The sequence below is a fragment of the Mesorhizobium sp. P2_C7 genome (assembly GCF_056404515.1).
Genome location: NZ_JBFUDW010000007.1, coordinates 1 through 57,671 on the forward strand (window position 1 = coordinate 1; position 57,671 = coordinate 57,671).

The 57,671-nt window shown below is 60.0% G+C and carries 45 protein-coding genes and 2 pseudogenes (1 of these 47 running past the window's edge); 27 read left to right on the forward strand and 20 right to left on the reverse strand.

Annotated features, from left to right (window positions below; translation table 11 throughout):
- Positions 1-17: 17 nt before the first annotated feature.
- Entirely contained in the window at positions 18-1,061 is a 1,044-nt protein-coding gene (locus AC1D2G_RS15805; protein WP_436260294.1) for a zinc-dependent alcohol dehydrogenase family protein, read from the reverse strand.
- Positions 1,062-1,559: 498 nt separating this feature from the next.
- Between AC1D2G_RS15805 and AC1D2G_RS15810 the strand changes: the two genes are divergently transcribed.
- From AC1D2G_RS15810 to AC1D2G_RS15870, 13 genes are all read left to right on the forward strand, one after another.
- On the forward strand, positions 1,560-2,651 hold the full coding sequence (locus AC1D2G_RS15810; protein ID WP_436260284.1) for an ABC transporter ATP-binding protein: 1,092 nt from the start codon (positions 1,560-1,562) through the stop codon (positions 2,649-2,651).
- A gap of 51 nt (positions 2,652-2,702) precedes the next feature.
- Positions 2,703-3,830 carry an ABC transporter substrate-binding protein gene (locus AC1D2G_RS15815; RefSeq protein WP_436260283.1) on the forward strand — a complete coding sequence of 376 codons (1,128 nt, stop codon included), beginning with the start codon at positions 2,703-2,705 and terminating at the stop codon, positions 3,828-3,830.
- A 58-nt stretch (positions 3,831-3,888) separates the two neighbouring features.
- Positions 3,889-4,722, forward strand: coding sequence for an ABC transporter permease (locus AC1D2G_RS15820; protein ID WP_477415164.1), 834 nt, complete (start codon positions 3,889-3,891; stop codon positions 4,720-4,722).
- On the forward strand, positions 4,719-5,495 hold the full coding sequence (locus AC1D2G_RS15825; RefSeq protein WP_436260281.1) for an ABC transporter permease: 777 nt from the start codon (positions 4,719-4,721) through the stop codon (positions 5,493-5,495). Before AC1D2G_RS15820 ends, AC1D2G_RS15825 begins: the two co-directional genes overlap by 4 nt.
- Positions 5,496-6,025: 530 nt before the next feature.
- Positions 6,026-6,991: a substrate-binding periplasmic protein gene (locus tag AC1D2G_RS15830; protein WP_436260279.1), complete on the forward strand. Its 966-nt coding sequence runs from the start codon at positions 6,026-6,028 to the stop codon at positions 6,989-6,991.
- A 56-nt stretch (positions 6,992-7,047) separates the two neighbouring features.
- Positions 7,048-7,851: an amino acid ABC transporter ATP-binding protein gene (locus tag AC1D2G_RS15835; RefSeq protein ID WP_477415588.1), complete on the forward strand. Its 804-nt coding sequence runs from the start codon at positions 7,048-7,050 to the stop codon at positions 7,849-7,851.
- Entirely contained in the window at positions 7,848-8,519 is a 672-nt protein-coding gene (locus AC1D2G_RS15840) for an amino acid ABC transporter permease (protein WP_436260278.1), read from the forward strand. The genes AC1D2G_RS15835 and AC1D2G_RS15840 overlap by 4 nt, the downstream gene beginning before the upstream one ends.
- Positions 8,519-9,205, forward strand: a complete 687-nt coding sequence (locus tag AC1D2G_RS15845) for an amino acid ABC transporter permease (protein ID WP_477415166.1) — start codon at positions 8,519-8,521, stop codon at positions 9,203-9,205. The genes AC1D2G_RS15840 and AC1D2G_RS15845 overlap by 1 nt, the downstream gene beginning before the upstream one ends.
- Positions 9,192-10,433 carry an NAD(P)/FAD-dependent oxidoreductase gene (locus AC1D2G_RS15850; protein ID WP_477415168.1) on the forward strand — a complete coding sequence of 414 codons (1,242 nt, stop codon included), beginning with the start codon at positions 9,192-9,194 and terminating at the stop codon, positions 10,431-10,433. Before AC1D2G_RS15845 ends, AC1D2G_RS15850 begins: the two co-directional genes overlap by 14 nt.
- A gap of 68 nt (positions 10,434-10,501) precedes the next feature.
- Positions 10,502-11,170 (forward strand): bifunctional 4-hydroxy-2-oxoglutarate aldolase/2-dehydro-3-deoxy-phosphogluconate aldolase, encoded by a 669-nt coding sequence (gene eda, locus AC1D2G_RS15855; RefSeq protein WP_436260275.1) that lies wholly within the window; start codon positions 10,502-10,504, stop codon positions 11,168-11,170.
- A 565-nt stretch (positions 11,171-11,735) separates the two neighbouring features.
- A complete protein-coding gene (locus AC1D2G_RS15860; RefSeq protein ID WP_436260274.1) occupies positions 11,736-12,497 on the forward strand; it encodes an ATP-binding cassette domain-containing protein in 762 nt (253 codons plus the stop codon).
- Positions 12,498-12,521: 24 nt separating this feature from the next.
- A complete protein-coding gene (locus tag AC1D2G_RS15865) occupies positions 12,522-13,562 on the forward strand; it encodes a sugar ABC transporter substrate-binding protein (protein WP_436260273.1) in 1,041 nt (346 codons plus the stop codon).
- Positions 13,563-13,629: 67 nt separating this feature from the next.
- On the forward strand, positions 13,630-14,652 hold the full coding sequence (locus AC1D2G_RS15870) for an ABC transporter permease (RefSeq protein WP_477237720.1): 1,023 nt from the start codon (positions 13,630-13,632) through the stop codon (positions 14,650-14,652).
- A 193-nt stretch (positions 14,653-14,845) separates the two neighbouring features.
- Here AC1D2G_RS15870 and AC1D2G_RS15875 read toward each other — a convergent pair whose 3' ends face one another.
- The 5 genes and pseudogenes from AC1D2G_RS15875 to AC1D2G_RS15895 form a co-directional block, all read right to left on the reverse strand.
- The gene (locus tag AC1D2G_RS15875; RefSeq protein ID WP_477415170.1) at positions 14,846-15,283 is read right to left on the reverse strand and encodes a hypothetical protein; all 438 of its coding nucleotides are present in this window, start codon (positions 15,281-15,283) and stop codon (positions 14,846-14,848) included.
- A 70-nt stretch (positions 15,284-15,353) separates the two neighbouring features.
- Entirely contained in the window at positions 15,354-16,922 is a 1,569-nt protein-coding gene (locus AC1D2G_RS15880) for an acetolactate synthase large subunit (RefSeq protein WP_477415172.1), read from the reverse strand.
- A gap of 148 nt (positions 16,923-17,070) precedes the next feature.
- Positions 17,071-18,507, reverse strand: coding sequence for an NAD-dependent succinate-semialdehyde dehydrogenase (locus AC1D2G_RS15885; RefSeq protein WP_436260269.1), 1,437 nt, complete (start codon positions 18,505-18,507; stop codon positions 17,071-17,073).
- A 77-nt stretch (positions 18,508-18,584) separates the two neighbouring features.
- Positions 18,585-18,886: pseudogene (locus tag AC1D2G_RS15890) on the reverse strand (3-oxoadipyl-CoA thiolase); the annotation flags it as partial.
- Entirely contained in the window at positions 18,808-20,064 is a 1,257-nt protein-coding gene (locus AC1D2G_RS15895) for a CaiB/BaiF CoA transferase family protein (RefSeq protein ID WP_477415174.1), read from the reverse strand. The pseudogene AC1D2G_RS15890 and the gene AC1D2G_RS15895, both read right to left, overlap by 79 nt.
- 312 nt (positions 20,065-20,376) lie before the next feature.
- On the opposite strand from AC1D2G_RS15895, the gene AC1D2G_RS15900 reads away from it, so the two are divergent.
- A complete protein-coding gene (locus tag AC1D2G_RS15900; protein WP_436260267.1) occupies positions 20,377-21,180 on the forward strand; it encodes an IclR family transcriptional regulator in 804 nt (267 codons plus the stop codon).
- Positions 21,181-21,272: 92 nt separating this feature from the next.
- Here AC1D2G_RS15900 and AC1D2G_RS15905 read toward each other — a convergent pair.
- Positions 21,273-21,509, reverse strand: a pseudogene (locus AC1D2G_RS15905) (alanine racemase C-terminal domain-containing protein); the annotation flags it as partial.
- Positions 21,510-22,021: 512 nt separating this feature from the next.
- On the opposite strand from AC1D2G_RS15905, the gene AC1D2G_RS15910 reads away from it, so the two are divergent.
- From AC1D2G_RS15910 to AC1D2G_RS15930, 5 genes are all read left to right on the forward strand, one after another.
- Entirely contained in the window at positions 22,022-24,109 is a 2,088-nt protein-coding gene (locus tag AC1D2G_RS15910) for a 3-hydroxyacyl-CoA dehydrogenase NAD-binding domain-containing protein (protein WP_477415176.1), read from the forward strand.
- 5 nt (positions 24,110-24,114) lie between these two features.
- The gene (locus AC1D2G_RS15915) at positions 24,115-25,311 is read left to right on the forward strand and encodes an acyl-CoA dehydrogenase family protein (protein WP_477415178.1); all 1,197 of its coding nucleotides are present in this window, start codon (positions 24,115-24,117) and stop codon (positions 25,309-25,311) included.
- Position 25,312: 1 nt separating this feature from the next.
- A complete protein-coding gene (locus AC1D2G_RS15920) occupies positions 25,313-26,446 on the forward strand; it encodes an acyl-CoA dehydrogenase family protein (protein ID WP_477415180.1) in 1,134 nt (377 codons plus the stop codon).
- Between the two features lie 578 nt (positions 26,447-27,024).
- A complete protein-coding gene (locus tag AC1D2G_RS15925; protein WP_477415182.1) occupies positions 27,025-28,257 on the forward strand; it encodes an aminotransferase class III-fold pyridoxal phosphate-dependent enzyme in 1,233 nt (410 codons plus the stop codon).
- A gap of 568 nt (positions 28,258-28,825) precedes the next feature.
- A complete protein-coding gene (locus tag AC1D2G_RS15930) occupies positions 28,826-29,788 on the forward strand; it encodes a cyclase family protein (RefSeq protein WP_477415184.1) in 963 nt (320 codons plus the stop codon).
- A gap of 183 nt (positions 29,789-29,971) precedes the next feature.
- Here the strand turns inward: AC1D2G_RS15930 and AC1D2G_RS15935 are convergent, their stop codons facing one another.
- From AC1D2G_RS15935 to AC1D2G_RS15995, 13 genes are all read right to left on the reverse strand, one after another.
- On the reverse strand, positions 29,972-30,709 hold the full coding sequence (locus AC1D2G_RS15935) for a GntR family transcriptional regulator (RefSeq protein WP_477415186.1): 738 nt from the start codon (positions 30,707-30,709) through the stop codon (positions 29,972-29,974).
- A 281-nt stretch (positions 30,710-30,990) separates the two neighbouring features.
- Positions 30,991-32,118 carry a mandelate racemase/muconate lactonizing enzyme family protein gene (locus tag AC1D2G_RS15940; RefSeq protein ID WP_436260260.1) on the reverse strand — a complete coding sequence of 376 codons (1,128 nt, stop codon included), beginning with the start codon at positions 32,116-32,118 and terminating at the stop codon, positions 30,991-30,993.
- Positions 32,119-32,219: 101 nt separating this feature from the next.
- Complete coding sequence (locus AC1D2G_RS15945; RefSeq protein ID WP_477415188.1) at positions 32,220-33,134, reverse strand: SMP-30/gluconolactonase/LRE family protein; 915 nt, start codon at positions 33,132-33,134, stop codon at positions 32,220-32,222.
- Positions 33,135-33,149: 15 nt separating this feature from the next.
- The gene (locus tag AC1D2G_RS15950) at positions 33,150-33,608 is read right to left on the reverse strand and encodes a RidA family protein (protein ID WP_477237742.1); all 459 of its coding nucleotides are present in this window, start codon (positions 33,606-33,608) and stop codon (positions 33,150-33,152) included.
- Positions 33,609-33,735: 127 nt separating this feature from the next.
- The gene (locus tag AC1D2G_RS15955; RefSeq protein ID WP_477237744.1) at positions 33,736-34,428 is read right to left on the reverse strand and encodes a GntR family transcriptional regulator; all 693 of its coding nucleotides are present in this window, start codon (positions 34,426-34,428) and stop codon (positions 33,736-33,738) included.
- Between the two features lie 89 nt (positions 34,429-34,517).
- A complete protein-coding gene (locus AC1D2G_RS15960; RefSeq protein ID WP_477237746.1) occupies positions 34,518-35,330 on the reverse strand; it encodes an SDR family NAD(P)-dependent oxidoreductase in 813 nt (270 codons plus the stop codon).
- A gap of 445 nt (positions 35,331-35,775) precedes the next feature.
- A complete protein-coding gene (gene otnK, locus AC1D2G_RS15965) occupies positions 35,776-37,101 on the reverse strand; it encodes a 3-oxo-tetronate kinase (protein ID WP_477415190.1) in 1,326 nt (441 codons plus the stop codon).
- 44 nt (positions 37,102-37,145) lie between these two features.
- Positions 37,146-38,153, reverse strand: a complete 1,008-nt coding sequence (locus AC1D2G_RS15970) for an ABC transporter ATP-binding protein (RefSeq protein ID WP_477415192.1) — start codon at positions 38,151-38,153, stop codon at positions 37,146-37,148.
- Complete coding sequence (locus tag AC1D2G_RS15975; RefSeq protein WP_477237752.1) at positions 38,150-39,160, reverse strand: ABC transporter ATP-binding protein; 1,011 nt, start codon at positions 39,158-39,160, stop codon at positions 38,150-38,152. The genes AC1D2G_RS15970 and AC1D2G_RS15975 overlap by 4 nt, the downstream gene beginning before the upstream one ends.
- A gap of 2 nt (positions 39,161-39,162) precedes the next feature.
- On the reverse strand, positions 39,163-40,005 hold the full coding sequence (locus tag AC1D2G_RS15980; protein ID WP_477237754.1) for an ABC transporter permease: 843 nt from the start codon (positions 40,003-40,005) through the stop codon (positions 39,163-39,165).
- 5 nt (positions 40,006-40,010) lie between these two features.
- Positions 40,011-41,024, reverse strand: coding sequence for an ABC transporter permease (locus AC1D2G_RS15985; protein WP_477237756.1), 1,014 nt, complete (start codon positions 41,022-41,024; stop codon positions 40,011-40,013).
- Between the two features lie 68 nt (positions 41,025-41,092).
- Positions 41,093-42,499: a flavin monoamine oxidase family protein gene (locus tag AC1D2G_RS15990; protein WP_436260250.1), complete on the reverse strand. Its 1,407-nt coding sequence runs from the start codon at positions 42,497-42,499 to the stop codon at positions 41,093-41,095.
- 39 nt (positions 42,500-42,538) lie between these two features.
- Complete coding sequence (locus AC1D2G_RS15995) at positions 42,539-44,164, reverse strand: ABC transporter substrate-binding protein (RefSeq protein WP_477415590.1); 1,626 nt, start codon at positions 44,162-44,164, stop codon at positions 42,539-42,541.
- A gap of 884 nt (positions 44,165-45,048) precedes the next feature.
- Between AC1D2G_RS15995 and AC1D2G_RS16000 the strand changes: the two genes are divergently transcribed.
- The 8 genes from AC1D2G_RS16000 to AC1D2G_RS16035 all read left to right on the forward strand — a co-directional run.
- Positions 45,049-46,062: a GlxA family transcriptional regulator gene (locus AC1D2G_RS16000; protein WP_477415194.1), complete on the forward strand. Its 1,014-nt coding sequence runs from the start codon at positions 45,049-45,051 to the stop codon at positions 46,060-46,062.
- A gap of 428 nt (positions 46,063-46,490) precedes the next feature.
- On the forward strand, positions 46,491-48,434 hold the full coding sequence (gene ligD, locus AC1D2G_RS16005) for a DNA ligase D (RefSeq protein ID WP_477415592.1): 1,944 nt from the start codon (positions 46,491-46,493) through the stop codon (positions 48,432-48,434).
- A 162-nt stretch (positions 48,435-48,596) separates the two neighbouring features.
- Positions 48,597-49,568, forward strand: a complete 972-nt coding sequence (locus tag AC1D2G_RS16010; protein ID WP_477415196.1) for an ArdC family protein — start codon at positions 48,597-48,599, stop codon at positions 49,566-49,568.
- On the forward strand, positions 49,565-49,936 hold the full coding sequence (locus tag AC1D2G_RS16015; protein ID WP_477415198.1) for a DUF2958 domain-containing protein: 372 nt from the start codon (positions 49,565-49,567) through the stop codon (positions 49,934-49,936). The genes AC1D2G_RS16010 and AC1D2G_RS16015 overlap by 4 nt, the downstream gene beginning before the upstream one ends.
- A gap of 170 nt (positions 49,937-50,106) precedes the next feature.
- Positions 50,107-54,873 carry a strawberry notch-like NTP hydrolase domain-containing protein gene (locus AC1D2G_RS16020; protein WP_477415200.1) on the forward strand — a complete coding sequence of 1,589 codons (4,767 nt, stop codon included), beginning with the start codon at positions 50,107-50,109 and terminating at the stop codon, positions 54,871-54,873.
- Complete coding sequence (locus tag AC1D2G_RS16025; protein ID WP_477415202.1) at positions 54,870-55,910, forward strand: DUF7146 domain-containing protein; 1,041 nt, start codon at positions 54,870-54,872, stop codon at positions 55,908-55,910. The genes AC1D2G_RS16020 and AC1D2G_RS16025 overlap by 4 nt, the downstream gene beginning before the upstream one ends.
- A 340-nt stretch (positions 55,911-56,250) precedes the next feature.
- Positions 56,251-57,177, forward strand: coding sequence for a DUF2493 domain-containing protein (locus tag AC1D2G_RS16030; RefSeq protein WP_477415204.1), 927 nt, complete (start codon positions 56,251-56,253; stop codon positions 57,175-57,177).
- Between the two features lie 59 nt (positions 57,178-57,236).
- Positions 57,237-57,671, forward strand: the 5' portion of a protein-coding gene (locus AC1D2G_RS16035) for a hypothetical protein (protein WP_477415206.1). Its footprint extends 15 nt past the window's final position; 435 of the gene's 450 nt are visible here — the first part of the coding sequence; its start codon is at positions 57,237-57,239; the stop codon falls past the right edge of the window.

Below are 57,671 nucleotides of genomic sequence, written 5' to 3' on the forward strand. Positions count from 1 at the left end.
GGGGGGCTTGAGGGCGGCTACTGGAACGTGGTCACCACGCCGATGCCGATGCCTTCGAAGCCGCCCATGGCCATCAGGGCGGCCGGAGCCTCTTCGAGGCTGAGCCTCTTGCTGACCAGAAGTTCGGGCTTCAGCTTGCCGCTGCCAATCATCGCCATGATCGCCGGATAGCGGTAGGCCTGCATGCCCAGGCTGCCGAGGATTTCGAGCTCGAAGGCGATCACCTGATCCATCGGCACCTGTGCCCTGGCATGCTCGCCCAGCATCAGCCCGACCTGCACGTGGCGGCCGCGCCGGCGCAGATTGGCGATCGAGTTGAACGAGGTCGTCGAGTGGCCGAGCGCATCCATCGACATATGCGCGCCGCCCTTGGTGATCTCCCGGACCGCCTCGACCACATCGGGCGTCGTCGAGGCGTTGACCGTCGCCACCGCGCCGATCTTCTTGGCAAACTCCAGCTTTGCATCCGTCAGGTCGATAGCAATGACATTGGCGCCCATGGCGCTGGCGATCATGATCGCCGACAGGCCGACGCCGCCACAGCCATGCACCGCCACCCATTCGCCGGGCCTCACCCGGCCCTGGTCGACGATGGCGCGAAACGAGGTGATGAAGCGGCAGCCGAGGCTGGCTGCGGTGGCGAACTCCATCTCCTCGGGCAGGCGCACAAGATTGGTGTCGGCATGCTCGATGGCAACATATTCAGCGTACGAGCCCCAGGCACTGAAGCCTGGCGTCTTCGGGTGTTCGCAAATCTCGTGATGGCCCGAAGTGCATTCGAAGCAGCGCCCGCAGCCGACGGCGAACGGCACGGTGACGCGCTCGCCGGCCTTCCACCGTGTGACCTGGTTGCCGGCGGCGACGACGATGCCGGCCAGTTCATGGCCCGGCACATGCGGCAGTGTGATGCCCTCATCATGGCCCATCCAGCCATGCCAGTCGCTGCGGCAAAGGCCCGTCGCCTCGACCTTGATGACGACCCCTTCGGGCGTCGGCTTCGGATCGGCGACGGTCTGGATCGTCGGCGCCTGGCCGAACTGTTCGAAGACGACAGCTTTCATATCAAGGTCCTTCTGAGGGCTTCCGGGAGCGCGGGGCGGGCAGGGGCCTGGTCCGGCGATAGTTAATTCGTTTCCGGTCCTCGGGCGTTTCGTGGTGCCGGACACTCGACCTTCCGGCACCGCGCTCGGCGCTGGATGATATATCGTGTGTTGCATGAGGCAAAATTGGTGTCAATCAGCCACATGCCGAGTCCCATCCTGATTTTTACGACCCGAGGTTGCTCAATCTGGCCACGGCTCAAACACGGAGTTCATAACGAATTTGCGCCAAAGGAGGGGCAGACGAACGTTTTTCTGTTGCAACAAAATTGAATGTGAGGAAAGATATACGATCTTCCAGATGCACATAATGAGACAACATGGCTCCGGATTTGTTGCGTCTTAAAGAAGGGACTTGGGCGCTGTGACCGCCATCGAGAACGTCGATTTTTCCATCCGTTTCCTGGCGTCGAGATCGCGCAAGCGGCTCGCCTCCGCAACTGGAGGGCGAAAGACGAAATGATGCTCCGGGTCCAAACAGAACCCCCGTCCTCGCCGGCAGCCGGATCGCCTGCGCTTCTCAGGCTGCGCGGCATCTCGAAAAACTACGGCGCGGTCGCTGCCGTCGAGCCGCTCGATCTGGATATATACCCGCGCGATTTCGTCGCCATCCTCGGGCCGTCGGGATGCGGCAAGACGACCTTGCTGCGTATTATTGGCGGTTTCGTCTCGCCGACGACCGGCACTGTCGAGATCGACGGCCGCGACGTGACCCGTATCGGCCCGGAGCAGCGGCCGACCAACACCGTCTTCCAAGGTTATGGGCTGTTTCCGCACATGACCGTGCGCCAGAATGTCGGCTATGGTCTGCGCCTGCAAAAAAAGCCGAAAGGCGAGATTGACGACCGTGTCTCGGAAGCGCTGCGTCATTCCAGGCTTACCGATTTCGCCGACCGTTCCGTGACGGCCCTGTCTGGCGGGCAGCAGCAGCGCGTGGCGTTGGCGCGTGCGCTGATCCTTCGGCCGAAGGTGCTGCTCCTCGACGAACCGCTCGCTGCGCTCGACCTCAAACTGCGTCACGCTATGCAGGACGAGCTGCGTCGCCTGCACCAGGAGTTCGGCGGCACTTTCGTCTTCGTCACACATGATCAGGGCGAGGCACTGTCGCTCGCCAACCGCATTGCCGTGATGAATGCCGGCCGCATCGATCAGGAAGGCAACGCCGAAAGCATCTATGCCGCTCCGGCGACCCGTTTTGTCGCGACGTTCATCGGCGAGGCGAATCTGCTCCCCGGCGAACGCAAGAGTGGGGTGGTAACGCTCGCGGCCGGACCGACCTTCGCCGATGCCGGGCCGGATGGGTCCGTTACCGTCGTGGTACGGCCAAAAGCAGTGAGGCTGCTCGGGCCTGACGAAACACTGGAGGTCGAGATCACAGGTACCGTCAGCGACGTGCTCTATCTCGGCGACCATATCAAATGCTCGGTCGGGATGCCCGACGGGCAGAACGTGATCGTTCACCTCGACGCGGCGGTCATGCCGCGGCCGGCAGCGGGTGAACGTGTGAGGCTCGGCTGGCCGCTGCAGCAGCAACGCGTCGTCAGAGCCTAGGCCGAGCCGGGACGAGGGAAGACCACACAACAACAAGGCAGGATAAGCAAAATGGGAAGCGATAATTCAAATCTGTCGGCCTCCAGGCTGACGCGACGCGACTTCAACCGTGTCCTCGCCGCGACCGCGGCGGCGGGTGCAATCGGACTGCCGGCCACGCGCGCTCGCGCCGAATCGACCGTCACCTTCCTCGGTTGGCAGGGATACGACGACCCGCTGGCCTTTGACGACTTTCTCAAATCGAAGGGCATCACGCTCAACACGACCTATATCGGAAACAATGACGAGATCGTCGCCAAGCTCAAGGGCGGCGGCATTGGCCAGATCGACATCGTCACGCCCTACATGGGCTACATTCCGCTTTTGGCGAAGCTCGACCTTATCCAGGAGATTGACGTCTCGCGCTTACCGAACCTCGAAAAGGTGATGCCGATCTTTCTTAAGGATCCCAACCTCAACGTGAACGGCAGGCTTTATGGCGTGCCGTTCACCTGGGGCGGCGCTCCGATGGTCTATGACCCGGCGGCCATCCCGACGCCACCGGCCTCGTGGAAGGATCTGCTGAAACCGGAGTTCACCGGTAAGGTCGGCATGTTGGACGACCCGCTCGGCAATATGATGATCGGCTCCCTTGTCACGACCGGCTCCCAGACGCCGGCCAAGATCAACGCGGCGCAACTCGAGCGCTCCATCGACTTTCTGATCGAGGTGAAGAAGCAGTCGCGCGTCGTCGCGGCGAGCTATGGCGACCTGTCCGACGCAATCGCACGCGGCGACGTCACCATTACATTTAATGGTTGGGAGACGATGGTGAAGTTCTGCGGCGACAAGGGCAAGGTGGTGAAATACAATTATCCGGTCGAGCGCACCAACGCCTGGCTCGACAATTACTGCATCGCCAAGGACGCGCCTAACCTCGACGCCGCCTATGAGCTGTGCAATCGGGCCATCAGCGTTGAGGGCCAAACGCGCCTCGCCAACGTCGCTTTCCAGGCGATCGTCAACGTCGATGCCGCCGCGGCGCTGCCGGCGAACATCCGCTCTCTGTACCCATATGACGACGTAGCCAACTACGGCAAGAAGGCGGGCTTCTTCGGCATGCCGCCGCTCGAGCGGGAAGGCGATTTCGCTACCTTCAGCGAGTGGATGAAGGCCTACGAGCGCTTCAAGACCGCGTAACGTTTCCGGGGAGTCCCGGCCTTGGCCAGGGCTCCCATACCTCTTGATATGCGGGCAGATGAAAAACATATCCACTTATTGGCTGATCGCGCCCTCGGCGCTGGTGTTCTGCGTGCTGTTTATCGCGCCGATGGCGTACTTCGTCAGTCTCAGCTTCTGGCAGGTTGAATATTTCGCGCTGAGCGCCAAGCCAACGATTGCGAACTACCGCGATGTCTTCGCCAATTACTGGGATGTGATGACATTCACTGTCGTGATCGCCATGGCAACGGCGCTGCTCACCACAATACTGGCTTTCGCCTTCTCCTTCCTCGCCCGCTTCCGCGCCGGCGAATGGGCGCAGGCACTGCTCTTCATAGTGTTGATCACGTTGTTCGGCGGCTATCTGATGAAGATCTATGCCTGGAAGACGATCCTCGGCAACGAGGGCGTGCTCAACAGCGCGCTGATGGCGATGGGGGTCATCTCCTCGCCGATAACCTCGCTGCTCTACAGTTCGCAGGCCGTGGTCCTCGCGCTGATGCATTTCACCTTGCCCTTCGCGGTCCTGCCCATCTACGCGTCGATGCGCGGCATTTCCGACAGCGAGGTGGAGGCTGCGCGTGACCTCGGCGCCGGCCGCTGGCCGATCCTCTCGACGGTCATCGTGCCGCGCTGCCAGAGCGGCATCGTCGCGGGCTTCAGCTTCGTCTTCCTGATGGTCGCCGGTGACTATGTCACGCCGCTTCTGGTCGGCGGCAAACTGACGATGATCGGCAATCTGATCGTGCCGCAGTTCGGCGCTCAGTTCAACTGGCCGCTGGGCGCGGCAATGTCGATCGTGATGCTGCTTGCGGCTGTAGTGGTGGTCTACCTCTTCCGCCTGCTCATCGCGCTGTGGAGCCGCCAATGAACGTGCGTTCGAACATCGTGTGGGGCATTGTGGCGGTCGCGTTCATCGTCTACCTGCTTTCGCCGATCGTGCTCCTCGTCTTCTTCTCCTTCACGTCGCGCTCGCTGACCAACTTCCCGATCGAGAAGCTTTCGGTCCACTGGTGGCAGGAGATGGTGGTGACCCGGCAGTTCTGGCCGTCCTTCGCCAACAGCCTGATCGTCGGCTCCTGCGTCGCGGTCGTCTCGGCGATCGTCGGCACGCTGGCGGCCATGGGGCTGGCGGCGATGCCCGCCCGCCGTGCCTCGATCATTATGGCCCTGCTGACGCTGCCCGTCATGCTGCCGCCACTGGTGCTCGGCGTCGCATTGTTGTCCTTCTATGTCAGCATCGACCTTAAGCTCGGCCTGCCGACCGTCATCTTGAGCCACGTGCTCTTCGCGCAGCCTTTCGTCACCCTGATCGTGCATGCGCGCCTGGTCAATTTCGACCCACGCGTGGTGGAAAGCGCGCGCGACCTCGGCGCCAGCCCGCTGCGGGCCTTCTTCACGGTGACGCTGCCGATCATCCGTCCGGTGGTGATCGGTGCCGCGCTCATCGCCATGGCGCTGTCGATCGACGATTTCATCATCACCTTCTTCACCATCGGTACCGGCAACACTCTGCCGACCTTGGTGTGGGGTATGGTTCGCACGGGCCTGACACCAACGGTCAACGCCATAGGCACGCTGATCCTCTTGCTCACCATCGGCTCGACGGTGATAGCGCTGCAGCTGACGCGCTATCGCGGTTGAGGAGCGTGGACCGGTTGAAGGGAGGACGCACGCGACGCCTTCCATGACGAACAGCGCCGGTAGTAGGGGCCCGGCGACGCACGCGCTGATTTTCGAACAACCTCGGTTCTCAGCCTGAAACGGCAATCGGGGCTTCTCGGCCAACAAGGAGCTGGATATATCATATGGTAAAGTACGCGAAATCGGTGTCTGCTATGCCGATTCATTGTCAGGCCATCTGAATTCCTGAAGCCGGCCAGGGCGCGTGCGCGTCGGCAGTTTTTTATTAGCCGGTCGCAAAAAATGCCGCTGGCGGGCATTTTTCTCTTGCAAACTCCGAATCTTGCGGCAGATATACATCTGTCAGGTCTTCGACCGGTGCCGTCCAACCTCCGCCTAAGAGCTGGATATATCATACTTGAGGAGCGTTCGCCGCCGCGGGAATAGCGGAGTGATCTTTTGAACCCGGCCCTTGAGCTGAGGGCCGAGCTTCGTGCGAGGGCGCCGGGCCTCGCCTCTCAGGATTGCACCGGCTTGAAGGGGAAACAGCGATGACATCAAAAATGCCAGAACACGCCTGTCTTCATCATCACCTCACCCGCCGATCCATTTTAGTTGGCGCTGCGGCGACCGCCGTCACCGCCGCGACCAATTTGCTGCCCGCAGCGTTCGCGGCGACTGCAGAGGTAAAAACGGTGGTCCCAGGCGCGTTGACCATCGCGATGAACGGCGACATGCCAATGACCAGCGTCAAAGATGGCAAGATAATTGGGACCGATGGCGAAATGATTTCAAAGATCGCCGAGAAACTCGGCCTAACGCCACAGCCCGCTTTGATGGATTGGTCGGCCACGATTGAATCTGTCCGCGGTGGCCGAGCTGACGTTATGTTGGGAAATATGGGTTGGACGCAGAAGCGCGCGGAAGTAATGCTTCTTACCGATCCGATCTACTACACGCCGAAGTTCACGCTCATGCGCAAGGACATGCCCGTTGGCGACCGGCTCACACTTGAGGACATGAAGGATCGAACCCTTGGGACTGTGCAAGGATTCACGATCGTTCCGGAATTGAAGCAGGTGCCGGGCGCCGCGGAAGTGAGGCTCTACGACACCACCGACGCGTGCGTGCGCGACATTCGCGCCGGCCGCTTGGACTTCGGGTTCCTTGATACTCCGACAATCAGCTACATGATTCAGCAAAACCCCGATTGGGATCTGAAGGTAATTCCAACTACCTCCTACCCACAGTTCAAGATTCTTGGCGTTAAGCAATTGACCTTGATGGGAATGAACCCAGAGAATACCGACCTGTTCGACGCGCTTAATGCCGGTATCGCCTGGCTGTGGAAGACCGGCGGGAACAAGGAGTTTCTGGCGAAGTACGGACTGAACAACCCTGACTTTCTGGTCCCGCCCGAACGCAACCCACGCATCGGCATCGATCGCGACGAAAAGGGCACCGTCCTAGGTCCCTGGGCGCATGCGCCGAAAGATTTCTCGAGCTTCTTCGGGTGATCGCCGTGGCAGATCGATCGGCCAAAGATCAGCGAGACGCCGACCCGGCTCCAAAAATCGATCTGCCGCTCGTCGTGGTAAAGGATCTTCACAAATCGTTCGGGAGCTTCAAGGCGATAGACGGAGTTGATCTGTCTATCGCCCCAAGCGAGAAGGTCGCGATCATCGGTTCGAGTGGTTCGGGAAAAACCACGCTGCTGCGATGCATTGCCTATCTCGAAAAGCCGACAAATGGACTGATCACCATTGACGGCAAGTCCATCGGAGAGAAGATCGTCGGCGCACGCAAGGTGCCGATGTCCGACAAGGAAATCGCCCAGATCCGCACCGGTATCGGCATGGTGTTCCAGCGCTTCAACCTTTTCCCGCATTTAACCGCACTAGAAAACATCATGCTTGGTCCACTCAAAGTGCTGCGCCGGAAGCGCGAGGATGTTGAGCCCATCGCCCGTGATCTACTCCAGAAGGTTGGTCTTCCCCATAAGGCCAACGCTTATCCGGACCATCTTTCGGGGGGGCAGCAGCAGCGGGTCGCCATCGCACGATCTCTTGCGATGAAGCCGAAGCTGATGTTGTTCGATGAGGCCACCTCGGCGCTCGACCCGGAACTCGTCGGCGAAGTGCTGCACGTCATTCGCCAACTCGCCGAAGAAGGCATGACAATGCTGATCGTCACCCACGAGATGTCCTTTGCCGAGGAAGTGGCCGACCGCATCGTCGTCATGGATCACGGCGTCATCGTCGATCAGGGCGCACCCGACACGCTGGTGTCCTCACCGGCGCATCCGCGCACGCTAGCGCTCCTGCGCCCGAACCGCGAACCTCGTTCGACAGCGCTGCGGGCTGGAACCTCCTCATGAATGAGTGGGCTCGCGCACTACCGCTTTTTCCCGAATTCCTGGGAATTCTGCTCTGGGGAGCGGTTACGACGATACATATAACGATCGGCTCCTTCGTGCTCGCGGTCGCTATCGGACTGGTCCTGGGGCTTATTCAGACCTTCCCCGCTCGCCTGCCGAAGATAATCATCCGGATCTATATCGAGGTATTCAGAGGAGTTCCCGTCCTAACTCAACTGTTCGTTTTGTATTTCGGTTTAGCCCAGATCGGGATCAAGTTAAATCCGATCCCGGTCGCTATCGTCGGCTTCGGTCTCAACGGCGGAGCGTATCTGACAGAGGTTTTCCGCGCGGGCCTGCAGTCGGTTCACTCCGGCCAGCTAGAGGCCGCATTCATGGTCGGAATGACGCGGATGAAGGCCTTGCGCTACGTGGTTCTGCCGCAGGCCATGCGTGTGGTCTTGCCGCCTTTGGCGAATTTCGCGGTTGGACTTCTCAAGGACACCTCCCTAGCATCTGCCGTAGCCGCACCTGAATTGAGCTTCTATGCGCGCAATCTCGTGACGCGGACCTATCTCAGTGGACCTATCTATTTCCTGGTGGCCGCCGTCTACATCGCCATGAGCTTCCCATTGTCGCGCTTTGCACAGCGTCTCGAACGGCGCTTCAGCCAAGGGAGGAGCGTGTGATGGCATTTGTCTCGCTCGTCGTCGAATGGATGCCGCAGTTGATGCGTGGTGTCCTTTGGACACTGCGACTGATGGGACTGTCTTTCCTGCTTGCCGCTGTTCTCGCGCTGCCAATCGCCTTGGCTAGGCTCTCACGCTATTCCTATTTGCGCTTAATCGCACAGACTTATGTCGAGATCATCAGAGGCATGCCGTCCCTGACTTTGCTGTTCGTCATCTACTTCGGGCTGCCATCATTCGGGCTGACCCTGCATGCGATTGACGCGGCGATTCTCGGGCTGGGGCTGAACGGCGCCGCCTACGTGTCCGAAATTTATCGCTCAGGCATTCAGGCTATCGACCCCGGGCAGCGCGAAGCTGCACAAATGATTGGAATGCGTCCTGTCCAGGTCCTGCGGCACGTTGTTTTACCGCAAGCTTTCAGGGTCGTTCTTCCTCCGATGGGAAATTTTAGCATCTCCTTGCTGAAGGATACGTCCGTCGCTTCGTTGATTTCGGCTCCCGAAATGATGCTGCAAGCTCGCGATCTCACAAGCGAGTATTTTATGCCGCTGCAAATCTATGTTGCGGTCGGACTCATGTACCTGCTGATGGCCCTCCCGTTATCTTATTTTGTTCGCATCCTTGAGGCTCGCCTCAGCATAGGCCCAGTGGAAGAAAGGATGCTCAGTCATGGAAAAATTTGACGCAATTGTCATCGGATCAGGAGCCCTTGGCGCCAGTACGGCATTTCATCTCGCGAAGGCGGGGAAAAGCGTAGCGCTGCTGGACCGGGCAGAAATCGCGTCCCAGACATCCGCCCGCGCCGCTGGTTTGAGCGGGCAGGTTCGACAGACCGAAGTGATGACGAAGCTCGCAATGCGCGCTATCGATAAGATAAGGCGCTTTGCCGAGGAGACTGGCGAGGAAATTGAATATTTCCAGCCTGGGAGCATGTCAGTGGCCCGGTTTCCGGAACATGCTGCGATGCTGCAGGAGCGACTTGCCCTGGCCAAGACTCTCGGCCTCGACGTCGATATGATCTCGCCGGATCACGCGCACGAACTGAACCCATTTCTGGCGACGAAGGGCATCGTAGCCGTTGCTTATATGCGCCAAGACATTTTTCTTGAGCCGGTGCAAGTCCCCCGCGGGTATGCCAACGGCGCGAAGAGATTGGGGGCAGTGCTCCTTCCTCACACCCATGTGTCTGAGATCGTCGTGGAGAACGGTGCCGTCAGCCGTGTCGTTACCGATCGAGGCGATCTTGCTGCGAAAACCATTGTCGACGCCGCCGGTGGTTGGTTGAGCCTGGTAGCATCCTTTGCCGGCAGCAACGTACCGGTTGTTGCCATGCGCCACCAGCTGATGATCACCGCTCCGATCGAGGGGGTGGAGACAACTCAACCGATCACGCGCATCATCGATGCCAATGTCTATGTGCGGCCCGATAAAGGTGGGCTCATGTTCGGCGGCTACGAGAAGGACCCTAAACCGGTCGATGTCTCGCAGATGTCGCCATCGTTTCGGATTGAGGATCTTGAGCTCGATCTGTCAGTTCTGAAGCGGCTCACCGAAACGGTTAAGGACCAGTTGCCGATCTTCCAGCAAGACCTCAAGCTTCAGGAGCATCGAGGCGGTCTTCCCACGATGACCACCGACGGTCATCATATCCTGGGAGAGGCGCCCGGTGCAAAAGGTCTATACGTTCTGGGTGGCTGCAATGTCGGCGGTCTGTCGATTGCGCCAGCTCTGGGCGAGCAGCTGGCGGAACTTATCGTCAATGGCCGCACCGAACTCGATCTGTCGCCAATGGCTCTGGATCGATTTGCAGCAGGGATGTCCGAAAGCGAGATGCTGGAGAAGTGTCGCGAGCGCTACGTCCACTATTACACCTTCCGTTTCAAGGACAACTTCTCCGCCGCTGCAGCCTAAGGTTTTCGACTCTATCTTCGCTTCGCCGGCGTGCCGAAGCGCTCCGGTGACAACTCAAGGACTCCCTGATGCAAGCCTTATCGCCCAAAAATTCACTCTCATCGCCACGACCTTTCGATGAGCTGCTAAGCAAGACGTCGCGGCTGATCGCCATTCTCCATGTCGAACAGCTAAGTCATGCCGTGCCCCTCCTCGACGCTCTCGAAGAGGCGGGCATCAAGACCATCGAGGTGACGCTCAGAAGCCCATGTGCGCTCGCGGTCATCGAAACGATGGCGGCGCGCGCGAAGGAAGCCATCGTAGGAGCAGGGACATTGACGCGGCCGGAGCAATTTGCAGCGGCGCGTGATGCAGGAGCGCGCTTTTTTGTCAGCCCTGCGTTTTCGCCCTCACTTGCCAACGCCGCAGATGAGGTCGGGCTCCCGTTCTTGCCGGGCGCTACAACCCCGACTGAAGTGCTTGTGGCGCGGGAGCATGGCTACTCCGAGCTAAAATGCTTCCCATCGGATCTCAACGGCGGCTTGCGATGGCTTCAGCACCTCGCTCCCTTGTTCCCCGATGTCAGCTTTTGCCCGACGGGCGGAATCTCAAACGAAACAATTCGCGAGGTTCTCAGCCAGCCGAACGTCTTTGCCGCGGGCGGCATGTACATGGCGCCTAAACAATTGATTGAAGCCTCGGATTGGGCCGCGGTCAAAGCCGTGGCTGAAGAAGCCGTGCGAGCTGCCGCGCGCTGAAGAAGAGCACCTCTCCGAAGGCCCTGGCGGGGAACAACATGGCCTAGCTCTCCTTACGATGGGCCGAGTCCAGACGAAATCACGGCGATCCGGTGACGGCGTGATTATGCCCTGTTGCGTTCCCTACACTTCGATGAGCTGTGCACGACTGGGCCGAAATCTGGCCTGCTGCCGGCTTTCCAACGCGGTGTTAAGTTAGGATCGCCTGATTTCCACGAACCCGATAGTTCCGGCAGTCTGGCCTCAAGTGCCTGCGCTGAGGATCGCGTGTCGTGGAAGTCATCGATATGGTCGGTCCGAAACGCTAACGTGATATATCATGCGCTCTGTGGGCAATCGGCACCCCTCGTTTGTTATAAAGTGCGGCTCGAAGAGCCGAGACTCCCTAATGTCGGGGCCCTTCGCCCTGGATCCTCAGCATAGCCGAGTACCGTCGAGTGATCGGTAGGATGGAGTTGTAAGGACCGCTTTAAGGCAAAGAATGGAGGCGATTTTTCTCTTGCCAATGGACCAAAACTTAAAGATGATATATCATCTTGCAAAACGCAGACAACGAGATTGGCCCATGGATCGAGAATTGTTGCGGCTTCAGGGAATTTCGAAGACCTTTGGGGCTGTAACCGCCATCGAGCACGTTGATCTTTCCGTGCGCAGGGGAGAGGTCGTTGCGCTGCTGGGCGACAATGGCGCCGGCAAATCCACCTTGGTGAAGATTATTTCGGGAGGCTTGCAGCCGACAAGCGGCCGCTACCTGTTCGATGGTGCGGATAGGCACCTGAATTCCCCGCAGGACGCGAAGCAACTCGGCATTGAAACGGTCTATCAAGACCTTTCCATCTGCATGAACGTCGACGTTGTCGCGAACTTCTTCATGGGTCGTGAAATCGTCCGCCGTGTTCTCGGTATTCCGATCCTTCAGGAAGCGGAGATGCGTCAGGTCACCGAGAGTGTCCTCCGGCAGGCCGGCACGCGGATTCCCTCGGTCAAGATGAATGCGGAACACCTATCCGGCGGTCAGCGACAGGCCATCGAACTCAACCGTTTTGTCCATTGGGGCGGCAAGCTTGTCGTTCTTGATGAGCCGTTCGCCGCCCTTGGCGTCGAACAGGTTCGGCGCAGCCTCGACACAATCCGCGATGTCCGTAGCAAGGGCATCGCAGTCATCATCGTCACCCACAACATGTCTCATGCATTCGAAATCGCGGACCGCATGGTGGTCATGCGGCAGGGATCGGTCGTGGGCGACGTGAACACCGTCGATACCTCGCCTGAGGAAATCGTCCGGATCATAACCGGGACAAAGCCCAAAGCAAGTTCCCATAACTGACAATATTAACCGGGAGGAGTGAACATGCTGAAATCCGCCGTGTCTATACTGATGTCTGTATTATTTTTGATACTTGCACCGGTATTCGCCACAGCTCAGGACAAGGGCGAGATATACTATCTTATCCCTGACTCGGGAGGCCCCTTCTATCCAGAGTCAGCCAAGGTGATGGCGCATTTCCTTGACCAGATCGGTTACAAGGTGACGACGCTCGATGCCACCAATAAATCTGACGTACAACTGAACCAGATTGACAACGTCATCAATCTAAAGCCGAAAGCCATGGTGATTGCCGCCGTGGACTTCGACGCAGTGGTTCCCGGCGTCGAGCGCGCACAGGCGGCGGGAATCCCGGTCATTGCGTTCGACCGGCCCATTACCTCCGCCAAACTCGCGCTCACCTCCGTGGCTGGCACGATCGAGATTGGCCATGACGCCGCCAAGCAGACCATTCGCCTGCTGACAGAGCGCAAAGGGGCGGTGAAAGGCAAGGTCCTGCAAATCACCGGCGATCCCGGGGATTCCTATTCGGTCAGCGTCAAGGGTGCCTTCGACGAAATCATGGCTGCCTATCCCGATGTGAAGATAGAAACCAAGGCGGCCATGCAGTGGGAGCCGACCAACGCTGCCAACATCGCGCAAGACTACCTTCAGACAAATCCTGATGTCGATCTCATCTTCTATCACTCGGGATACCTGGCTTCGGCGGTCGTTGCCATATTGCAGGCGGCCGGCAAGAAGCCAGGCGACATCCTGATGCTCGACGCCGACGGCGACATCGGCGGCCTGGCTCAGATACGCGCCGGGTGGCAGCAGGTTGCCGTGGGAGCGCCGATGTTCGCACAAGCCTATGGTGTAGCCATGTTCCTCGACAAGATCATCCGGGGCGAGCCGCTCAAGGCGGGCGAATACGAAGTCTTGGGGCTCAAGTCTGTGCTAACGGACGAGGCATGGGGTCCGAACCTGAAAATACCGGGCGCCTTGGTAACCAAAGAAAATGTCGACGATCCGCTCCATTGGGCAAATCTGAAGTTGCCGCCGCAAAAAGTCGAACCGGTGAAGTGACTGCTACTGCCGGTGGCCCTCGACCGGGGCCACCGGGTTGCGCCCATACGAAGATCAGAGGAATGAAATGGACACTGCCAAGACACTGGAGGCATTCCCGCCAAGGGTGCGCAACCATCGTTTACTCGAGGTCGTCCTGCAGCACGCCGTGTGGCTGATCTTGCTCGCCCTGTTGGCGGCGTTCTGTCTGTTGATTCCAGGATATGCACAGACGGGCATTTTCCTCAATATTTTGGAGCAATCCACCTTCGTTGGCATATTGGCCGTCGGTCTGTCGATCGCCATCATCGCAGGACAAATGGATCTATCCATCGAATCCACCATGGCGCTTTCCGCCATGCTAACAGCAGCGATAGGCGCCGCGTCCGGAACTGAAGGTTTCTTTGGTCTGCCCTGGCTCGTTGTTCCCGCAACGCTTGTGATGGCGCTCGTGCTTGGCGCGTGTATTGGCCTCTTCAATTCCATGATCGTGCTCAAATTCGGGATCAACGCATTCATTGCGACTTTGGCCACCTACATCTTTCTTCGCGGATCGGTCGTTGCGTTCAGCGGCGGCAGGGGAATCTTCGGAATGCCGGCGGAACTGCGTCTGATCGCAACGGCTCATTTGCTCGGAATTCCCGCGCTGGCCTGGATCACCATCGGCATCTTCCTGGTCTTTACCTTCATTCTCTCCAAAACACCGTTCGGCAGATATGTGTATCTCTACGGCGGCAATGCGGTAGCGCCGTTCCGGGCAGGCATCAACACGGGGCGCATCGCCGTTTGGAGTTTTGTGATCTGCGGGATGCTTGCTGCCTTTGCCGGTTGGCTGCTTGCTGCTCGGTCCGCCGGGGCCACTGCAAATCTCGGCATCGGCATGCTGTTCGAGGCCTTCGCCGCGGTTGTCATTGGCGGCGTCAGCCTCAAGGGAGGGGTTGGGCGTTTGTCGGGCGTCTTTGCCGGTGTCCTGCTGCTGAGTTCCATCCGAACAGCAATCAATCTTCTCGGCATGCCGCCGCAGTACACGCAAATGATCCAGGGCGCTCTTGTCCTGGCGGCGGTGCTGCTCGACTCTGTCAAGGTTTCCATCCGAGCCAGGTATCTGTAGCCTTTCACCATGCTGAGCCACAATTTCGCACCAAGTGGTGTCGCGCGGCCAGCAGTTCGCAGGGCAGGCGGGCCTGTTGCGAGGCCCTTGTAACGGAACCTTGCCGGATGCTTAACTCTCAGAGATGTATTATGGCATAAGCTCGTCCAGAAAGACGAAGAGCTTCTGGTTCATGTGCTGATAGTTATTCGCCTCAGTCCGTCCGCCTGCTAGACGAATCAATAATCAGCGGCAGCATCGAAGTGCTGCTGGGGACTGCGGCCTTCCAAGCATTTAGCGACGCGCTCAAGGGTAAGATGGCCGAGATCGCGGCAAGCTCCCGGATGGCATCGATAAAGCAAATGCTGCCATCAGCAACCCGGGACTGTTTTGACGCAGCCACCCATGGTTCTTCAGCCTGCATTCGGGCACGTTGCGAAGAGCATGGTCGAGGTTTCAAGAACACCTCGCCAAGCGCCATTGCAGGCCATTCCAACGGAAAACCACCCGCCTGTAGGATTCCTGGCTTGACGTCCACCTGCATTTTGAAATGGCTACGACACGGGTTTAGTTCGCTCCATGTGTTCAGGATGGCAGTCGCGAGCTTGCCGTCGCGAGCGCGATGGCTCAAAGTTCGCATATCGTCGGGCAAGAACCATCGCGCGCTACGGAAAGTGGTCGGGTCCCGTTTGGCCACATAGCATCGTCCGCTTGGCTACAGGTCAGATTGCTAGTTCGATCAGAAAGGGAGCTTGGCTCGCGAAGCTTTGTCTCATCAGGTCGGCGCAGCCTTCCAGCGTGTCGGTCCAGGCTGCCTCGACACCCATGCCGTTGGCGATTTTCACCCAATCGAGTTCCGGGTTCGTCAAATCCAGCATGCTCATCGCCGTCGGACCAGGGCTTGCGCCAACTCCCGCGTATTCATTGATCAATATTTTGTATTTGCGATTTGAAAGTATAACAGTAGTCACCGGAAGACGCTCGCGTGCTTGCGTCCACAACGACTGCAATGAGTACATCGCCGAACCGTCCGCTTGCAGACCGATAACACGCCGTCGGCCTCCCGCGCCGATCGCGGCGCCCGTCGCGACAGGCAGGCCGTCGCCAATTGCCCCTCCCGTCAAATGCAGCCAGTCATGCTGTGGCGCTGCAAACGTATGCTCGTAGAATCCGCGACCGAAGGAGACGCTTTCGTCGGAAACGATAGCATTCTCGGGCATGATCGCGGCCAAGGTGCGGGCAAGGCCTTCGGGAGTTGGTGCGCCAACGATCGGGTCGGGGCGCGGGCCCGCGTCCGGGATCGCGGCTTTTGGGGCGTTCAGGGTTTCCGCTAGGTCGGTAAGGGCGGTGGCAGGATCCTGATCGGGCCGCGACAAGACGTGGAAAAGTGTTTCTGGGTTGTGATGGATCGATGGCTGTCCCGGATAACCGAAGAAGCCCACAGGTGGGCGGGCGCCTACCAGAATGATGTGACTGTACCGCCACAATGCCTTTTGCGCCGGTGCCTGAGCGTAGGGGACTCGATTGAGCGGAACACGACCACGTCCCCGCGACATGCGCGCGCAGACGTATTCTCCCATCATTTCGGCTCCGGTGGCCTGCACAAGCCGCCAGCTGGCTTCTTGCGCCCCGACCAGCATGGCTCGGCCGCCAAGCAGGATCAGCGTCGTTTCGCCATGCTCGCGCAATATTCGGGCCGCAGTGCCAATGGCATGTGGATCAGGCGCGGTTGGGGCGAGATCTGGCAGCGATGAAGCCGCTACGCCACCTTGGTCCCACGATGCGTCCGACGGGAGAATTAGCGTAGCGACGCCACCCCCCGCGCGGCGGGCGACTTGCATGGCACAGGCTGCGTCACGGCCGACGTCGGCCGAACGGGTCGTCGTCCTCACCCAGTCTGAACTGAACCGAGCCAGGCCTTCGGTATCGGTCGTTAATGGTGCGTCAAAGGGACGGTGCCATGTCGCTTGATCGCCGATGATATTAACGATGCCGCTGCGAGCACGGCGAGCATTATGCAGATTGGCCAGGCCGTTCGCGAGACCCGGTCCACAATGCAGCAGGCTGGTCGCCGGGCGGTCAGCTATCCGATAAAAGCCGTCCGCCATCCCGGTCACGATGTTTTCCTGCAGGCCGAGAACGCAGCGAATCCCGGGAATCTGGTCGAGCGCTGCGACAAAGTGCATCTCGCTGGTTCCAGGGTTGGCGAAGCAGGTATCGATTCCACACGCAACCAGTGTGTGGACGAGACTTTGCGCGCCATTCATCTGTGGTCTTTCAGGGACGGTCATCTGGCTTCTCCCGATCGCGTCTATTCGGCTGCGCGTGGTCAAGGCTCGCCAACCGCCGGAAGTGCGATAGGCGAGCCGTCTCTAGCTCTGCCACTTCAGAGCCGGCCGTTCAACCGAAAATGGAATTAATTTCCATAATGTCCCGCAGTTATCCTTTGCGGCTGATGAAGCGCGTTTCCAGATAGGCCTCGATCGCTTCCGACCCGCCCTCCGTACCGTAGCCCGAATCCCTGACACCGCCGAACGGCACTTCGGGAAGAGCAAGGCCGAGGTGATTGATTGCGGTCATGCCAGATTGAATTTCGTTGCCCAGACGCGTCGCCAGTGCGGTATCACGGGTAAAGGCATATGCGGCCAATCCGAAAGGAAGGCGGTTGCTCTCCGTGATGGCTTCGTCGATCGTCGAAAAGCGATTGATTATTGCCACCGGGCCGAACGGTTCTTCGTTCATGATCTGCGCGGAGACCGGCACATCTGAAATGACGGTTGGTTCGTAGAAACAGCCCTGGTTCCCGATCCGCCTGCCACCCGTCATCAATTTGGCGCCCTTTTTGACCGCGTCGGCCACCAGCCCGTCTATCGTTGCGACACGCTTCTCGTTGATCAGCGGACCCATCTCCGTTGTGCTTTCAAAGCCGTTTCCAGTCTTGATCGATTTTGAGGCGGCGGTGAAACGCTGGGTGAACTCTTCAGCCAGCGTCTCGTGGACGAGAAACCGGGTGGGGGAAACGCATACCTGCCCAGCATTCCTGAACTTGAACGGCACCATCGTGGAAACAGCGAGGTCAAGATCGGCATCGGCCGCCACCACAACCGGAGCGTGACCGCCAAGCTCCATGGTGGCGCGCTTCATGTGCAGTCCAGCAAGCGCTGCAAGCTCCTTGCCAACTGGAGTCGACCCGGTGAAGCTTATCTTGCGAATGACAGGATGGGGTATCAGATAGCGCGAGATCTCGGGTGAGCGTCCGTTCACGAGGTTGACGACGCCAGCAGGAAAGCCGGCGTCTGCAAAGGCACGAACGAGACCCGCCGGGCTTGCAGGTGTCTCCACGGGCGCCTTGATGATGATGGAGCACCCTGCAGCCACGGCGGCCGAGAGTTTGCGAACAATCTGGTTGATAGGAAAGTTCCAGGGCGTGAACGCTGCCACCGGCCCGACGGGCAGCTTGATTGTTATCTGCAGCACGTCGCTCGCGCGCGCCGGGATGACCTGGCCATAGGTACGTTGGGCCTCGCCCGCAAACCAGTCGATGATGTCTGCCCCGGCCAATGTTTCAAGTCGCGACTGTGCCAGGGGTTTGCCCTGCTCCAGGGTCATCCAATGTGAAATCTCGTCCACTTGCTGGCGCAGCAGGTCCGCGGCGCGACGCATGAGCTTGGCGCGCTCGAACGGTGAAGTCCGGCTCCAAATCTTGAACCCCTCGTCGGCCGCGGCCAGCGCATCGTCCAAATCATTTTGCGAGGCATTGGCGACGCGACCAATTTCCTGCCCACTGGATGGATCGGTCACCGGGATCCAACGCTCCTCTTCTGCGGGCCGCCATGATCCGTTGATGTAAAGGTTTACGTCGGGATAGTTGCTCATATCGACTTTCCTCGTGATGCGTGACGTCCAGGCGGGATCAATGGGGCGCGCATATTCCGGCTCAGGGCCTTTCCATGAATGAGAGCGATCCCCTGACCGACTCCATGCACATTGTGCAAAGCGCAAAGCGACCATTTCGGCGCTTCAGTTCGTGGGCGACTGTGAGCGCCAGTCGAGCGCCCGAAGCCCCAAGAGGGTGGCCCACCGCGATGGCGCCTCCATTGGGATTCACGTGCGGCGCGTCGTCTGGCAGGCCAAGAGCGCGAAGAACCGCAAGCCCCTGTGCGGCGAAGGCGCGGCTCATTGCGCAGCGCCCTCCGACGCCTGGGCCTGTCGTGCCGCTGCGCCGTGGCAATAGACGACGCCAGTTCGAAGCAGGTGGTCTATCTGGCTATCGTCATAGCCAAGGACAATCTCAAGAACGGCGCGGGTATCCTCGCCAAGCAGGGGGGGAGCCTTCTGCACGCGGTTTTTCTGGCCAGCGAGGCCATGGGCCGGACTGATCAAGCGGATAGTACCGAGTTCGGGATGCTTCAAGGACTGAATGATCCCCCTTTCGATCACCGTGGGCGTTGCCAGAGCCTGGGAGACCGTATGCACGCGACCCGCTGGCACAGACGCACTGCGACAGGCATCGAGCCAGTGTTCAACCGAATTTTTGCAAAGCGCCTCTCCAAGGGCTGCCAAGAGGTCTTCGCGGTTCAGCGCACGTTGATGCGCCGTGACGAAGCGTGGATTTTCGGCCAGATCCGGTCGGTCGATGACCTGGATGCAGAAATCCTTGAACATCCGGTCGTTGCCCACTGCCAGCGCAAAGAAGCCGTCCAAGCATTCAAACAACTGGTAAGGCACCACGCTAGGATGAGCATTGCCATATCGGAACCCATCCACGCCGGCGTTTAAGTAGCCTGTTCCGACGTTGATCAGCATGTTCAATGTGCTCTCGATCAGGGCTATGTCGATAAACTGGCCTTTGCCCGTATCGCGTCGCTGATAGAGCGCCGCCAAGACCGATTGTGTAGCAACCATGCCCGCGACGACATCCGTGAAAGCCACCCCCAGCCGATTGGGCGGTCCATCGGCGGCCCCAGTGATCGACATCAGTCCGCTTTCTGCCTGCATAATGAAATCATAACCGGGACGATCGCTTTCCGGTCCGGTCTGGCCGTAGCCCGAGATCGAGCAGAAAACGAGGGCCGGGTTAATGTCGCGAAGCGTTTCATAGCTGAGACCCAACCGCTTCATCGTGCCTGCACGGAAATTTTCCACCACGACGTCAGCTTTGGTAGCCAGCTTCAAGATGATTTCACGCCCTTGCGGCGATTTCAGATCGACAGCCACACTTTGCTTGCCGCGGTTGGCGCAGAGATAATAGGTGCTCACCCCCATGTAGTTTGGAACTGACCATGCCCGTGTGTCGTCGCCCCCGGCCACACTCTCGATCTTCCAGACTTCGGCACCCAGATCGCCGAGTGACATCGTCAGCCAGGGACCGGCCAACACCCGCGTCAAATCCAGCACCTTGATTCCGTGCAGCGGCAGCTCTGTCTTCTCCATTGCTGGTCTCCTCGAGATGTCCGCCGCAAACGGGTTTCGGTTGCGACCCCTCTGTCCCGGCGACGCAGTCGAGCTGATCTCCCGTCCTACCTGTCTGATTCCGATCGATCCCGACTGCAAACTGGGTCGAGATGTCGGAAGCAAGCAGTTCGGCCGTTTGATGATGTGGCTCGTCTGTCGTGCCCGGCGGCAGGGTTCGATTTTGCGTTACTAATGCCATCTGGTACCTTGCGCGTCAACTGAATGGAATTAAATTCCATTGTATTCGAGCCAATTGCGGCTAGAGTTGCCGCGGAACCTCAGGAGGTGACGATGAGAAAGCGTTCCAAATCAGCGGAGGATGCCAATGGCGGGGAAGAAGGCGTCGCCGCCGGTTCGCTCCTGCGAGGTTTGGAAATCTTGCGGGCTTTCAAGGCGAGCGAGTCGACATTGGGCAACCAGGATTTGATCGAACGCACCGGGCTTCCAAAAGCCACCGTGTCGCGCTTGACCTATGCTCTGGCGAGCAGTGGTTACCTCATCTACAACGAATCCCTGGGCCGTTACTCCATCGGCCCCTCAACCATCTCGCTTGGCTATTCAGCGATGAGCTCTATCCCGGTCGTACGCATGGTCCAGCCTTTGTTGCAGGGGCTGGCTGACAAAACGGGCGTCGCAGCAGCGCTCGGCGCCCGTAGTGGACTCGAGATGATCTATTTGGCCAACTGCCGTGCGTTCGGGCCGGTGACGTTGCAACTTAATGTGGGCTCACAGTTACCGATCTGGCGCACCGCGATGGGCTTGGCCTATTTGGCGGAGATGATACCGCAAGCGCGCGAGGAATTGCTTGCCCAACTGATCGCGCGGGAGCCCGCCAATGCGAACGCGATCCGAGATAGTGTCGAGGAGGCGATCCAAAGCTACAGAACGCGCGGCTTCGTCTGTTCATTTGGGACTTGGTACAGCTACATCAACGCCATCGGAGTTGCTTTCCGGCCGACCGACGGATCGCCGCTCGTTGCTCTCACATGTGGGGGCATTTCCGATATCGTCTCGCGTGACGATTGTCTGACCACCGTGGGTGATGCATTGCTGAGGACGAAGCAGCAATTACAGGATCTGCTGGAGAACGCTTAAGCGTCGGGGTGACTGCCCTTGTTTCCGGTCGGGTCGCTGAATCGACGCCCAAATGGATACGGCGACATGCGCGGCCAAGTGCGATGAGTGCCTCATGTTCGCTCGGACCAGCCTGCTCGGTAAATCGGCGATAGGAATACTCGGGCGACGAGTCCGACACCGGTACCCTCGTCAACGAAGCCCAGACTGGTGAGATCGACTGCGGTCAGGTCCATGGAGGCGCGGCCCACCACAGGCGCGATCTGTCTGCCGAAAGCAACAAGACCCCGGTTGCTGTTTGCCCATTGATAGCCTCTGGCATAGCCGATCGCGACAAGCGCGATTTGGCGTGCCGCCGGCGCTCGTCAGGTTGAAGAATGGCCGACGGAGTCGCCCCTGTTCAGATCGCGAACCTTTACGACGCTCGCCAGCAGTGTCGCAGGCTCATCGAGCGGATTCTGACTGTTCGGGGAGCGGATTGATGCCAAAGGTGGATTTGCCGCGTGATATCGCTGTGGAATTCGCGACCGAGTTATATGCCGCAAGAATTGGCAATTGACAGCGGTGCGGTCGGAAGGGCGTGGCAGGCTTCGGCCAGCCTTCACCGACAATCGGCAGAGTTCGAGATCCACGTGGTCAGGCAACACGAAATGGGTCATTTCCGCCTGCACACCTGTGCCGCAGAGCAGATCTCGCGCCGGTGCGAGTTGCTGCCGAGAGGGCTGTCTGCCTGGTTCGGTGGGGCCGCTTTTATCAGTGGCGCCAACGAATGGCACTGCGCTCTCGGTCCGCCCGAAGGACACTGGTCAGCGCGAAGAAAATTCGATATATGGAATTAAATTCCGATTTCTGGACGCGACCAATGGATCCACTGGTAAGCTATGAGCGAGAGGGGCGGATAGCCGTCATCACCATCCGCAACGGGGCCGCCAACGCCTTGGGCCATGAAGTCAGATCCATGCTGTGGCGCGCGATAGACCGCTTTAGCGAGGATGCGAACGTCGGCATTGCGCTCGTCATAGGCGCCGGACGCATGTTCGTTGGTGGCGCTGACATTAACGAGTTTGGGAAGCCGCCCCTAAAGCCGCTGCTTCCCGATCTGGTAAATCACGTAGAAAGCTCTGCCAAACCGATTGTGGCGGCGATGCACGCAGTCAGTCTCGGTGGAGGGCTTGAGCTTGCCCTTGGCTGCCACTATCGGCTGGCCATGCAGAGCACCAAACTGGGCTTGCCCGAGGTTACTCTCGGCCTGTTGCCAGGCGCAGGCGGCACGCAGCGCGTGACACGCCTTGCCGGAGTGGCGAAGGCGCTCGATTTTATCGTTCCGGGAGCTCCCATTTCAGAGACGGCAGCGCTCGAACTCGGGCTCATAGACAGGATTGGCGATGGCGATGTGCGCGCGGCAGGGCTCGCTTTCGCAAATGACCTTCTAAAGGCTGGAAAGGGCCCGCGCCGCGTAAGCGAAATGCCTGCACCCGCGGCCGATCCCGACGCAATATCCGGTGCCCGGACGAAGCTTCAGAAGACTGCCGGGGGCCTGGTCGCGCCCTTCTTTGTCGTAGATGCCATTGAAGCGGCCACGCGTCCCTTCAAAAAAGGTCTGGCCGAGGAGCGCCGTTTGTTCATGGCGCTGATGCAAACGCCGCAAAGGGCAGGCCTCATCCATGCATTCTTCCTTGAGCGCAAGGTCTCCCGCCTAACGGCGCTGAACGGCGTCAACCCACGAAATGTGGCGCGGGTAGGTGTGATCGGCGGTGGCACGATGGGAGCGGGGATTGCGACAGCAGCGTTGCTGGCCGGCTATGACGTTTGCCTTGTCGAGCGTGACGACCCGGCCGCGGCGCGGGCGCGCGCAACGATCGAGGGCTACCTGACGGCCGCCGTTGGACGCGGCAAGCTGTCGGAAGCGGAACGCACGACGATCTTGTCTGGGAGCTTGGCATGCGTGACCGAATACGCCGTGCTCTCCCAGGCCGATCTCGTCATAGAGGCGGTCTTCGAATCCATGGATGTGAAGAAGGACGTATTTGCGCAGCTGGACGCGGTGATGAAGCCGGGGGCAATTCTGGCGACCAACACTTCTTATCTCGATGTCAACAAGATCGCCTCGATCACTCGCCGCCCTGGCGATGTGGTTGGCCTCCACTTCTTCTCGCCGGCACATGTAATGAAGCTTCTGGAGGTGATTGTCGCAGATGCAACCAAGCCCGATGTGGTTGCGACGGCCTTTGCCGTGGGCAAGAAGCTGGGCAAGGTTTGCGTACGGTCCGGCGTGTGCGACGGCTTTATCGGCAACCGCATCTTGGCGCGTGTTCGGGGCGCCGCCGACAGGATGGTGCTGGCGGGCGCAAGCCCGTATCAGGTCGACCGGGCAATGGTGGACTTCGGCTTGGCAATGGGACCCTTTGCCGTCGACGATCTGGCCGGCCTCGACATCGGTTTTCTGACCCGACAGCGCAAGGCCTCGACGCGGGATCCTCGCGACGTTGTGCCGGAATGGGCGGATGAACTTTATCACATGGGGCGGCTCGGCCAGAAGGCAGGTCGTGGCTACTACATCTACGCCGAACGCGGTCGTCCTGGTGTGCCAGATCACGACGTAGATGACATGATCGCGCGTTATCGCGCCAAAGAAGGCATCATAGCGCGCAACTTCACCGACGCCGAAATCCAGCGCCGCTACATGGCTGCGATGGTGAATGAAGCCGCCCGTGTAATCGACGAGGAAATCGCAGCTCGACCGCTCGATGTCGATGCAGTTCTCCTGTTCGGTTACGGGTTCCCACGTTATCGCGGCGGACCGATGCACTGGGCGGATGGCGCTGGCCTTCCGAACCTTCTCGCGGACATCCGAGGCTGGGCCCAAGACGATCCGTTCTTCTGGGCTCCCGCTCCACTGCTTGAGCGTCTGGTGGCCGATAACGCCATTTTTGCCACTTTGAACGGATAAGAACCATGGATCTGGCCTATACCGCGCAACAGCTCGCATTTCGCGAAGAGGTCCGACTTTTCCTTGACCGGGAGCTCCCGAAAAGAATCGCGGCCAAAGTCGCATCCGGCCAGCGTCTCACCAAAAACGACCACGAGACATGGCATGCGGCTTTGAACCGGCGAGGTTGGCTCGCGACGAGTTGGCCGAAGGAATATGGCGGCCCCGGTTGGGATGCAGTTCAGCGCCATATATTCGAAGAGGAAGCATCGCGCTCTCATGCTCCGCGAATCTTGCCCTTCGGCCTCAGCATGCTGGGACCGGTCCTGCAGAATTTTGGCACACAGCAGCAGAAGGACTATTGGCTCCCGCGCATTCTGAATGGCGAGGACTGGTGGTGCCAGGGCTACTCGGAGCCCGGTGCCGGGTCCGACCTGGCAAGCGTCAAGACCTCCGCGGCGCGCGACGGCGATCACTATGTCGTCAATGGCCAGAAGACCTGGACGACCCTTGCCCAGCACGCAAACATGATCTTCTGCCTTGTTCGGACGTCAAAGGAGGGCAAGCCACAAGAAGGGATTTCGTTTCTGCTCGTCGACATGCGAGCACCCGGCGTCAGCGTCCGTCCGATAGTGCTGATGGACGGCGAGGCGGAAGTAAATGAAGTTTGGTTCGACAATGTCCGTGTGCCAGCCGAGAACCTCGTGGGAGAGGAGAACATGGGCTGGACCTACGCGAAGTATCTATTGACCCATGAGCGCACGAATCTTGCCGGGGTGGGCATGGCTCGCGCGGCTCTCGCCAATCTCAAGCGCGTCGCCGCAACTGAGCCGGATGGCCACCGCAAGCTGATTGACAACCCTCTCTTTGCGGCCCGGATCGCGCAAGTCGAGATCGATTTGATGGCGATGGCAACCACGAACCTCAGGGTCGTTGCCAAAGCAGCCGCCGGGCAGGCCCCGGGGGCAGAAAGTTCGATGCTCAAGGTCAAGGGCACGATCATCCGCCAGGAGTTGAACAAGCTTACCCGCCAGGCCGCTGGTCCCAATGCAACCCCCTTCATCTCCGAATTGCTTGACGAGGGTTCCAACGCGGCCCCGATCGGTCCGGCCTACGCGATGGCTGCCACACAGAGCTACTTCAACAACAGGAAGCTCTCCATCTACGGCGGTTCCAACGAGGTTCAGCGGCAGATTATCGCCAAAGCCATTCTGGAGCTATGATATGAACTTCGATCTCACTGGAGAACGCCAGATGCTGCAGGACAGCCTGCGGCGGTTTTTGCGTGGATTTGTCACGCAGGAAATCCTTTTTCAGGCGACGGAGAGTCCACAAGGGCACTCCAAGGAGCTCTGGGACGGACTGGTCGAGATGGGCGTCCCGGGCGCCCTTTTTGCTGAGCAGGTCGGCGGATTCGGCGGGTCAGGCTTCGACGTGTCTGTCGTCTTCGAGGAACTCGGTCGCGCCGGTGTCTTCGAACCCTTGATGGAAGCTGGCATCCTCGCCGGCGGCCTCATCGCATCGCTCGCGACCGCTGACCAGCTTGCGCTGGTCGGCGAGATCATTTCGGGCCGCATTGTCACTCTGGCTCACGCAGAGCAAGGCGGCCGTTACGATCTTGCTCACGTGGAGACACGCGCCACCAGGCAGGATGGACGTTGGGTGCTTTCTGGCGGCAAGTCCCTGGTTGTGGCCGCACCGGCGGCGAGCCTCGCGGTGGTCAGCGCGCGAGTCTCGGGAGCAGCCGACGAGCGAAATGGCATTACGCTTTTCGTGATCCCGCTGGATTCCGATGGACTTGCCTTGCGATCTTATCCGCTCAATGGCGGCGGTCGCGCCGCGGAATTGAGCCTGGATGGTGTGGCGGTTCCCGACAGCCAGCGCTTGGGCGAAGTGGGCGGTGCTTTTGACGCCATTGAGGCTGTGCATGCCCGCGCTGTGGCCGCCCAATGTGCTGAAGCCGTGGGGCTTATGGAGAGCATCAAGCATCTTACGGTGGAGTACCTGCGAACCCGCAAGCAGTTCGGCCAGCCAATTGGGAAATTCCAGGCCCTCCAGCATCGCATGGCCGACATGCTAATCGAAATCGAGCAGGCCCGCTCGGCCGCCATCAACGTGTGCGGACATCTGGACGCACCGCGTGGCGAGCGCGAACTGCAAGTGAGTGCCGCAAAAAATCTTATTGGCCGGGTATCACGCATCGTGGTCGAGGAGGCAATCCAGATGCACGGCGGTATTGGCATTACCATGGAATACGCGCTTGGCCATCTCGCGAAGCGGCTCACCATGATCGAACACCGCTTCGGCGACTCTGATTTCCACCTGGAGCGATTTATCGCCCTGTCGACGGCTGCGTAGAGCTATCACGCGTTCTGCGCTTGAAGGTGACGACAGCCGACAGCGGTCACTTTGCACAATCAAAAACAGAAGACTTGCGCGTCGCGTGATGCGGGCGTCCCGGCAGTCTATGCCGGTATGCAGCACGGTCTCCTCAAAGACAGTGTGTGTGGCGACCTTGCCACGTGCTGGCAGGCAGGCGAGGGGAGCCTGGCAAAGGATCCCACATCTGCGGCAGCCCTCAAACGCCATCGCCTGCTGATCAGTTGCGGACGCGGCGCTTTTCGTCCTCTATGGCGCGCTCGATGGCCGCGCTGCCGTCAATCAAACTGGAGAGACTGATTGACGGCCAGCACCAACATGATATATCATATTGCTGATTTTTCGAAGCAGTCCACGCGCTGTTTCGAAGCTTCCTAAATCGTTTGCCTCCCAAGGCGATGATGTGCTCCGCGGCCGCCGTTTTCTGTGGGTCGCGGAGCAGGCAAAATCAGCCTTGGCGCTCAACGGCAGCGAGCCGCCGCTGGGTGGATAAGCCTATAATCGAGGGGCGGCACTCTTGGTAGGCCGCAGCGCGCCGGACTGGAACAGGGACGAAGATGCCTGAAGTCATTCAATCAGCCGACAAACTCCTACGCGAAAGAGCGCTGCGGGTTATTCCCGGTGGCATGTGGGGGCACTTAAACGCGGCCAAGCTGCCGGCTGGATATCCGCAGTTCTTCAAGAAGGGCGAGGGCTCCGCACTCTGGGACGTCAACGGCCGACGCTATGTGGACTTCATGTGCGCCTGGGGGCCGAATTATTTGGGCTATCGCCAACCGGAGGTCGAGGCCGCGGCAGCACGGCAGGCGGCCAGTGGCGATTGCCTGAACGGTCCGACAGATGCGCTGGTCGATCTCGCGGAACTTTTTACCAGTATGATTGCTGCCGCTGATTGGGTGCAGTTCCAGAAGAACGGGACGGATGCGACTACGACGTGCCTGACCATCGCTCGCGCATCGACCGGCAAGCGCAAGGTGTTGGTTGCCCAGGGCGCTTATCATGGCGCAGTGCCTTGGTGCTCGCCCTCTGTCCTTGGTGTCACCGCGGAGGACCGAGTTCATTTGGGCACCTATGAATTCAACAACGTCTCGAGCCTGCGAAGCGCGGCGGAAGCGGCCGAGGGCGATCTGGCAGCCATCCTGGTTTCGGCGTTCCGCCACGATTTCGGCAAGGATCAGGCGATGGCGACCCCAGAATTCGCGCGCGCGATGCGCGAAATCTGTGATCGCAACGGCGCCGCGCTTATCATCGACGAGGTGAGGGCTGGCCTGCGCCTCGATCTGGCCGGCAGTTGGGAAGCATTTGGGGTCCGCCCTGACCTCTCGGCATGGAGCAAGGCGATTGCAAATGGTTATCCACTGGCGGCGGTAACAGGGGCGGATTGGCTTCGCGAAGCCGCGTCGCGCATCTTCGTGACGGGATCGTTCTGGTGCGGGTCAGTCGCAATGGCGGCCGCAGTGGCCACGCTCCAGATAGCCCGCCGGGACAACGTGGTGCAGCATCTGATCCGCCTCGGGAACAAACTCCGCGACGGACTGAATGCTCGTGCAGCCAAGGCTGGCATGGTCTTGCGACAAACTGGTCCCGTCCAGATGCCACTCATCATGTTTGACGAAGACCACGACGGCAGCAAAGGTGAACTGTTCTGCAGTACATTATTGACGCACGGCGTTTATTTCCATCCCAAACACAACATGTTTCTGTGTGCTGCCCACACTGACGCCGATATTGAAGCGACCCTGTTTGCCGCCGAAATCGGCTTCGCGGCGGTGGCTGATCGTCTTCAATGAGGTAATCCCGTGGCGACGGCTCAATGATTTTTTTGAGACCTCGACCCCGGCGGTTCCGAATGCGCCGCACAATGAAAAGTTATCGGAAGTGACGACGGGAAATTTGGCAATGAAACGCAAATTGCACTCTTAGTCGCGCAATTCACGATATGTAATGCGCCCCGCTTGCATACGGTTTTAGCAACATGATGAACGAACGCGACGACAGACAGCGATACGACAGCCTTGGAGCCTAAGGGTACAGAAGCGCAGTGGCTGTCGATTGTGGCGCGCGATCGATTACAGCCTGCTGGTATTCTCGGGGTTGGTAGGGTGTTCTTTGATGAGGTCGCGGGAACTGGCGTGTTGCTTGGCTCGGCCGTCATCGGCACTGGAGGAGCCCTTCTCGCCATGGTCAAAACTCCGGCAGATCAGTCGGTCCGACGCTGTCGTGATGTGTCAGGAGTTTCCGTTCAGAACGTGAGCCATGGAACTGAGACGAGATCGTCGGTTTGGCCGAGGGATCTCGTCCAGTGACGTTTCTCGGCGGGTGAAGCCCGATGATTGATAGGATTTGTTGGAGGAAAAAGTGTCAAATTTCGAAACCCGCATCCCCTACGACCAGCTTGGCCTCGAGGGCAGCGTGCCCGCAGGGTCATCCTGGAACGTCTACGGCCGCGATGACCAGCTTGGAAGTGTCGGTTTGTTGACGCCGGAGCGTGTCTTGAGCGGAGCTGCTCTGGTCTCGAAGGGGGCGGTCTTTTCTCTAAATTGGTCCCTTGATCTTCCCAACCCTGCACTCTTTGGCCGCCGAAACATGCAGCACACCATCAATTTCGATAGTTCCGGCACAGACGACATGTATGAGGGGTTCTTCCCCCAATGCTCCTCCCAGTGGGACAGTCTTTCGCATATCCGCCACCCTGTTCATGGGTTTTACCAAGGCTTTCAGGAACATGACATAACGGGGCTCCCGGGAACGCGGCTGGGTATCGAGAACTGGGCCACCCGAGGCATCGTCGGCCGGTTTGTGTTAGCGGACCTTGCTCGCTTTCGACAGGCGGTCGGACGGCCGATCCAACCGGGATATCCCGATCCTATAACGGTCGCTGAAATCGACGCCTGTCTTGCCAGGCAGAAATCCAAGCTGAATATAGGAGACATACTGCTCCTGCGGTTCGGCTGGGTCCAGTGGTACGAAAGTGTCGATTCCGCAACGCGCGAGCAGATGGCAACCGACGATCAGTTCGCCGCCTGCGGACTTTCGCGGTCGGAAGAGACCGCACGTTGGATATGGAACAAGGGTGTAGCCGCTGTTGCCGGTGACAACCCTGCCTTGGAAGTTCAGCCCTTCGACCCAACAGATGCCGATGGCTTCCTACATTACCGGCTCATTCCGATGCTGGGCACCGCCATCGGGGAAATGTTCGCATTGGACGCCCTGGCCGCGGATTGCGAAGAAGACGGCCGCTATGAAGGAATGTTTGTTTCCGCACCGCTCAACAAGCTGGGCGGCTCCGGCTCGACAGCCAACGCGCTCGCGCTAAAATAGCAGAACGGGCGGAAAGGTATTTTCGAGTCAGGGCGTCTCAGGCGGCCCGGCGTGGTTACGTGCACCATGTCAGGCGCACCGGGGTGGCTGCAGGATATCGCGAGGGCTCTGCCCAGATCCGATATCGGCACCTGCCCAACCGCTTCCGTGGAGCCGACGGGACGTCGTTGCAGGCACGAGGCACTATTTTTCTTGCTGCCTACGCCTTGAGCCGGATTGTGACTTCAGCTTTTCCAAAATTCTGTATGAGCCATCGCGAAGATCACGCACCACCAATTCACCGGCCTCGGTCGGTGACCGACGCTTCAAAGCGTCGATGATCAGATCGTGGGGGTGAACTTCGAAGGCAAGTGGCTTGGCATAGGGATATTGATTGTTCACGAACGGGCCAGCCAATAGCCACAGATTCTCGATCACCCGCACCAGGACCTGGTTGTTCGACTTACGGTATATCGCAAAGTGGAATGACTGGTTTGCCGCGAGAGCTGCCTTCCAATCCTCCGCGGCCTCCGCCGCCATGAATTCAGTCTGGTGCCTTTCCAGCAGCTCGATGTCTTGGCGTGTCATGTTGACGGTGCTGAGTTCGGACGCCAACCGCTCCAGCGGAGCGCGCGTCTCGCGTATCTCAATATATCTGGCGATAGAGAGGATGGGAACGCGAGGCTGATGGCCTAGTTTGAGTTCCAGCGCGCCCTCCGCCACCAATTGCAGGACCGCTTCTCGGACGGGTGTCTGAGAGGTCTCGTAAGCGGTGGCGAGTTGCCGAATATTAAGCCGGCTTCCCGGTTCGTAGCGACCCGACATCAACGCAATTCGCAGCTGTGCATAAATTCGGTCGGCGAACGTGTTCCTGCTAATCCCAACCGACCCTACGGTCTCGAGCTCGTCGGCAGGCCCACTTGCCCTGATAGCGGTAGGCATTGATCGCTCCTCACTCCGGCGCGGCGAATCGATATAGCGCCTTTGAGTCTGGCTGTATCAATAACAAAATATCCCGGAATGGGGCAGGCGTCACAGTCTGCGGAAGACCCGGGCCCAATACCAGTCCGGTTGAATAGGCAAGCCACAACGACACCGCACGATGCTGTCGGAATTTCCCCAGCAGACCTCGCACGGCCGCCGGGGCAGCGTCTCCTGATCTGAATCCGGCTCCAAGTCGACATGTCGTCCGAAAAGCGCTTCACACTTTTTGGCATCATGCTTTAGCGTTTTTGCTTGAGATAGGCTTCGGCAGCGCGGCCGACCGCATCTCGATTCAGTTCGAATCCGTATCCAGGCTTCTTCGACACCGGCAGAAATCCATTCACAGGCGTAAGGTTCGGACTCTCGATTATGTCTTCCTCAAGCAACTGCCACATGATCTGGTTGGCATCGTCCAGATTGGGGACCGTTGAACCAACCTGATTAGCGATGCAGGTCGTGATGCCGGTTTCGAAAATTCCGTGGATATTGATTCTTACATTTGCCGCTTCGGCGATCGCTGCCGCTTTACGCCACCGCAGAGCGCCGCAAGTTTCGTGCAGTCCCAGGACAACCGACTCGACGGCGCGGGTGCTGCACATCGCATATACTTCTTCCGGCAGATACACACTTTGATCGGCAGACAGCGGCATCCCGACGTGGCGGAGGCGCAGAAGTGCATCTGCTCCTCCAATACCGGGAACTGGCTGCTCCATGATCTCAATATCAAACGCTTTGAGCTTTTCCATCATGCGCACAGCACGTAGCGTGTCCCACGCTTCGTTTGCGTCCAGGCGAAGGCGAACATCTGGAGCCACCTCCCGCACGGCCCGGACGATCTCCAAATCGAGCTTGTCGTCGCGCCCGACTTTCACATAGAGAACTGGATATCCCTGCTCAACCAACTGCTTCGCGTCATCGGCAAGCTGTTGAGGTGTATCCCCCTGAACGAAACCAAAATAGCCCACCTTGTCGTGCAAGGCTCCCCCTAGGATGTTGCATACCGGCTGCCCCAGGCCTTTGCCGATCGCATCCCACATTGCAAGCTCGATGCCCGACATGGTGCGTGAGAAGTATCGGTACTGACTGCCGGCTCCTCGGGCCTTGAACCCGGTCCGAAAGTAGTCCCAGATGAGCTTGTTGCCATCGTAGACCGATTTGCCGATGAAATGGGGTATCGCGTCCTGAAGGATGGCTAACATCGGCTCGATGGTCGGCCCTGCTCCAGACTCGGCAATGCCGACGACACCTTCGTCCGTCTCAACCTCGATAAGAATCACGGGCGAGCACAACGTTATGCCATCTGCCCAATGGTAATCCTGCTTGAACCTGCAATGCAGCGGGGTGGTACGAATGTTGGTGATTTTCATCTTTTTCCTGCGGCTCCATGCCTGCTCGAAGGACGAGTCGGCTTCTTTTCTGCATGATATATCAAGACGAGCAAGCGTCGTCTCGGTGACGTACCTGGATTTCAGGATTGATAGTTAAGCTTCAGGCCGGCTTCGTGCCAATCAAACGCGGCCAGTCTACCCTCGTGAGACAATGTTACATAACAGGTATTCATGTCCGAACCGCCAAAGCAGAGGTTCGTCACCATCAGATCGGGAATGGGGTGAACGACATGGCTCTTCAGATCTCCGGTAAATTCAAGGATCGCACACATGTCCAGCGCAGCAGCATAGACGGCTCCCGATTCTGCCACCGCCAAGCCGTCAAACCGGGTTCGTCCACCAGGACCGGCAAAGAGTATTCCGCCGGCCGGGGAAGGCCATGGCTGCTTTCGCACCTCTCCTGGACCGATTACGGGATATGCCCATATTCGACCTGGGATAGTCTCGGCGACATAAAGTGTCTTTCCGTCAGGTGAGAGGGCGATGCCGTTGGGCGTGATCAGACCAGAGATGACCTCTTTAATTTCTGAACCGTCGCTTGCCGCCCAATAGACGAACCCAAGGTCCATCTCTCGAGGACGGCGTTTCCCCATATCCGTGAACCAGAAGCCTCCGTCTCCGTCGAATACAAGATCATTGGGGCCGCGCAACTGGTTGTCCGAGCAGCGATCGTAAAGACGGCGGACGGACCCGTCGGCAGGATTCACGACGTCAATGCTGCCGCCCGTATATCCGGAGCTCTGCAAGGCTGGTCGAAATCGTCCTTTTTGCTCTTCGACCCAGTCCATACCACCATTGTTGCAAATGAATATCTTGCCGTCTGGCCCAACAGCTGCCCCGTTTGGCCCGCCCGGAACCTTGGCGACTACCCCGATATCCCCGTCCCGTGATACTCGGACAAGGGTTTGCTCGATAATGTCGACGACCATGACGGAGCCATCTGAAAATGCAATCGGGCCTTCGGGGAACGTAAGCTTGTCCGTGATGACACGCATGCCACTGACCCAAATCTATTTCACTACCCGGAGAACGGCTTCAATTTCGACACGGATGTTGCCGGGCAGGGATCCCATCCCGACCGCGGATCGAGCGTGTTGACCACGCTCGGCAAGAACCTCGACCAGCAGCTGGGAGCAGCCTTCGATAACCACCCCATGATCGCGAAAGTCGGGAGCCGCGTTCACCATCCCGAAGACCTTCAAGAATTCGATGTCATCCAGTGAGCCGGTCACTGCTTGCGCGGACGTCAGCATATGCAACCCGCAGAGACGCGCTGCCTCTTTCCCGTCCTCTAGTGAGCAATCACCACCAACTTTCCCGGTGAGGTACGAGCCGTCGGGCAAACGAGGTACTTGTCCAGCCAGGAAGACGATATCCCCCGCCCTTCGAAAAGGCACATAGGTATACTTTGGCGCGCCCAAAGCAGGCAGCTCGATGCCCAATTCTTTTAGCCGTTCTGCGGATGACACGATAAATTCCTTTCAGCCAAGTTCCTTGATGTATTGGACGTATACGAGATTTCGCTCTAGTTCATATGATATATCCACGCGCTCACGACAAAGCTTGTCCCGCGATTTTTTCTTGGTTTCGGGTGGCCTACCGCGGGTCCCGTTTCAGCTTGTCGATGATCAGTGCAGAGCCTTTTTCCATCCCGCGCAGGACGATCTCGCCCGCCTCGGCAGAAGCGCGGCGCCGCAGCGCATCGATGAGCTCCAGGTGGGGGTGGTGTTCATCGTGGGGGTGAATTGCCGAAGGATACTGATTAATCAGAAAGGGACCCGTCTGGAGCCATAAATTCTCAATTGCCTTTACAAGAATTTCATTTCCCGAGGTAGCATAAACCAGGAAGTGAAATTCCGTGTTGAAGGAGAGGGCGACTTTCCAATGGCCTGCTTCTTCAGCCGCCAGGAATTTATCGTTCACCTGCGCCAATTTCGCCAGAACGTCGTTGGATATCCGGGGGGCCGCCAGTTCCGTTGCCAGACGCTCCAAAGGAGCTCGCACCTGACGTATCTTCAGGTATCGGTCCACCGAAAGAATCGGTACACGCAGTTCGTGTCCCGGCCGCAGCTCAAGTCCACCGTCCCTCACAAGTTGCATGACGGCTTCGCGCACCGGGGTAGGGGATGTGTCGAAGCTGATCGCCAGGCGCCTGATATTGAGCCGCTCACCTGGTTCGTAGGCACTTGTCATCAAGTTGGATTTGAGACTGTCGTAGATCATCGCCGACAGGCTGTCGCGCGACAAACCCATGGAAGCCTGGTCTTCCGTTTCGTCGGCTAGGCTCATTTCATTCTCCAAGCCGCGTCCAGTGCGTTCCCATTGCTTACCCTTTCCTCGCTAACCCATCCATGAGGCAGTCTACGTCCAAGGGACCGTCAGCTTATCGTCTTTGCCACACTTAGACGTTCCGCAAGGTTTTTCGCACCTATTTTTTCGTTTCTTTCGACCATCTCGAAAAGCTTTCGGGGACTTCCGCCTATCGACTTGACGAGGCGGCCACGAGAGGCCGGTATGCAGACTTCCTGTTTTTGGTTTTTGATGGCAGCCAGTACGATCTCGGCAACATCTTCCGGTTTCCATGATGGCACTGCGAAAGCCAGTGCTACCCCCGTCCTGGCCTCTTCCTCCAGCATGGGAGTTTCAGTCGAGCTTGGATGAACGATGGTGAAATTAATCGGCTCGTGCCGCTCTTCCATGGCCACCCCAAAATGAATTGCACGCAATGCATGTTTGGAGGCTGCATAGCTGGCAATGCCGGGGAAGGGGAGGAACGCGGTCATGCTGCAGATGGTCACAATGTGCCCTGATTGCTGCTGCCGGAAACGAGGAAGAACCGCCAGCATTCCGAGCATCGGCCCAATGACGTTGACCGTCATCGTCTGCTCATGCTTCGCCAGCGATACATCTTTTGTCAACCCGGTGTGGACCACGGCCGCGTTGTTGACAAGAACGTCCAAGGCGCCAAAACGAGCATAGGCAGCGTCGACGACGCTTTCCCATTCTTGCGGCAAGCGGATATCAAGCTTCGCGGCCATGGCATTGTCACCCAATGCCTCAGCAACGCTCCGCGCCCCTGCCTCGTTGATATCTGCCACGACGACTTTATGACCTCGGTCGACCACCAACCTCGCGATCGCGGCGCCGATACCGCTCGCTGCGCCTGTTACCAGAAATATCTTCGTGGCCATGGATTTTCTCATGCCTGACTGCCCTCCCTCTCAACAACAAAACGATGGCGCGCTGGCCGTCACCTGGCCACAGTTAGCTACTGATTTCTCACCAGCTGCTTTCACGATCCAGCGCCAGAACAGCACGCTATGCAAATAGGTTCGAAACATTCTGGTAAAGGATCTGTCTGGCGGGATTTTGGGCATCGGTCTTCCGGTAAAGGACCTCGATGTTTAATATGATATATCATGGTGGACGTCTGTGTCTAGCATAAAGCAGTGATCGTGGAGAGACGCGAGACCGATCGAAGGTGGCCAGCAGTTGTTTCCGCCGGCATTCGACAGGCTACTCCAGGCAGGCACGGAGCCGGGAGGCCATGCTGGGCTTCACGGTCATAGATTGAGAGCGAAGGCCGAGACGAGATGAATATCCTGCGGCAGCGGAGGCCGACATTTCAATATGTTGTTATTTTTTCAAAGGCGGCCATTCCGAGGCGGGCGTATAGGCCAAATCGCGTTGCATTTCGTCGAGAACGGTCTGGAACACATCCAGCTTGCCTAGTTTTCCCGACTTGAGCATCAACGCCAGCCGGGCCGGCAGTGAGGTCACGGCGCGCGCCATTCCGGGACCCTGATAGGGTCCCACGGTCATTTCCGATATTCCGAGCGCCGAGATGACGGCGCCCGACGTTTCCCCCCCCGCCACCACCAACCGCCGCACGCCCAGTTCAAGGGTGATCGTGGTCGCAACACGCGACAGGAGATCTTCTGCCTTGGCAGCCGCCTCGTAGCGCCCGTACCTCGACTGCAGCCGTTCGACGGAACCATGAGGCTGCGCCGTGCTGATCGCAAACGGGACGTTGTCGCAAATCGCCTTGCGTGCGAAATCAATCGCTTCCCCCACGACATCGTCGCCGGCGAAGGCGCGTTCCAAATCCACGGTGATGAATGGATAAGTTCGCGCAAACCACTCAAGCTGCAGCAGTGTCTGCTCGGCAACGCTTCCCACCAGAACAGCGCCCGGTCCCATCACGCCGGGGAGCGTGCCGGAGTGCGTGGCGCAGATAAGTCCATCTCGCAGCCAGATTGGCGGAAGATGCGCGGCAATCGAGGAATTACCGGTCAGGAGCGGCATGTCAACGCTGGCTTCGGCAATGGAGGCCAGATGGCGCTCGTGTAGAGTGTCTACCAGCACAAGCGAAATATCCTGGTCGGCCAGGGTTTCGCACGCGGCACGAATAGCGCCTGCTCCCGCGTCGACCGCCTTGTAATTCACCAGGCCCGCCTTGCGGCGAGACTGCCGTTGCAGGACCCGCACCAAGTTAGAGTCGGTCATTGGCGTCAGCGGGTCGTTGCGTTTCGGCGACTCGGCCAACAATTGCGGGCCCCCAAACATGTGACCTTGATAGACCGTCCTTTCAGTTTCGCAGAATGCAGGGCAGAAAAGAGCGTATCGAGCGCCAAGCCGATCCATCAGAGCCTCGGCGCAAGGGCCAATATTGCCATCGGCAGTTGAATCGAAGGTAGCGCAATACTTGAAGAATATCTGTCGTACGCCTCGGGCAAGGAGTGTTTCGGCAGCCTGCAGGACCTGCGAGATCGCCTCGTCGGCGGAAACCACGCGTGTCTTGAGTGCGATTACATGGGCATCGAAATCCGCGCCAGAATCTGTCGCCGTGCCGATCGTGAAACGCGTCCGGATGCCCCTTGCCACAAGCATGGACGCGAGTTCGGAGCCGCCGGTGAGATCATCTGCCACGGCGCCGAAAACCAGCTGTTTGTTCGAACTCAAGTTGCCCCCTGCCGACTACCCGAGGTTCGGGTTGTGCGCGGCATCTAGGCCTCCGGGAAATGGCACGCGGCGGCATGGCCCTGGGAGCGCGTTTCCAGTTGTGGGGTGACTTCCCTGCAGATGTCTTGCGCCTTCCAACAGCGGGTGCGGAAGGGACAGCCGGAAGGAATGTTCATCGGGCTGGGAACGTCTCCTGTCAGCGTTATGCGCTGGCGCTGGCGCTCCTTGTCTGGGTCAGGCAAAGGAACTGCCGACAATAGGGCCCTCGTGTATGGATGGGCCGGGTGTTCGTAGATGTCTGAGGCCTCTCCGATTTCCACGATGCGCCCCAAATACATGACCGCTAGCCGATCGGAGACGTGGCGCACCACAGCAAGGTCGTGGGCGATGAAAACGTAGGAGATTCCGAGCGTTTCCTGCAGCTCTTCCAGGAGGTTCAGGACGCCGGCCTGGATGGACACGTCAAGCGCGGAAACCGGTTCGTCAAGAACCAGAACGGTCGGTTCGAGGGCAAGGGCGCGTGCTATACCCACGCGTTGCCTCTGCCCCCCGGACAACTCATGTGGGTATCGGTCACCGTGTTCTTGCGACAGTCGAACCAAATCGAGCAGCTCCGACGCGCGTTTTAGCGCGGGCGCTCCTGTCACCCCAATCAGACGCAAAGGTTCGGCGATGATTGATCGCACTGTCATGCGCGGGTGAAGTGAGGCGAGGGGATCTTGAAAAACAATCTGAATGTGGCGACGGAACTTGCGCATCTGGTTGCGCGGGAGCTTCGTTATGTTGGTGCCTGAAAAATAGACTTCGCCCGAGGTTGGTTCAACAAGTCGAAGGATACATCTTCCAAGCGTGGATTTGCCGCATCCGGACTCGCCGACGAGCCCGAACGTCTCCCCCCGAAACAGCTCGAATGATATGCCAGACACGGCGTGTACCTGCATGGCCAGCCTCGTGCCAAAGAGCCCGCCCCGTATATCGAAGGACTTCTTCAGATTCCTGACGGAAAGGACCGGCGTTTCCTGGCCCAGAGGCGCTATCATGGTTGTCGTCATCCGTGGCCTCCGGTGGCTTGGAGTGCCGGCGCGCCGGGCGAGCGCAGCTCTTCGGCGAAATGACACGCGGTCTCAACGCGATCCACGTGCCTGAGCGGTGGCTCTTGGTGGGCACAGATGTCTCGCGCGATTGGACAACGCGGGCGAAACGGACAGCCACTCGGTCTTGTCGATAGCGATGGGGGGTTGCCGGGGATTGGTATCAGCTTGCCGCCCTTCTTCTCGATGTCGGGGAGACACGCCAGCAAGCCGCGCGTGTAGGGATGCCGTGAGTTATGAAAAATATCGCGCACCTCGCCTGTCTCGACCACCTTTCCGGCATACATCACCACGACGGTGTCGGCGACACCGGCGACCACGCCGAGATCGTGTGTGATCAACACAAGCCCGACCGGAAACATCCGGCGCAAGTTCGCCAAGACCTCGATGATCTGCGCCTGCACGGTCACGTCGAGAGCCGTTGTCGGCTCGTCAGCGATCAGGACGTCAGGATTGTTTGCTATGGCCATTGCGATCATGGCCCGCTGGCGCATACCGCCAGAGAACTGGTGCGAGTATTGCCTTGCCCGGACGTCAGGCTGAGGCACGGCAACGGTTTCCAGCAATTCAATCGCACGCAGGGCGGCCTGCCTCGCCGACATCTGGGGATTGTGCAGTCGCACCGCTTCCGCGATCAATTCCCCGACCCTCACGACTGGGTTCAGAGCCGTCATCGGATCTTGAAAGATCATGCTGATCTTCGAACCGCGCAATTGCTTTAGACGGCGCTCCGGAGCCCCGATGAGTTGCTCGCCATTGAGCGATATCGATCCGGATAGTGAAGCCATGGGCGGCGGCAGGCCCATCACGGCGCGAACTGCCATGGATTTGCCAGAGCCGGATTCGCCGACGATGCTCACGACCTTTCCCGCGTGGACACTGAAGCTCACACCGCGCACGACCTCGATCCCTCGTCGCAGCGTAACGCGCAGATCGTCGACTTTTAGCAAGGGGCTATCGGACGTCACGACTAGTCATCCTTCGGATCTAATATGTCGCGGAGCGTATCTCCGACGAAGTTGCAGCCAAGGCCGATAGACAAGATCGCAAGACCCGGCCCAAACGCGATCCACCAGGAATAGAAGTGCGCGGCGCCTTCGGCTATCATCGAGCCCCATTCGGGGGTCGGTGGTTTGGCGCCCAATCCAATGAAGCTCAGCGACGCGGCCAAGAGGACGACCTGCCCGAAATCCATGGTGGCGCTGATGATCGTTGGAGTCCAGGAAAGCGGCAGGATGTGCTTCAGCAGCAACCGTGTTCGCGAGGCTCCGCCGGCAATCGCCGCTTCGATGTGGTCTCGAGACTGGACCTCAAGCACCTGGCCTCGCATCAGGCGCGCGTAAACAGGCCACCATACGACGACGATAGCGATGGCCGTGCTTTGTACCCCTGGTCCAAGTGAGGCAGCGATAGACATGGCCAGCAACACTGGCGGGAAAGACAAGGTTACGTCGACAAGGCGCATCAGCAAGGAGTCGACCCAGCCGCCGAAAAAACCGGATAGTGCCCCAAGGGCTGAGCCAATGAGCACAGAGGCGGCAACCACTATGACGGCAATGGATAGGGAGTATTGGGCGCCGTAGAACGTGCGGATCAGCACGTCGCGGCCAAGTGAGTCGGTTCCCAGCCAATGGGCCAAAGAGGGAGATTGGAGATGCCGGCCAACAATTTTAAGAGGCGCGTAAGGTGCCCAGAAGTCAACCGTCAACGCAATTGCCGTCCACACGGCAAGGATGCCTATACCAATCAGCAGGGCAGGCCTCGCTATGTGCCACTGGCGCGGCGAACTTGCTATCGAAACGATGGAAGTCATGCCATTCAGCTCAGCTTGATACGAGGGTTGGCGAATGCGTAAGCGACGTCGGTGATCAGGTTGGAGAACAGAAAGGCGGCCGCGCCCACAAGCGAGACGCCGATGATCGCGGGATAGTCGAGCGTTCTGGCCGAATCCACTGCGTAGGATCCGATGCCGGGCCATGCGAAGACGGATTCTGTCAGCACGGCGCCGGTGATCAGATAGGCGAAAGAATATCCGATGATCGTAAGCGTGGGGATCATGGCGTTGGGCAATGCATGCTTGAACAGAGTGCGTCTCTCTCCGGCGCCCTTCGCTCGGGCCGCCAGAATGTAATCCTGGCCCAGGACATCGAGCATGCTGGCTCGCACCAGGCGGGCCAGGATTCCGGTCACGGACCAGCCGAGAACGAAGGCGGGCAGCAGGAGATAATGCAGTGCTGTCAGGAAAGCCCGGAAATCGCCGGCGACAAGCGCGTCTATCGTGTACATCCCGGTTACGAAGGGCGGAGGTTCGCCGCGCGGATCAAAACGACCCGGCCCTGGTATGAGCGAAAACTGAACCGAGAATATGTAGAGAAGCAGTAGACCCGACCAGAAGACGGGTATCGTCGAGCCAAACAATGCGAACAGGCGGGCAATGTAATCCGCCCACTTATCGCGAAAGCGCGCGGCCACTATCCCAAGCAATACACCGCTTAGAGTGCCAAAGATCATCGCTGCGATGACGAGTTCAAGTGTCGCTGGAAGTCGCTCTGCAATGTCCGTCAGGATGGGCCTGCGCGTGCGAAAAGATACACCGAAATCGCCGGTGGCGAGGTTCTTGACATAGATGAGAAACTGCTCGGGCAGGCTTTTGTCGAGCCCCCAACGTTCCTTGGCTGCAGCCACGACCTCGGGGTTGTTCGTCATTCGATCGCTAACCAGGGCCGCGAGGGGATCGGCCTGCGTCATGTGAGAAAGGCAAAAGGCCAAGGCCGCCACGCCCAGCAAAAGCAGGGGCATGGCAAGAAGCCGTCTCAGGACGTATGTCAGCATTCGGAGTCTCGCTACTCAGTTACTTAACGATAAGGCGTACCAGTTCTGACCCTTTTATCCCGTCGCCGTTAACACGCCTCCGTTATTCGCCTGGCAGCGATTTCACCCGCAGCCAGGGCTCCTTCCATGTATCCTCTATATTCCGGCGACATGTGTGTGCCGGCCCAATACAGAGGCCCTACCGGTTCGCGAAGGTCACCAGCTATTGTTGTCAGCGCACCTGGTGTCAGGAAGGGGCTCGATGCCCCCCCGGACCATTCTTCATCCGCCCAAACCCGTTCCATATACTCGACCGGGTCTTGCGCTTCCGGTCCCAGCGCCTGCGTCAGCAGCTGGAGAACGCGAGCCTTTCGCTGCGCAGGCGCGAGATTGTCGACACGATAAGCGGGAAGTCCGGTGAACAGTGTGATCAGGATTCCCTTGCGCGCCTCTTCGTCCCCAAGGTCGTACGCCGCGGTGAGAGACCCATCGGTGGAGATGACGTTGCCATTGAGGTTGCGGTCACGCCAAAACGGCCTGTCGTAGACGATGACCGCTTTGGTGTTGCGCCCGTTGGGGAAGCGCTGATGCAGCATTCTGCGTTTTGACGGCAGTTGGGGCGTGAAGCGTATCTGGTTGATCATGGTCGGCGAGGTGGCGAAGACGACATAGCGGGCCCGCCACACGCCGGCTTCCGTGTGAACCTTCGCACCTTTCGCTGTCCAATCCACGGTTCGCACGGGAGCCGAAAGCACGATGTCGTCACCAAGATCGCGCGCCATTCCCTCCGATGCGATCTGGGTTCCCATCATATGGGCTGACTGGCCGCCGCCCTCGGTAGACGACATAAAGATAGGCCCGCCACAAGACTTCAGCTTCTGGAGCAACTCAAGGGCGGAGATCTCCTCAGCCAGCGCTCCATAATAGGCTCCCGGGATGCGCGTCATTGCCCCGCGAACCCGTCCTGGCTCGCACACGCTGTTTACCCAGGTCGCGTAAGTGATGGAATCCAGTTGATCGGCATCGGCGCTCTCCCATGGGTTGGCCGCAATCCGGTCCATGGCCTCATATAATTTTCCGAAGGCGTTTTTATACGCGGTCTGCTCATCGTCAGTGAGACCGGGAACCGTCCCCATTGCCCCGACAAACGCGTCCTCGCCGTGCAGACAAACCCGCTGCCCCGTCACGAACTGCTTGATCAACGGAACCGTGTACTTCTCAATCAGCTTGTTGATGCGTCCATGCTTGGGCGATACCCACTGTCCGCCAAGATCAACGCGCCCTCCATAGGCCGCGCTTGTCGGAGAATATGTGAGTCCTCCCACGCGATTGCGCGCCTCGACCACGATCACCGAAAGGCCGGCTTCCTTCAACAGGGTCGCGGCATTGAGACCCGACAGACCGGCGCCGATGACCACGACGTCGCGATCAAACTCCGTTGGCATGATAATAAATACCTCTTTTAAGGGAAAAATACCCGGATGCCGGAGATACACTCTCCGGCATCGGTTCTGTTTCGTTAGAAAAGGTCGGCTCTATTTCCAGGAAATTTCGGACAAAACCATGTTGCAGCAAGCGCTGAAACGAAGTCCCGACAAGCCCTTCTTGTAGACGAAGATGTTGTCGGGGCTAACGATCGGAAGGATGATATGATCCTCGGCCATTCCGACGGCAAGTTTGCGGAAATAGCCGTCACTTTCAGCCCCACTCGTGGCGAGAGCCTTCTGCAACAGCTCCGCGGCTTCGGGCCTGGCGAGTTTCGGATCTTTACCCGCGCCAGCCCGCTTGTACCAAGCGGTATCCTTCATCATCGAAAAATACTGGATATATTGCGCGGTCCCGAAATAATCGGGTGCATAGAAAACCGCCGTGAACGGGATCCCGTCTCCGTTTATACGCTCGCGCCAGACGGTGAACTCGATTGGCTCCAGGTTGAGCTGAACCTTTATTTCCGAAAGATCCTGCTGGATCTTCTGCATCATCAAGCTGTAGTCGACACCGTATGTGTTGACGTTTGGAAACGCGGTATCGATGGTGAACCCGTCCTCGGCACCCGCCTCCTTCATGAGCGCCTTTGCCTTCTCCACATCGTAGGAGATGGGTTCCGCACCGCCGGTTCCGGGGAAGCCTTCCGGAATGGCAGTCGCAAGGCGGCGGCCCTTGCCGTCAAGGGTCAAATCGATGATTCCATCATAGTCGATCGCGTGGGCGATCGCTTCGCGAACTTTGCTTCCCAGCGGATTGGACAGATTTTTGGCCCCGGGAGAAAGAGCGACATAGACCATGTTAAGCGAGGGCTGGGCATCAACGACGATGTCCGGATTGGTTATGCCCTTGGCCGTGGTCGGGTCCACTTGCATCGCGATGTCAGCGCTACCGCCCTCCAAGAGCTGAAGCTGGCTCACGCCACCCTTCGATTGCTGGAGGATGATCTCGGAGAGAGCGGCCGGCGTGCCCCAGAACTTGTCGTTGCGCTTCAGCCGTACCTCGTGGTTCGGGCTATATGACGCGAGGACGAACGGACCCGCGCCTGCGGAGTTGGCGAGCAGCCATTGCTCCGCAGTGTCCTTGGTAGCAGCGTCTGGTCCGGCGTCGCCACCGTGTTCCGCAACGAGCTTGGAATTGAGGATGGACAGAAAAGGCGCGGACAGAACGCTCAGGAACTCCGAGTTTGGCGCGTTGAGATCAATGACGACGGTCTGCGCGTCCGGCGTTTCGATCGATTTTATCGGATCCACAAGATATGAGGCGTTGCCTTTGACGTTTTTGAATCGCTCCAGCGTCCATTTTATGTCCTTCGCTTCCACCGGCGAGCCATCGGAAAAGAGCGCCTTCGGATTGAGCTTGAACGTGAAACGGGTCTGGTCGGCATTGACTGTCCAGCTATCCGCCAACATCGGCACGATCGTCTTGTTATCCTTGTCGAGATTCACAAGGCGCGCATAAGTGGACGTCAAATAGATCTGGCAAGTGTCGCACCACGCCCGCCCGGGATCCAAGGAATTGATATCCATATCGCGCGCGACCACCAGTGGCTTGTCTTGCGCTTGGCTCGCGCCAACACCGAAGGGCATCAGCATCGCCGCACCCGCCAGCGAGAGAGCGAGCGTATTTCTCCGAAGGATGCGAGCCGCGTGGGCACCGCTGTTCTGCATAACCATCATTGTAGCAACTCCCATTGTTACGTCTTCCGGCATTATCAGCCCTTGATATGATATATCATCGTGCATGTCTATGTTTAACGCACTGGCCGTGAAGTGATGCGAATTGTCATCTCCCATCGTATCCTGGGCTCGTTACTGAGCGCGTAGCGCGGTTCTAGGCGCAGCCCTTCAGTAGCTTGCCAGCGAATTGCGGCCCATGCATATCGCTTTGCGCCAACAACATTGCGTTTACCGCAATCCTGTTCGAGCCGACCGCGCCTGATAGGCGGTCTGGCGGTAAGGCTAGGCTTTCCTCGGCCTTCAACGCTTGACGCAGTCGGGATGCCGATTGAGGATGAACGGCGCAGCCAGGGTCTTAGCCCTGTCGATCAATGGAGCTTCGAAGGACGTGAAACACCTAAAGACGGAATCGCGGTCGGAGAAGGGCGCAATAGCTGTGCCAATGGTAATGGCCACAAGGTTTGCGCCGCTACCAATCCTCAAGTCTGCGCTCTCCCTTTTTATCAATGTGCTACGCTCGGCGGGCGATCAGAGTGGCCAAAGCCGTCGGATACGGTTCGGGTGGCGACCGCCTGGTGAACTTGGTCTTCCAATTCGCCCAAGTTGCGCCGTTGAAGTGTTCCCCATCAATCAAGTCCAAGATCCTGAAGCACGATATGGTCGTGATGGATGGAGGGCTTCCAACGAATAGGTCAAGGTCACGTTTCCAAGAGACGCTACGGCCTCATTGGAGCGGCGGGCGCGATGGGGACCTGGCAGCGCCAGCTCGCAGACGAAGGCCGATAGCGCATTACGCAATAAGGATTGCGCTTACCGCTAGTCCCCCTTAAACCATGGCACGCTGGTCAGCATTAGGGACGTTTGGATACGAGCACCGTTGGATGGAACAGAAACGGAATCGAACGTCGCCCTTTGACGCCCAGCACAGCATAGCGGTCGTCTGCATTGAGCCGTCGCTTTACGCCACGCTTCTGGCGATAGAGCCGTTTCGCGCCGCCAACCGGATGAGCAAATCGCGCCTTTTCACGATCGAATTTGTTTCTATCGACGGCCAGTGCACCAACACCAATCTCGACATCTCGATTCCCGCTACAGCTACGATCGACGCGCCGACAACTTACGACCTTGTGCTTCTGTACTCCTCGTATGCCTGGGGCGGACAAGGCAAAGCCTCGCTTTTTCGATGGCTCCGGAGGCAGGCATCTGCTGGCGCCCATCTTTGCGGATTGGACGCTGGTGGGCTGCTTCTCGCGGAAGCGGGGCTGCTCAATGGTTTCAAGGCCACGGGCCATTGGAGCACGTTGGCGTCGTTCAAGGAGCTATATCCCGAAACGGAGATCGTCGAACAGCTATTTGTCGTAGATCGAAACCGGTCGACCTGCGCGGGCCAGGCCGCCTGCCTGGACTATGCGCTCTTCATGCTGGATCGTTTTTGCGGCAGGGTTTTGCGGGATGTTGTCGCAAACGAGATGATTTACCCGTCAGTCAAAAGCGAGACAGGTCAACAACGTCAAATCATAAATGGCAACGCTTGGCATTCAAATCCTGTTCTTCTTTGTGCGCAGAAACTGATGCAAGACAACATCGAGGATCCGCTGTCGATCCAAGCCATGGCGAATGAATGCAGAATTTCCCAAAGAGAGCTTCAGCATTTATTCAGGAAGCATTTAAAAGCAAGTCCAAAGAACTACTACATTACGTTTCGACTGCAGCGCGCTAAGGAATTGCTTCTTTATAGCACGCTAAGCGTGCGGGAAACCGGATTAGCAAGCGGATTTACGTCTTCCGCGACATATTTCCGAGCTTTTCGGGCCCGCTTCAACACCAGCCCAATGCATTACCGACGCTCCTTCCAGGTGAATTCGTCCACTCCGGACGGACGCCGTCTTTATTGAACTGCCTCTGCGGATCAGCATGGTATCGACGCGCGCCTCTACGCCTTCTATGCGCATCGAGTACTGACGCGCTTTGATCACAGCCGATCGTTGATGGCTGTTGACGCCGCCTTGTGGGCGTAACAGGGAGCCAACGCCTGCTGCCGAGATCCACACGGACCGCCGCGGACGGGGACAGTCGGTCCCGCGTCCCGTCCTGCGGCCGGCGCTATGCTGACGCTCCTACGGCTGTCCCGTTCACCGCCCGCGGCGGGGGCGAATTTCCTACGTCCTGCGCGCGACAATCGCCCGTTTTACGGACGCGCGCAGGACTGCGGCTTATACGCCGTTCTTCCTTTGAGCGCCGGCGGTCGCCGGCTCGGAGATGCTTGGGCATGGAACCGAATCCCGGGCAGGGTATTGAATGGGACTATGTATCCGAGTTCCGCATGTCGGTTGTAGATGGCACTCTCAGCATCAGCAAAAGGCGCACACGGCGCAGAGACTCAGAATCTATCCCTACATATCCGCTGCCCGGGTTTCGGTCGTTCCAGCTCTGCACATTGACAGACCACATACCGGCGGGCGGGGATTGGCTCTTCGAGATGAAGTTCGACGGCTATCGTGCCCAAGTCGCCATCTCCGGCTCGAACGTCGTCGTCTATACCCGCAATGGCCACGACTGGACCCGACAGTTCAAGGTCATCCTGCCGCCGCTTCAGAGACTGACCAAAGGCGCGGTGCTGATCGATGGCGAGATCGTAGCGATCGACAGCCAGGGCCGCACGAACTTCTCCATGCTGAAAACCGGCATTGCCGCGGGTATGCCCCTCAAGTTCTACGCCTTCGATCTGCTTGAATTCGATGGCGAAGATCTGTCGAACCAGCCGCTCCTCAAGCGCAAGGCGCGACTTGAGTCGCTGCTGGGCGCGCGCCGCCCTGACGACAGCCTGCAATTCTCCAGCCACATCGTCGACCAAGGCAAAAGGGTGTTCGACGCCATGTGCGAGGGCGGCCACGAAGGCGTCATCGCCAAGCGTGCCGGCAGCTCCTACGTCGGCGAACGCACCGGGAGTTGGCTCAAGATCAAGTGCACGAAGCGACAGGAATTCGTCGTCGGCGGCTATCGACCAAGTGACACAGGACATGGCATGGCCTCGCTAATCCTCGGCACTTACGACAATGGCAAGCTCATCTATCGCGGCCGCGTCGGCACGGGGTTCACCGCGGCGACGCGCAAGGACATCCTCGCGAAGCTCGAGACACGCCGTGTTGAGAAACCGGCTTTCGCCTCCGTTCCGCGAGACATTGCCCGCCGTGCCCGATGGGTGAGGCCCGAGCTTGTTGCCGAGGTCACCTATGCCGAAGTGACATCGGACGGCAGCTTGCGGCATCCAAGCTTTAAGGGCATGCGCGAAGACAAGCGAGCTGACCAGGTGGTGATGGAAATGCGGAAGACGCCGGCAACTCTTGGCTCCGCCAATCTCGATCCGGGAATCGGCAAGGACATCGCCGCTGCTGTCGGCGTCAAGCTGACGCATCCGGACAAGGTCATGTATCCCGGGACCAAGGTGACCAAGGCCACGCTCGCCGCCTACTACGCCATGGTCACCGAGAAGATGCTGCCGCACATCCAGGATCGGCCGCTTTCGCTGGTGCGCGATACCGACGGCGACCTGCAACAGACCTTTTTTCAGAAGCACAGACTGCCCGGCATGCCCAAGGCCATCCATGACGGCCAGTTGGAGAAGATGTCCGGTAAGGAAAGCCGCATCTTGTGGGTCGATGACTTGGCCGGGCTGATCGCAGGCGTCCAGCTGAACGTGCTCGAATTCCACATCTGGGGAAGCCTGCGCCAGCAGCCGGATCTGCCACACCGCATGATCTTCGACATCGACCCCGACGAGGGCTTGGGCTTCACTGCTGTCAAGCAGGCAGCCCTCGACATTCGGGGCATCCTGGAAGCGCTTGGACTGCGGTCGTGGCCGTTGCTGTCCGGCGGCAAGGGCGTTCATGTGGTCGTGCCGCTCGTCCCGGAAGCAGGTTGGGACGAGGTCAAGAGCTTCTGCCAAGACTTCGCCGAACTACTGGCCCGTACAGATCCGTCGCGCTTCGTCGCCAACATGAGCAAGGCGAAGCGCAAGGGCCGAATGTTTCTCGATTACCTACGCAACGGCCAGGGCTCCACTGCAATCTGTCCCTGGTCCACTCGGGCACGCGCGGGGGCGGGGTGCGCGGTGCCCGTCAGCTGGGAGGAGTTGCCATCCTGCGAAAGCGCCAACTGTTTCGATGTTTTCGCCGCCGCCGCGCGCGCTCAGCTGCCGGAAGCCTGGGAAGGCTATTTCGACGTCGAACAAACGCTTACCGAGCGCATCCGCCACGCAGTCCGGTAGGAATAAGCATTTGGCGCGGACCGCCTTTGCCCAAAATTCGAGAGCGTCCCCCTTCTGCGGGAGGCCCCCGCAACGCCGTCTAGAGTGAGAGTACGGACCGGTTTGCCGTGACGGGTTGAGAGCTGGAGGAGAGGCCTCCGGCGCCCGTCGCGGAGAACCGCGATGTCCAGACATTACGCTCGCGCCGGCGCCGACCGGTCAAGCCTATATGACGATATCACCAGCAAGATCATCGCCGAACTGGAAGCAGGGCGCTTTCCCTGGGTGCAGCCCTGGGGCACGGCGGCGGCGCAAGCGCCCATTGCTATGCCGGCCAATGCCGCGACAGGCCGCGCCTATTCCGGAATCAACGTGCTGATCCTGTGGGGTGCGGTCGTCGAGCATGGCTTTCCCATCCAGGGCTGGCTGACTTTCCGCCAGGCGCTATTGCTGGGCGGCCATGTCCGCAAGGGCGAACACGGCACCACCGTCGTCTATGCTGACCGCTTCATCCCTGACGACGCGAAGAATCGCGCTCGGGAAACCGGCGAGGCGGCACAGGCCATACCGTTCCTGAAACGCTTCATTGTGTTCAACGTAGCGCAATGCGAAAATCTGCCCGACGATCTGGCCGCGGCTCCGCCTGCACCGGAACCCGGACTGATCGAGCCTACAGTCGAGACGCTGATCAAGGCGACAGGTATCGACTTCCGCATCGGTGGCAGCAGTGCCTATTATGTGCCGGCGCAGGACTACGTGCGGGTGCCGCCCCCGCAGGCCTATTTCGAGACCATCGACTGGCACCGCACCGCCCTGCATGAGCTTGGGCATGCGACCGGCCATGCCTCCCGCGTCGGCCGCGACCTCGGAGGCGCCTTCGGCACCAAGAGATATGCTTTCGAGGAACTGGTCGCCGAGATGAACGCAGCCTTCTGCTGCGCCTCGCTTGGCATCGTACCAACCGTGCGCCACGCCGATTACCTGGCCTCCTGGCTCGAGGTCCTGCGCGAAGACAACCGCGCCATCGTTCGTGCCGCCTCCCAGGCCAGCAAGGCGGCCGACTGGCTGCTTGCCTTCCTGCCGCAACCTGACGGTGCGGCCAAGGCAGGCCCGGTAGACGTTGATGAGGCCGAGATCGACAGGAGGGCGGCATGATCCTCCTCACCGACGAACTGCGCGAGCGGCTGCTCGCCAATGGCCGCGAGCGCAACGCCGATCACGCACCGGTCGTGAAGTTCTTCAATCCCCTCGGCGAAGGAACCTGGCTCGCGACGGAGCTGGGTGCCGATGGCGACGCCATGTTCGGTCTCGCCGATCTCGGCTATCCCGAGTTGGGCAGTTTCTCACTCCTCGAGATGACGTCGGTCCGGCTGCCCTTCGGCATGGGCATCGAGCGCGACATTCTCTTTGCCACCGACCTGCCGATTTCGGCCTGGGCAGAGGCGGCCCGCCGGGCCGGAAGCATTCGCGACGCCGAACGCGTCCTCTACCCGGCCGCCCAGTCTGGTCGGGAGGGCGCGTGAGATCTCGGCTCGAAATCCGCAAGGCCGCAGATGCGCAAAGCGTGTCTGCGGCCTTGTGTCCCTTCAGCTCCGCGTGCGGCGCAGTCCTCAGAGTGAGAGGGCTGCGTCTTCCTTTGTGACGGGTTTGGAGGTCGAGAGAGTCTCAGCCGCCCGTCGCGGAGATAGTCCACATGGTTACGCCCAAGCAGAAGATCACCCTCAACGCCTCGCGTGATATCCCCTTCAACAAGCTGATGCTGAGCCAATCCAATGTCCGGCGCATCAAGCGCGGGGAAACGATCGAGGACCTTGCCGCCTCGATCGCACGGCGTGGCCTGCTCCAGAGCCTCAACGTCCGGCCAGTGTTGGATGGCGAGGGCAACGAGACCGGCATGTTTGAGGTGCCGGCTGGCGGGCGCCGCTATCGCGCGCTGGAACTGCTGGTCAAGCAGAAGCGCATGATCAAGACCGAGCCAGTTCCCTGCGTCGTCACCAACGCCGACAGTGAGGTCCCGATCGAGGAGGATTCACTTGCCGAGAATTTTCAGCGCGAAGATTTACATCCGTTGGACATGTTTCGCGCCTTTCAGACCCTGCACGACCAAGGCGCCAGCCACGAGGACATTGCGGCACGCTTCTTCGTGTCCGCTACCTTTGTCCAGCAGCGCCTGCGACTCGCAAAGGTTTCGCCCAAGCTGCACGAGGTCTACGAGCAGGAGGGCATGCAGCTCGAGCAGCTCATGGCCTTTACCGTGACCGACGACCACGCCCGCCAGGAGCAGGTCTGGGAGGCGCTCGAAAACTCCTGGTCAAAGGAGCCGCACCTGATCCGGCGCCTTTTGACGGAAACCACGGTGCGCGCGACCGATCGCCGTGCGCTGTTCGTTGGTGTCGACGCGTATGTCGCTGCTGCCGGCGTGGTGCTGCGCGACCTGTTCGAGGCCGACAATGGCGGCTGGCTGCAGGAACCCGCTCTGCTCGACCGCCTGGTCCGCGACAAGCTGAAGTCGATCGCCGAGGAGATCGCGGCGGAGGGCTGGAAGTGGATCGTGGTCGATGTCGATCTGCCTTATGGCCATAATCACGGTCTGCGGGCACTGGCCGGCACCCCCGTCAATCTGACCGACGCGGAGCGTGCGGAACGCGAAGCCCTGCGCGCGGAGTACGATCGGCTGCAAGCCGAGTATGGCGAATCTGACGAACTCCCCGACGAGGTCGATCAGCGTCTCGGCGAGATCGAGTCTGCGCTTGAGGCCTTCAAGAGCCGGCCGATGAACTACGATCCCGCCGATATCGGCCGCGCCGGTGCCTTCATCAGCATCGACCGTGCCGGGGACCTGGTCGTCGATCGCGGATATGTGCGCCCCGAGGACGAAGCGATGCAAGCGGTCGACGACGACGCCGCCGAGCCCGACGGTGCGACCGAGAGCGAGGAGGGCAGGGACGATCCTTCGGTTCGCCGCGCCACCATCACCATCGGCGCGCAAACGTCCGAGCCCGATGAGGATGACGGCGACGCCATCAAGCCGCTGCCCGAACGCCTGGTGATCGAGCTCACCGCGCATCGCTTCGCGGATGCTCCCGGCATCGCTCCGGATGCGGCGACGCTCCTCGCGTGGATTGAGGAGCGCCTTCCCGCGCGGCCGCCGGTCGTGATGGCCGCCGTTTCCAGCGCGGCATCGGCGGTCGCCGCACCCCGCACCGTGCACGGCTCTCTCACACGCGCGGCGAGAACCACGCCACGCATGTCGATCGCCGAACCGGAAGCCATCGACCTCGCCTATGAGGCTGTCGACTGGCAGGCAGCCGAGGACGGCCAGATCAGCGACGCCATCTATGAGGCCTACGGGCTTCAGGCGATCCGCATCCCCGGCTCTCGGGCTCACCCCACCCAGCTCGTTCAATCGGCGGCCATGGCCTCGGTGGCGCCACCCAAGCCCAGCTACCGGCCGCGCCTGCCGAAGAACGTCCTTGACCTGCTCTCGGACGCGCAACTCGAGACCGTCATCTATGCCGGCGAGGCTCACGCCGAGTATCTCGCCGGCGCCTGGACGCTCGACGATACCTTTGACGTGGTTAGCGCCGCGGCCGATGCCACCGCAGGGGCCGTGCGCTTCCGGCAAGGCTTCATGATCGGCGACGGTACGGGTGTAGGCAAGGGCCGCGAGTCCGCCGCCGTCATTCTCGACAACTGGATGCAGGGCCGGCGCAAGGCGGTCTGGATCTCCAAGTCCGACAAGCTCATCGAGGATGCGCAACGCGACTGGTCCGCACTAGGCATGGAGCGCCTTTTGATCACACCGCTCTCCCGCTTCCCGCAGGGCAAGCCGGTCACGCACGCGGAAGGCATCCTATTCACCACCTATGCCACGCTGCGCTCCGACGATCGCGGCGAGAAGGTTTCGCGGGTCAAACAAATCGTCGAATGGTTGGGCCCGGATTTTGATGGAGCCATCATCTTCGACGAAGCGCACGCCATGCAGAACGCCGCCGGCGGCAAGGGCGAACGCGGCGACGCCGGCCCCTCGCAGCAGGGCCGCGCCGGCCTGAGGCTGCAGCACGCCCTGCCGAATGCCCGCATCGTCTATGTCTCGGCCACCGGAGCCACTACCGTTCACAATCTCGCCTATGCCCAGCGGCTCGGCCTCTGGGGCGGCGAGCATTTTCCATTCTCGACCCGCGCCGAGTTCGTCGAGGCGATCGAGGCCGGCGGCGTCGCGGCGATGGAAGTGCTGGCACGAGACCTCAGGGCACTCGGCCTCTATACGGCCCGCTCGCTCTCTTGCAACGGCGTCGAATACGAACTGCTCGAGCATGAGCTGACGCCCGAACAGGTCCGCATCTATGACGCGTACGCTGGGGCCTTCGGCGTCATCCATAACAATCTCGATGCGGCGATGCGGGCGGCCAATATCACCGGCAGCACCGGCACGCTCAATGCCCAGGCCAAGTCGGCCGCGCGCAGCGCCTTTGAAAGCGCCAAGCAGCGCTTCTTCGGTCATTTGTTGACCAGCATGAAGACGCCGACCCTGATCCGCTCCATCACCCGCGATCTGGAGGAGGGCCATGCGGCCGTTGTCCAGATCGTCTCGACGGGCGAGGCGCTCATGGAACGGCGGCTGGCCGAGCTGCCGACTGAGGAATGGAACGACGTTCGAGTCGACATCACGCCGCGCGAATACGTCCTCGACTATCTTGCCCATTCCTTCCCGGTGCAGCTCTATGAGCCCTTCACCGACTCCGATGGCAATCTGTCGTCGCGCCCGGTCTACCGCGATGGCCAGCCCGTCGAGAGCCGCGAGGCGGTCGCCCGGCGCGACGAGCTGATCGCCAAACTCGCCAGCTTGACGCCTGTCCCCGGCGCACTCGACCAGATCGTCCAGGATTTCGGGGTGGGCATCGTGGCCGAGGTCACCGGTCGCTCGCGCCGCATTGTCCGCAAGGGCGAGCGCCTTGTCGTTGAAAACCGTGCCGGGTCAGCCAACCTCGCCGAGACGCAGGCCTTCATGGATGACCAGAAGCGCGTTCTGGTTTTTTCGGACGCGGGCGGAACGGGGAGGAGCTACCACGCCGAACTCTCGGCCCGGAACACGCGGCTGCGTGTGCATTATCTGCTCGAAGCCGGCTGGAAGGCCGACACCGCCATTCAGGGCCTGGGCCGCACGCATCGCACCAATCAGGCGCAGCCGCCACTCTTCCGGCCGATCTCGACCAATGTGAAGGCGGAAAAGCGCTTCCTCTCGACGATCGCGCGAAGGCTCGATACGCTGGGGGCAATCACGCGCGGCCAGCGCCAGACCGGCGGCCAGGGCCTGTTCCGGCCAGAGGACAATCTGGAAAGCCACTATGCCCGCGATGCGCTACGGCAACTCTATCTGCTGATCGTACGCGGCAAGGTCGAGGGCTGCTCGCTCGAGCGGTTCGAGGCGGCGACTGGTCTCAAGCTGATGGATGCCAATGGCATCAAGGACGAGTTGCCGCCGATCACCACCTTCCTCAATCGTCTGCTCGCATTGACCATTGCGCTGCAGGGCGTGCTGTTCGGTGCCTTCGAGCAACTGCTGGCGGCGCGCATCGAGGGCGCGATCGCGTCAGGCACTTACGATGCCGGGCTGGAGACCCTGCAGGCCGAAAACTTCGTCGTCACCGATCGGCAGGTGATCTACACCCATCCGCGCACTGGCGCCGAAAGCCGCCTGCTCACGATCACCGAACGCAAGCGCAATCGGCCCGTCACGCTCAATGCGGCGCTCGATCAACTCCGCGATCCGCGTGCCTTACTGCTCATCAACGAGCAATCGGGCCGCGCCGCCGTGCAGATACCGACCCCGAGCGTCATGCTCGACGATGGCGAGGTCGAGCGACGTGTTCGCCTGATCCGGCCGATGGAAGGCCAGAACATGCCGCTCAAGGCCATGGGCGAAACACACTGGGTCGAGGCCGACCGCGAGGCGTTCATAACTGCCTGGACGGCCGAAATCGCCGGTGTGCCGGAGTTTTCGGACTCGGTCTTGCACATGGTCACCGGCCTGCTGCTGCCGATCTGGAAGCGCCTGCCCAACGAGTCGACCCGCGTTTATCGACTTCGGACCGACGGGGGCGAGCGCCTCATCGGCCGCCGCGTCTCGCCGGCATGGGTCGCCAACGCGTCTGCGACGAATGTGGTTGCGCTGTCGCCGGAGCAGGCGTTTGCGGCTCTGATGGACGGCCGGACCATCCTCGATCTTGCCGAGGATCTCCAGCTTCGCCGCAGCCGCGTCATGGGCGCATGGCGCATCGAATTGTCCGGCTTCACCGACACGATGCGCGAGCGCCTCACCGCCTACGGTCTCTTCCACGAGATCATTTCGTGGAAGCTCAGGATGTTCGTGCCGATCGACGGCAACGGGCTCGCCGTGCTGGAGCGCGTGCTCGACCGCTTCCCAATCGATCGGGTCAGTGAGCGGGAGGCTGCATGATTCCGCGTCACGATGCATCCGACCTCGCACACCGCCTCGGCGAATATGCCGAGGCGGTGTGCCGCCACTACCTCTCCAATGGCCGTCGCCAGGGCAACTATTGGACCGTCGGCGACGTCCGCAATGCGCCGGGTCGCTCGATGTTCGTGCGTCTGCAGCCATCCCCGAAGGGACCGCCAGGCAAATGGACCGACGCCGCTACCGGCGAGCATGGCGACCTACTCGATGTCATCCGCCAATCCCTCGGACTGGTCGATTTCAAGGAGGTAGCCGACGAGGCACGCGCCTTCCTCGCCATGCCGGATGTAGAGTCCGATCCACGGCCGACGACGAAGCCACCTCCCGCTCGCGCCGGTTCTGGGGAAGCAGCCCGACGTCTTGTCGCCATGTCGAAGCCCATCATCGGCACCGTCGTGGAAACGTATTTGCGTGGACGTGGCATCACGACTTTGCACGGAACCACAGCCTTGCAGTTCCATCCACACTGCTACTACCGGCCCGACGATCATGGACCGACCGAGACCTGGCCGGCGATGATTGCCGCCGTTACCGATCTGGACGGGCTTCTGACCGGCGCGCACCGCACTTGGCTCACACCGGACGGCGCCGGCAAGGCACCCATCGACACGCCGCGTAGGGCAATGGGTGACCTTCTCGGTCACGCCGTCCGCTTCGGCGTACCTGGCAGCGTCATGGCGGCAGGCGAAGGCATCGAGACGACGCTATCGCTCAGATGCGCCTTGCCCGACATGGCGATGGCGGCAGCTCTCTCGGCGGCTCATCTCGCCGCCATCCTGTTCCCGCCGAACCTGCAGCGGCTCTATGTCATCCGCGACAAAGATCCGGCCGGTGACGGTGCCCGCGACAGCCTGCTCGAGCGCGCGATCGACGCCGGGATCGAGGCGATCGTTCTTTCGCCGTTCATGGAGGATTTCAACGAAGATCTCCGCCATTTCGGACTTGCCACCTTCCGCGCCTCGATTGCGGACCAGCTCATGCGCAGGGATCGCATCCGCTATCTGACATGGGCGGCGTGAGCCGGGAAGGGAAGCGCGCGGCGCACGGTGTGGCCGCATCGCATGGATGGGAGCCCGCCGGTAGGGAACCGCGACCCGGCCTTCGAGAGGGCGATCGGCCCACAATCGGGCCGGCCAGGCAATGGCGGCGGCCGACTATTTTCCGGCGGCGCGCGACTGCTCGCGAATGGCAGCGATTGGTCGCGACGCCTTTCCATCGCGAGGCAAAATAGCCTTCCTCCGCCATCCTCCGCTACGCTCCGGCCCTCCGCTACGCTGCGGGTGTCGGACCGTCCCGCCCGTGGGCTCTCGTCGCCATGAAGGCCGCGAGGGTCGCGGTCAAACCGACGGGAGCATCCCCATGAGCGAGCACGACGACATTGAACCGCACCACGCCGCCTCTCCAACCGATCACCTCCTCACCGAACTCCAGCTCTATGGCTGGCGCCCATTTGCCGACGAGCCCGATCCGCGACCGCTCCCCGGTGGCGACCACGCGGCCGGAGCCGTCGCCGACATCTTTGACGCCCTCATCGCCACCCTGGCCGACACGCGCCTCGAACCCGACCTCGATGACCTGCTCTGGTCCGTCACCAATGTCTTCCACCGAGCTGTACAACGGATCGAGCGGCAACTGGACGACAACGAGCAGGCCCAGCGGGGACTGCAGCGCGAACAGGACGGCAGCGAGATCAAGGCGGTCGAACTCGAGACACTCACCGCCCAAGGCCAGACCATGATCGAACGGCGCGACGCCTTCGAGCTCATGCGTGACCAAGCCGCCGACCACTACGATCAGTACACCGGCTCGGCCTGGCGACCGCGCACCGGGTCGATGGTCAACCACCACCATCTCACCGCCGCAATGATCGATAGCCGCGACTTCCTCGCGGCCAGGCGGCGCGCCGAAACCGAGGTCATGTTACCCGCCGGCCCCAAGATCGCCTTCTCCGGCGGCGATACCGCCGATCACGAGCTGATCTGGGCAAAGCTCGACCAAATCCGCGCCAAGCACCCCGACATGGTGCTGATGCACGGCGGATCACAGAAAGGCGCCGAAAAGATCGCCGCCCGCTGGTCCGATCATCGCACGGTGCCGCAGGTCGCCTTCAAGCCCGACTGGAGCAAACATGCCAAGGCCGCTCCCTTCAAGCGCAATGACCAGATGTTGGCGGTCATGCCAATCGGCGTCATCATCTTTCCGGGCACCGGCATTCAGGAGAATCTCGCGGACAAGGCCCGCAAGCTCGGCATTCCGGTCTATCGGCTCGGCAACGGCGGCGCATAAGCGCCGTCGGAACCCAAGCGCCCCTATAAAAGACTGGGAGGTCCGGCATCCTTCAAGCCATGTCGCTCGTATCCTTTCCCGACGCACCGGACATCGCGCTTGCCGACACCTTCTTGCGCAATGCCGCCGCCCACCTCGATGGCGCTGACTGGGCGGCGGATATAGGCAGGCACAATGCGGCCCTTCACGCCATCGCCATCGCCATTGAATTGCTCCTGAAGTCGCATCTTCTCAGGGTCGCGACCGATGATCGCTGGAACCGCCGCCATATCGGGCACGATCTCGACAAGGCGGCTCTTTACGCCGAGAGAGCTGGATTAGGTCTGCCACCGCGACTGCACAGCGTCATCGTCCAGCTTCATACTCATTTTCAGCGTGGCGGCTTCCAACGGGATCCATCGCGATCATGGCCGTCCGGTCTTTCGCTCGACGCCCGCCACATCGCGCGGCAGCTTTCTCAGGCTCTCCTGGAGCAAAAGCGTCGCGCCGACGAC

Bases quoted from the DNA above. Each gene is read 5' to 3' on its own strand.
- AC1D2G_RS15805 (WP_436260294.1), bottom strand. From the start codon at position 1,061: ATGAAAGCTGTCGTCTTCGAACAGTTCGGCCAGGCGCCGACGATCCAG.
- AC1D2G_RS15810 (WP_436260284.1), top strand. From the start codon at position 1,560: ATGATGCTCCGGGTCCAAACAGAACCCCCGTCCTCGCCGGCAGCCGGA.
- AC1D2G_RS15815 (WP_436260283.1), top strand. From the start codon at position 2,703: ATGGGAAGCGATAATTCAAATCTGTCGGCCTCCAGGCTGACGCGACGC.
- AC1D2G_RS15820 (WP_477415164.1), top strand. From the start codon at position 3,889: ATGAAAAACATATCCACTTATTGGCTGATCGCGCCCTCGGCGCTGGTG.
- AC1D2G_RS15825 (WP_436260281.1), top strand. From the start codon at position 4,719: ATGAACGTGCGTTCGAACATCGTGTGGGGCATTGTGGCGGTCGCGTTC.
- AC1D2G_RS15830 (WP_436260279.1), top strand. From the start codon at position 6,026: ATGACATCAAAAATGCCAGAACACGCCTGTCTTCATCATCACCTCACC.
- AC1D2G_RS15840 (WP_436260278.1), top strand. From the start codon at position 7,848: ATGAATGAGTGGGCTCGCGCACTACCGCTTTTTCCCGAATTCCTGGGA.
- AC1D2G_RS15845 (WP_477415166.1), top strand. From the start codon at position 8,519: ATGGCATTTGTCTCGCTCGTCGTCGAATGGATGCCGCAGTTGATGCGT.
- AC1D2G_RS15850 (WP_477415168.1), top strand. From the start codon at position 9,192: ATGGAAAAATTTGACGCAATTGTCATCGGATCAGGAGCCCTTGGCGCC.
- eda (WP_436260275.1), top strand. From the start codon at position 10,502: ATGCAAGCCTTATCGCCCAAAAATTCACTCTCATCGCCACGACCTTTC.
- AC1D2G_RS15860 (WP_436260274.1), top strand. From the start codon at position 11,736: ATGGATCGAGAATTGTTGCGGCTTCAGGGAATTTCGAAGACCTTTGGG.
- AC1D2G_RS15865 (WP_436260273.1), top strand. From the start codon at position 12,522: ATGCTGAAATCCGCCGTGTCTATACTGATGTCTGTATTATTTTTGATA.
- AC1D2G_RS15870 (WP_477237720.1), top strand. From the start codon at position 13,630: ATGGACACTGCCAAGACACTGGAGGCATTCCCGCCAAGGGTGCGCAAC.
- AC1D2G_RS15880 (WP_477415172.1), bottom strand. From the start codon at position 16,922: ATGACCGTCCCTGAAAGACCACAGATGAATGGCGCGCAAAGTCTCGTC.
- AC1D2G_RS15885 (WP_436260269.1), bottom strand. From the start codon at position 18,507: ATGAGCAACTATCCCGACGTAAACCTTTACATCAACGGATCATGGCGG.
- AC1D2G_RS15895 (WP_477415174.1), bottom strand. From the start codon at position 20,064: ATGGAGAAGACAGAGCTGCCGCTGCACGGAATCAAGGTGCTGGATTTG.
- AC1D2G_RS15900 (WP_436260267.1), top strand. From the start codon at position 20,377: ATGAGAAAGCGTTCCAAATCAGCGGAGGATGCCAATGGCGGGGAAGAA.
- AC1D2G_RS15910 (WP_477415176.1), top strand. From the start codon at position 22,022: ATGGATCCACTGGTAAGCTATGAGCGAGAGGGGCGGATAGCCGTCATC.
- AC1D2G_RS15915 (WP_477415178.1), top strand. From the start codon at position 24,115: ATGGATCTGGCCTATACCGCGCAACAGCTCGCATTTCGCGAAGAGGTC.
- AC1D2G_RS15920 (WP_477415180.1), top strand. From the start codon at position 25,313: ATGAACTTCGATCTCACTGGAGAACGCCAGATGCTGCAGGACAGCCTG.
- AC1D2G_RS15925 (WP_477415182.1), top strand. From the start codon at position 27,025: ATGCCTGAAGTCATTCAATCAGCCGACAAACTCCTACGCGAAAGAGCG.
- AC1D2G_RS15935 (WP_477415186.1), bottom strand. From the start codon at position 30,709: ATGCCTACCGCTATCAGGGCAAGTGGGCCTGCCGACGAGCTCGAGACC.
- AC1D2G_RS15940 (WP_436260260.1), bottom strand. From the start codon at position 32,118: ATGAAAATCACCAACATTCGTACCACCCCGCTGCATTGCAGGTTCAAG.
- AC1D2G_RS15945 (WP_477415188.1), bottom strand. From the start codon at position 33,134: ATGCGTGTCATCACGGACAAGCTTACGTTCCCCGAAGGCCCGATTGCA.
- AC1D2G_RS15955 (WP_477237744.1), bottom strand. From the start codon at position 34,428: ATGAGCCTAGCCGACGAAACGGAAGACCAGGCTTCCATGGGTTTGTCG.
- AC1D2G_RS15960 (WP_477237746.1), bottom strand. From the start codon at position 35,330: ATGGCCACGAAGATATTTCTGGTAACAGGCGCAGCGAGCGGTATCGGC.
- AC1D2G_RS15970 (WP_477415192.1), bottom strand. From the start codon at position 38,153: ATGACGACAACCATGATAGCGCCTCTGGGCCAGGAAACGCCGGTCCTT.
- AC1D2G_RS15980 (WP_477237754.1), bottom strand. From the start codon at position 40,005: ATGACTTCCATCGTTTCGATAGCAAGTTCGCCGCGCCAGTGGCACATA.
- AC1D2G_RS15985 (WP_477237756.1), bottom strand. From the start codon at position 41,024: ATGCTGACATACGTCCTGAGACGGCTTCTTGCCATGCCCCTGCTTTTG.
- AC1D2G_RS15995 (WP_477415590.1), bottom strand. From the start codon at position 44,164: ATGGTTATGCAGAACAGCGGTGCCCACGCGGCTCGCATCCTTCGGAGA.
- AC1D2G_RS16000 (WP_477415194.1), top strand. From the start codon at position 45,049: ATGGAACAGAAACGGAATCGAACGTCGCCCTTTGACGCCCAGCACAGC.
- ligD (WP_477415592.1), top strand. From the start codon at position 46,491: ATGTCGGTTGTAGATGGCACTCTCAGCATCAGCAAAAGGCGCACACGG.
- AC1D2G_RS16010 (WP_477415196.1), top strand. From the start codon at position 48,597: ATGTCCAGACATTACGCTCGCGCCGGCGCCGACCGGTCAAGCCTATAT.
- AC1D2G_RS16015 (WP_477415198.1), top strand. From the start codon at position 49,565: ATGATCCTCCTCACCGACGAACTGCGCGAGCGGCTGCTCGCCAATGGC.
- AC1D2G_RS16020 (WP_477415200.1), top strand. From the start codon at position 50,107: ATGGTTACGCCCAAGCAGAAGATCACCCTCAACGCCTCGCGTGATATC.
- AC1D2G_RS16025 (WP_477415202.1), top strand. From the start codon at position 54,870: ATGATTCCGCGTCACGATGCATCCGACCTCGCACACCGCCTCGGCGAA.
- AC1D2G_RS16030 (WP_477415204.1), top strand. From the start codon at position 56,251: ATGAGCGAGCACGACGACATTGAACCGCACCACGCCGCCTCTCCAACC.